49 protein-coding genes and 1 pseudogene (1 of these 50 only partly in view) are annotated in these 56,583 nt (G+C 73.3%); 6 read left to right on the top strand and 44 right to left on the bottom strand.

Translation table 11 applies throughout. The features are described 5' to 3' along the window. From ACFQ8Y_RS17975 to ACFQ8Y_RS17955, 5 genes are all read right to left on the bottom strand, one after another. Nucleotides 1–1,498: the 5' portion of a glycoside hydrolase family 3 N-terminal domain-containing protein gene (locus tag ACFQ8Y_RS17975; RefSeq protein ID WP_430550332.1), read on the bottom strand. The gene continues 92 nt to the left of window position 1, outside the view; only the first 1,498 of its 1,590 coding nucleotides appear in the window; it begins with the start codon at nt 1,496–1,498; the stop codon falls past the left edge of the window. After that, nucleotides 1,495–2,322: a carbohydrate ABC transporter permease gene (locus ACFQ8Y_RS17970; RefSeq protein WP_430550333.1), complete on the bottom strand. Its 828-nt coding sequence runs from the start codon at nt 2,320–2,322 to the stop codon at nt 1,495–1,497. The genes ACFQ8Y_RS17975 and ACFQ8Y_RS17970 overlap by 4 nt, the downstream gene beginning before the upstream one ends. Then, entirely contained in the window at nt 2,319–3,290 is a 972-nt protein-coding gene (locus ACFQ8Y_RS17965) for a carbohydrate ABC transporter permease (protein ID WP_430550334.1), read from the bottom strand. The genes ACFQ8Y_RS17970 and ACFQ8Y_RS17965 overlap by 4 nt, the downstream gene beginning before the upstream one ends. 3 nt (nt 3,291–3,293) lie before the next feature. Then, complete coding sequence (locus ACFQ8Y_RS17960; protein WP_430550335.1) at nt 3,294–4,601, bottom strand: sugar ABC transporter substrate-binding protein; 1,308 nt, start codon at nt 4,599–4,601, stop codon at nt 3,294–3,296. Nucleotides 4,602–4,973: 372 nt separating this feature from the next. Further along, nucleotides 4,974–6,050: a lipoate--protein ligase family protein gene (locus ACFQ8Y_RS17955; protein ID WP_430550336.1), complete on the bottom strand. Its 1,077-nt coding sequence runs from the start codon at nt 6,048–6,050 to the stop codon at nt 4,974–4,976. A 138-nt stretch (nt 6,051–6,188) separates the two neighbouring features. On the opposite strand from ACFQ8Y_RS17955, the gene ACFQ8Y_RS17950 reads away from it, so the two are divergent. After that, a complete protein-coding gene (locus ACFQ8Y_RS17950) occupies nt 6,189–7,229 on the top strand; it encodes an N-acetylglucosamine kinase (RefSeq protein WP_430586317.1) in 1,041 nt (346 codons plus the stop codon). Beyond that, nucleotides 7,226–8,113: a MurR/RpiR family transcriptional regulator gene (locus ACFQ8Y_RS17945; RefSeq protein ID WP_430550338.1), complete on the top strand. Its 888-nt coding sequence runs from the start codon at nt 7,226–7,228 to the stop codon at nt 8,111–8,113. Before ACFQ8Y_RS17950 ends, ACFQ8Y_RS17945 begins: the two co-directional genes overlap by 4 nt. Nucleotides 8,114–8,125: 12 nt before the next feature. On the opposite strand, the gene cimA is transcribed toward ACFQ8Y_RS17945, so the two are convergent. Further along, complete coding sequence (gene cimA / locus ACFQ8Y_RS17940) at nt 8,126–9,775, bottom strand: citramalate synthase (protein ID WP_430550339.1); 1,650 nt, start codon at nt 9,773–9,775, stop codon at nt 8,126–8,128. Nucleotides 9,776–10,061: 286 nt separating this feature from the next. Here cimA and ACFQ8Y_RS17935 point away from each other — a divergent pair, with 286 nt between their 5' ends. Then, nucleotides 10,062–10,646, top strand: coding sequence for a DUF6069 family protein (locus ACFQ8Y_RS17935; RefSeq protein ID WP_430564120.1), 585 nt, complete (start codon nt 10,062–10,064; stop codon nt 10,644–10,646). Here the strand turns inward: ACFQ8Y_RS17935 and ACFQ8Y_RS17930 are convergent. The 5 genes from ACFQ8Y_RS17930 to ACFQ8Y_RS17910 form a co-directional block, all read right to left on the bottom strand. Next, nucleotides 10,594–11,772 (bottom strand): winged helix DNA-binding domain-containing protein, encoded by a 1,179-nt coding sequence (locus ACFQ8Y_RS17930; RefSeq protein ID WP_430586316.1) that lies wholly within the window; start codon nt 11,770–11,772, stop codon nt 10,594–10,596. The genes ACFQ8Y_RS17935 and ACFQ8Y_RS17930 overlap by 53 nt on opposite strands. Before the next feature lie 21 nt (nt 11,773–11,793). Continuing rightward, nucleotides 11,794–12,981, bottom strand: coding sequence for a branched-chain amino acid aminotransferase (locus ACFQ8Y_RS17925; protein WP_430550384.1), 1,188 nt, complete (start codon nt 12,979–12,981; stop codon nt 11,794–11,796). A 216-nt stretch (nt 12,982–13,197) separates the two neighbouring features. Next, nucleotides 13,198–14,241: a 3-isopropylmalate dehydrogenase gene (locus ACFQ8Y_RS17920; protein WP_430586315.1), complete on the bottom strand. Its 1,044-nt coding sequence runs from the start codon at nt 14,239–14,241 to the stop codon at nt 13,198–13,200. A 92-nt stretch (nt 14,242–14,333) separates the two neighbouring features. Then, nucleotides 14,334–15,233, bottom strand: a complete 900-nt coding sequence (locus ACFQ8Y_RS17915; RefSeq protein ID WP_430586314.1) for a macrolide 2'-phosphotransferase — start codon at nt 15,231–15,233, stop codon at nt 14,334–14,336. Between the two features lie 74 nt (nt 15,234–15,307). Further along, complete coding sequence (locus tag ACFQ8Y_RS17910; RefSeq protein ID WP_430564117.1) at nt 15,308–15,835, bottom strand: ASCH domain-containing protein; 528 nt, start codon at nt 15,833–15,835, stop codon at nt 15,308–15,310. 27 nt (nt 15,836–15,862) lie between these two features. Between ACFQ8Y_RS17910 and ACFQ8Y_RS17905 the strand changes: the two genes are divergently transcribed. Beyond that, entirely contained in the window at nt 15,863–16,297 is a 435-nt protein-coding gene (locus ACFQ8Y_RS17905) for an NUDIX hydrolase (protein ID WP_430550385.1), read from the top strand. 170 nt (nt 16,298–16,467) lie between these two features. Here ACFQ8Y_RS17905 and ilvC read toward each other — a convergent pair whose 3' ends face one another. From ilvC to ilvD (ACFQ8Y_RS17835), 14 genes are all read right to left on the bottom strand, one after another. Beyond that, nucleotides 16,468–17,496: a ketol-acid reductoisomerase gene (gene ilvC, locus ACFQ8Y_RS17900; protein WP_429763836.1), complete on the bottom strand. Its 1,029-nt coding sequence runs from the start codon at nt 17,494–17,496 to the stop codon at nt 16,468–16,470. A gap of 86 nt (nt 17,497–17,582) precedes the next feature. Continuing rightward, on the bottom strand, nt 17,583–18,104 hold the full coding sequence (ilvN, locus tag ACFQ8Y_RS17895) for an acetolactate synthase small subunit (RefSeq protein WP_430550344.1): 522 nt from the start codon (nt 18,102–18,104) through the stop codon (nt 17,583–17,585). A 29-nt stretch (nt 18,105–18,133) separates the two neighbouring features. Next, the gene (locus ACFQ8Y_RS17890; protein ID WP_430550345.1) at nt 18,134–19,972 is read right to left on the bottom strand and encodes an acetolactate synthase large subunit; all 1,839 of its coding nucleotides are present in this window, start codon (nt 19,970–19,972) and stop codon (nt 18,134–18,136) included. A 300-nt stretch (nt 19,973–20,272) separates the two neighbouring features. Next, the gene (locus ACFQ8Y_RS17885; RefSeq protein ID WP_430564116.1) at nt 20,273–21,361 is read right to left on the bottom strand and encodes an ABC transporter permease subunit; all 1,089 of its coding nucleotides are present in this window, start codon (nt 21,359–21,361) and stop codon (nt 20,273–20,275) included. Next, entirely contained in the window at nt 21,358–22,419 is a 1,062-nt protein-coding gene (locus ACFQ8Y_RS17880; RefSeq protein WP_430550347.1) for an ABC transporter ATP-binding protein, read from the bottom strand. The genes ACFQ8Y_RS17885 and ACFQ8Y_RS17880 overlap by 4 nt, the downstream gene beginning before the upstream one ends. A 132-nt stretch (nt 22,420–22,551) precedes the next feature. Continuing rightward, nucleotides 22,552–23,880 (bottom strand): VOC family protein, encoded by a 1,329-nt coding sequence (locus ACFQ8Y_RS17875; RefSeq protein ID WP_430586313.1) that lies wholly within the window; start codon nt 23,878–23,880, stop codon nt 22,552–22,554. A gap of 45 nt (nt 23,881–23,925) precedes the next feature. Continuing rightward, nucleotides 23,926–24,240 carry a 4a-hydroxytetrahydrobiopterin dehydratase gene (locus ACFQ8Y_RS17870; RefSeq protein WP_430550349.1) on the bottom strand — a complete coding sequence of 105 codons (315 nt, stop codon included), beginning with the start codon at nt 24,238–24,240 and terminating at the stop codon, nt 23,926–23,928. A gap of 39 nt (nt 24,241–24,279) precedes the next feature. Then, nucleotides 24,280–24,846 (bottom strand): pyridoxamine 5'-phosphate oxidase family protein, encoded by a 567-nt coding sequence (locus tag ACFQ8Y_RS17865; RefSeq protein WP_430586312.1) that lies wholly within the window; start codon nt 24,844–24,846, stop codon nt 24,280–24,282. A gap of 58 nt (nt 24,847–24,904) precedes the next feature. Continuing rightward, nucleotides 24,905–26,641: a dihydroxy-acid dehydratase gene (ilvD, locus tag ACFQ8Y_RS17860; protein WP_430564113.1), complete on the bottom strand. Its 1,737-nt coding sequence runs from the start codon at nt 26,639–26,641 to the stop codon at nt 24,905–24,907. 51 nt (nt 26,642–26,692) lie between these two features. Next, nucleotides 26,693–27,136, bottom strand: coding sequence for a hypothetical protein (locus tag ACFQ8Y_RS17855; RefSeq protein ID WP_430564112.1), 444 nt, complete (start codon nt 27,134–27,136; stop codon nt 26,693–26,695). A gap of 81 nt (nt 27,137–27,217) precedes the next feature. Beyond that, complete coding sequence (locus tag ACFQ8Y_RS17850) at nt 27,218–28,480, bottom strand: kynureninase (protein ID WP_430586311.1); 1,263 nt, start codon at nt 28,478–28,480, stop codon at nt 27,218–27,220. Continuing rightward, complete coding sequence (locus tag ACFQ8Y_RS17845) at nt 28,477–29,529, bottom strand: amidohydrolase (RefSeq protein ID WP_430586310.1); 1,053 nt, start codon at nt 29,527–29,529, stop codon at nt 28,477–28,479. Before ACFQ8Y_RS17845 ends, ACFQ8Y_RS17850 begins: the two co-directional genes overlap by 4 nt. Then, nucleotides 29,526–30,434 (bottom strand): tryptophan 2,3-dioxygenase, encoded by a 909-nt coding sequence (locus ACFQ8Y_RS17840; protein ID WP_430586309.1) that lies wholly within the window; start codon nt 30,432–30,434, stop codon nt 29,526–29,528. Before ACFQ8Y_RS17840 ends, ACFQ8Y_RS17845 begins: the two co-directional genes overlap by 4 nt. Nucleotides 30,435–30,519: 85 nt before the next feature. Then, entirely contained in the window at nt 30,520–32,382 is a 1,863-nt protein-coding gene (gene ilvD, locus ACFQ8Y_RS17835) for a dihydroxy-acid dehydratase (protein ID WP_430586308.1), read from the bottom strand. Between the two features lie 259 nt (nt 32,383–32,641). Here ilvD (ACFQ8Y_RS17835) and ACFQ8Y_RS17830 point away from each other — a divergent pair, with 259 nt between their 5' ends. Then, nucleotides 32,642–33,217 (top strand): DoxX family protein, encoded by a 576-nt coding sequence (locus ACFQ8Y_RS17830; protein ID WP_430550357.1) that lies wholly within the window; start codon nt 32,642–32,644, stop codon nt 33,215–33,217. Between the two features lie 104 nt (nt 33,218–33,321). Here the strand turns inward: ACFQ8Y_RS17830 and ACFQ8Y_RS17825 are convergent, their stop codons facing one another. From ACFQ8Y_RS17825 to ACFQ8Y_RS17755, 15 genes and pseudogenes are all read right to left on the bottom strand, one after another. After that, entirely contained in the window at nt 33,322–34,842 is a 1,521-nt protein-coding gene (locus ACFQ8Y_RS17825; protein ID WP_430550358.1) for a peptide MFS transporter, read from the bottom strand. A gap of 88 nt (nt 34,843–34,930) precedes the next feature. Further along, complete coding sequence (locus ACFQ8Y_RS17820; protein ID WP_430550359.1) at nt 34,931–35,764, bottom strand: bifunctional allantoicase/(S)-ureidoglycine aminohydrolase; 834 nt, start codon at nt 35,762–35,764, stop codon at nt 34,931–34,933. Between the two features lie 146 nt (nt 35,765–35,910). After that, nucleotides 35,911–36,495, bottom strand: a complete 585-nt coding sequence (locus tag ACFQ8Y_RS17815; RefSeq protein WP_430550360.1) for a GNAT family N-acetyltransferase — start codon at nt 36,493–36,495, stop codon at nt 35,911–35,913. Next, nucleotides 36,495–38,009: an Asp-tRNA(Asn)/Glu-tRNA(Gln) amidotransferase subunit GatB gene (gatB, locus tag ACFQ8Y_RS17810; protein WP_430586307.1), complete on the bottom strand. Its 1,515-nt coding sequence runs from the start codon at nt 38,007–38,009 to the stop codon at nt 36,495–36,497. The genes ACFQ8Y_RS17815 and gatB overlap by 1 nt, the downstream gene beginning before the upstream one ends. Before the next feature lie 22 nt (nt 38,010–38,031). After that, the gene (gene gatA / locus ACFQ8Y_RS17805) at nt 38,032–39,552 is read right to left on the bottom strand and encodes an Asp-tRNA(Asn)/Glu-tRNA(Gln) amidotransferase subunit GatA (RefSeq protein WP_430564967.1); all 1,521 of its coding nucleotides are present in this window, start codon (nt 39,550–39,552) and stop codon (nt 38,032–38,034) included. Nucleotide 39,553: 1 nt separating this feature from the next. After that, entirely contained in the window at nt 39,554–39,850 is a 297-nt protein-coding gene (gatC, locus tag ACFQ8Y_RS17800) for an Asp-tRNA(Asn)/Glu-tRNA(Gln) amidotransferase subunit GatC (RefSeq protein ID WP_429731461.1), read from the bottom strand. Nucleotides 39,851–40,021: 171 nt separating this feature from the next. After that, nucleotides 40,022–41,644 (bottom strand): malate synthase A, encoded by a 1,623-nt coding sequence (aceB, locus tag ACFQ8Y_RS17795; RefSeq protein ID WP_430586306.1) that lies wholly within the window; start codon nt 41,642–41,644, stop codon nt 40,022–40,024. Between the two features lie 62 nt (nt 41,645–41,706). Further along, a complete protein-coding gene (bcp, locus tag ACFQ8Y_RS17790; protein ID WP_430550364.1) occupies nt 41,707–42,183 on the bottom strand; it encodes a thioredoxin-dependent thiol peroxidase in 477 nt (158 codons plus the stop codon). 62 nt (nt 42,184–42,245) lie between these two features. Further along, on the bottom strand, nt 42,246–43,577 hold the full coding sequence (allB, locus tag ACFQ8Y_RS17785) for an allantoinase AllB (protein WP_430564968.1): 1,332 nt from the start codon (nt 43,575–43,577) through the stop codon (nt 42,246–42,248). Beyond that, complete coding sequence (locus ACFQ8Y_RS17780; RefSeq protein WP_430586305.1) at nt 43,574–44,740, bottom strand: glycerate kinase; 1,167 nt, start codon at nt 44,738–44,740, stop codon at nt 43,574–43,576. The genes allB and ACFQ8Y_RS17780 overlap by 4 nt, the downstream gene beginning before the upstream one ends. An 87-nt stretch (nt 44,741–44,827) precedes the next feature. Next, nucleotides 44,828–46,615, bottom strand: a complete 1,788-nt coding sequence (gene gcl / locus ACFQ8Y_RS17775) for a glyoxylate carboligase (protein ID WP_430586304.1) — start codon at nt 46,613–46,615, stop codon at nt 44,828–44,830. A 38-nt stretch (nt 46,616–46,653) separates the two neighbouring features. Beyond that, a pseudogene (locus ACFQ8Y_RS17770) lies at nt 46,654–47,544 on the bottom strand (2-hydroxy-3-oxopropionate reductase); the annotation flags it as partial. A 50-nt stretch (nt 47,545–47,594) separates the two neighbouring features. Then, nucleotides 47,595–48,398 carry a hydroxypyruvate isomerase family protein gene (locus ACFQ8Y_RS17765; protein WP_430586338.1) on the bottom strand — a complete coding sequence of 268 codons (804 nt, stop codon included), beginning with the start codon at nt 48,396–48,398 and terminating at the stop codon, nt 47,595–47,597. A 203-nt stretch (nt 48,399–48,601) separates the two neighbouring features. Continuing rightward, entirely contained in the window at nt 48,602–49,858 is a 1,257-nt protein-coding gene (locus ACFQ8Y_RS17760; RefSeq protein ID WP_430550368.1) for a DUF6986 family protein, read from the bottom strand. Next, on the bottom strand, nt 49,855–51,333 hold the full coding sequence (locus ACFQ8Y_RS17755) for an NAD-dependent malic enzyme (protein WP_430564972.1): 1,479 nt from the start codon (nt 51,331–51,333) through the stop codon (nt 49,855–49,857). The genes ACFQ8Y_RS17760 and ACFQ8Y_RS17755 overlap by 4 nt, the downstream gene beginning before the upstream one ends. 107 nt (nt 51,334–51,440) lie before the next feature. Between ACFQ8Y_RS17755 and ACFQ8Y_RS17750 the strand changes: the two genes are divergently transcribed. After that, nucleotides 51,441–52,193 (top strand): IclR family transcriptional regulator, encoded by a 753-nt coding sequence (locus ACFQ8Y_RS17750; protein ID WP_430550370.1) that lies wholly within the window; start codon nt 51,441–51,443, stop codon nt 52,191–52,193. An 80-nt stretch (nt 52,194–52,273) separates the two neighbouring features. Here ACFQ8Y_RS17750 and ACFQ8Y_RS17745 read toward each other — a convergent pair whose 3' ends face one another. The 4 genes from ACFQ8Y_RS17745 to uraD form a co-directional block, all read right to left on the bottom strand. Beyond that, nucleotides 52,274–53,971, bottom strand: a complete 1,698-nt coding sequence (locus ACFQ8Y_RS17745) for a nucleobase:cation symporter-2 family protein (RefSeq protein WP_430586303.1) — start codon at nt 53,969–53,971, stop codon at nt 52,274–52,276. A gap of 55 nt (nt 53,972–54,026) precedes the next feature. Continuing rightward, nucleotides 54,027–54,971 carry a factor-independent urate hydroxylase gene (gene pucL, locus ACFQ8Y_RS17740; RefSeq protein WP_430550372.1) on the bottom strand — a complete coding sequence of 315 codons (945 nt, stop codon included), beginning with the start codon at nt 54,969–54,971 and terminating at the stop codon, nt 54,027–54,029. A 132-nt stretch (nt 54,972–55,103) separates the two neighbouring features. Next, a complete protein-coding gene (gene uraH, locus ACFQ8Y_RS17735; protein ID WP_430550373.1) occupies nt 55,104–55,442 on the bottom strand; it encodes a hydroxyisourate hydrolase in 339 nt (112 codons plus the stop codon). Further along, nucleotides 55,439–55,942 carry a 2-oxo-4-hydroxy-4-carboxy-5-ureidoimidazoline decarboxylase gene (gene uraD, locus ACFQ8Y_RS17730; protein WP_430550374.1) on the bottom strand — a complete coding sequence of 168 codons (504 nt, stop codon included), beginning with the start codon at nt 55,940–55,942 and terminating at the stop codon, nt 55,439–55,441. The genes uraH and uraD overlap by 4 nt, the downstream gene beginning before the upstream one ends. Nucleotides 55,943–56,583: the final 641 nt, after the last annotated feature.

Raw genomic sequence — 56,583 nt, 5'->3', positions numbered from 1 at the left:
GGACGGTCGCGGGCAGCCCGCCCGGGAGCGCGGCGAGCCACCGCTCCCCCGCGGCCGGCACGCCCGTGTGCACGACGACGAGATCCGGGCGCGCCCGCTGCAGCCGCGCCAGGCGCGCATGCTCGGCCCCGCCGGGGACCGGTTCGCGGGTCACGACGACGAGCGGCCGGGCGCCGCCCGGCAGCCCGCGCAGCAGCGCGGCGAACCCGTCGTCGTCCAGGGCGGGGTGCACGACGGCGTGGGGCCAGCGGGCGGCGACGGCGCGCTGCACGTGCTGCGCGGTGCGCCCGGCCGCGTGGTCGAGGCGGAGCCGCAGGTCGACGACGTCGGGTGCGCTCCCGAGCGCGGGGTGCGGGCCGACGGCGCGCACCGCGCGCCGGGCTGCCTCGGCGCCCACCTCCGCGAGCGCCTCCTGCGCCCGTGCCGCCTCCGCGGCGCCGACGACGGCACCCGCGGAGGCCTGCCGGGCGCGCAGCCGGCGCACCAGGGCGTCCGTGCGTCGTCCGGAGGCCGCGAGCCGGTCCAGGGTCACCCGGCCGGCGCCGACCGCGGCCACGAGGGCGTCGACCGCGGAGCGGAACAGCGCCTCGTCGTCCCGCCCCGTCGTCGTGCCCAGGCACAGCAGGTCCGCGCCGCCCTCGACCGCGCGGACAGCGGTCTCTCCGACCTCCGCGCCGTCGGAGACGGCGCGCATGTCGAGGGCGTCGGTGACGATCGGTCCGGGGTGGCCGAGCTCCCGGGCCAGCGCCGCGACGGCCGGCTCGAGGGAGGCCGGCGCGGGCCCGAGCGCGGGCACCACGACGTGCGCCGTCATGAGCGCGTCGGCAGCGTGCCCGTCGTCGGTGCCACCGTCGGCGAGGGCCGCCGCGAACGGCACGAGGTCGCGCCCGCGCAGGGTGTCGAGGTCGGCCTCGACGACGGGCAGCGCGAGGTGGGAGTCGACGGTCGTGGACCCGTGGCCCGGGAAGTGCTTGGCACAGGTGCCGACGCCGCCGCGCTGCAGGCCGCGGGCGAACGCGACACCGTGTCGCGCGACCGCCTCCGGGTCGGTGCCGAACGCCCGCACCCCGATGACCGGGTTGCCGGGGGTGTCGACGTCGAGCACCGGCGCGAGGTCGAGGTCGACGCCAACGGCCGCGAGCAGGCGGCCCAGCGCCTCGCCCGCGTCCCCGGTGAGCCGCACGTCGTCCACCACGCCGAGCGCCGCGGCGCCGGGCAGCGACGAGCCGGTCGCGGCCTCGAGCCGCGACACGTCGCCGCCCTCCTCGTCCGTCGCGACGACCAGGTCGGGCGCGGCGTCGTGCAGGCGCGCCGTGAGCGCGGCCGTCGTGGCCAGGTCCGGCGTGTTGTGCGCGAACAGCACCACCCCGGCGAGCCCGTCGCGCGCCGCGTCGAGGAGCCAGGCGGGCGGCGTCGTGCCGGTGAAGCCGGGCAGCAGCACGCCGTGCACGGCCCGCCGGACCGCGCCGGCGCCGGCCGCAGCGCCGTGCCCGGTCACCCCTTCACCGCCCCGGAGGTCAACCCCGACGCGAGCCGGCGCTGGACGAGGATGAAGAAGACCATCACGGGCACGGTGATGATGGTCGAGGCCGCCATGATGGCGCCCCAGTCGTTGGAGTGCTGCCCGAAGAACGAGCGCAGCCCGATGGCCACCGTGTAGTTCTGCGTCTCGCCGCCGAGCAGCGTCATCGCGAAGACGAACTCGTTCCACGCCGTGATGAAGCTGAAGATGCTCGTGGCCACCAGGCCGGGCGCGACCAGCGGCAGCAGGATGGACCGGAACATCCGGCCCCAGGTGGCGCCGTCGAGGTAGGCGGCCTCCTCCAGCTCCACCGGCACGGCGGCGACGAAGCCGCGCAGCATCCAGATGCCGAAGGGCAGCGCGAGGGCGACATACACCACGACCAGGCCGGTCAGCGTGCCGAGCAGGTCGAGGTTGCGCACCTGCACGAACAACGGGATGACGAGCGCCTCGAGCGGCACCATCTGCACGATCAGCACGAGCATGAGCACCTGGGTGCGGAGCTTGAAGCGGAAGCGCGCCACGGCCACCGACGCCAGCAGGGCGAGCAGCGACGAGATCAGCACCGTCCCGAGCGCCACGAGCAGGGAGTTGCGCAGGAAGACGTCGAAGCCGCCGTCGGTGAGCACGAACTCGAAGTGCTCGAGCGTCGGGTCGGCGGGCACGAAGGACGACCCGCGCCCCGCCTTCCCGTCGAACGCGCTGACGAGCATCCAGTAGGCCGGGAAGAGGGTGAACGCCAGGAGCAGCGCGACGGCCACCCCCTTGCCCACCCGCGTCGCGGTCGTCGGCCGGCTCACAGCTCCTCCTCCTTCAGGATCGTGCGGACGTACACGACGGTGATGGCGAGCAGCAGCAGGGTCAGCAGCACCGCGATCGCGGAGCCGAAGCCGTACCGGTTCTGGCCGAACGACTCGGTGTACGACCACACGCCGAGGTTGAGCACCTCGCGGTTGCTGCCGGCGCCGCCGGGCATGAGGTAGACCTGCGCGAAGACCTTGAAGTCCCAGATGGTCGACAGGATGATCACGACCGCGAAGATCTGCTTGAGCTGCGGCACGATCACCGAGAAGAACCGCCGCCAGGCGCCGGCGCCGTCGATCTCCGCGGCCTCCAGCAGCTCCTTCGGCACGCCGAGCAGGCCCGCGAGCACGGTGATGGCGACGAAGGGGAAGCCGTGGTGCACCACGTTGAGCAGCACGATCGCGTAGAACGACCAGCGGTCGGTGAACCAGTTGACGGGCGCGTCCTGCAGCCCGAGGGACTGCAGCACGTGGTTGAACACGCCGCGGTCGGCGTCGAAGATCCAGACCCACACGTACGTGCCGGTGACGGCGGGCATCGCCCAGGCCGCCATGATCGCGCTGGACACGATGGTCCGCCAGACGCGGCCGAGCGAGGCGAGCAGCACGGCCACGGCGGTTCCGAAGACCACCGTGAACGCCACCGACAGCACGGCGAAGACCACCGTGTTCGGCAGCACCACGGCCCACAGCTGCTCGGAGGTGAACACCTCGACGTAGTTGCCGAGGCCGATCCAGTTGGGCTCGCCGGAGACGATCTCGCGCAGCCCGTAGTCCTGCAGGGAGAACAGCCCGACCCGCACCAGCGGCCACAGGAGCAGCACCGCCAGCACGAGCAGCGCGGGCGTCAGCAGCATCCACGGCCGCACCCGCGCGAGGAGCGACTTGCCGAGCGGGCGGCGCCCGCCGGGCCCGGGCTGCTGCCCGGGCCCGGCGGGGACCGCGACGGGGAGGGTGCTCGTCATGCGTCAGCTGCCACCGTTGAGCAGCGACGTCATCTCCTCGGCCGCCTTCTTGCTGGCGGTCGGGACGTCCTCGCTCCCGGAGAGGATCGACTGCATCATCGTGCTCGTCGTGAGCTTGGCCTGCACGGCCCCGAAGTTCGGCGACACCGGCACGGACGCGCCGCCCTCGACGAACTGCTGCGCGAACGGGGCCACGAGCGGGTCGGTGCTCTTCAGCGTCTCGTCCAGGAGCGACTTCTGCCCCGGGAAGTAGCCGGCCTGCTCGCCCCACTTCGTGGCGAACTCACCGGTCGTCATGAGCTCCACGAACGCGAACGCCAGGTCCTTGTCCTCGGCCGTCTCGAACACGGACAGGTGCGAGCCGCCGAGCACCGACGGCGACATCCCGCCGTCCTTGCCGGGGATCGGGACGGCGGCGAACTTGCCGTCCATGTCCTTGTTCGCCTCGACGATGGCGCCGGGCGTCCAGGAGCCCATGATCGCCATGCCGACGTCGCCCTGGGCGAAGGCGTCGAGCACGTCGGTCTCGCGCCAGGTGGTGGCGCCTGCCGACGAGTAGCCGTCCGCGGCGAGCCCGGTCCAGAAGCTCAGGCCCTCCTGCGACTCGGGGCTGTCGAGCCCCGACGTCCAGGTGTCGCCGTCGAGCGTCGCGACGTCGCCGCCGGCGCCCCACACCCACGGGTACACCGTGAACTCGGCGTCGCCCGGCACCGCGATCGCGGTCTTCTTCGGGAACTTCTCCTTGATGGCCTTGGCCGCCGACTCGATCTCCGCCCAGGTCGTGGGCGGCTCGACGCCGGCCTCCTCGAAGATCTCCGTGTTGTACACGAGCGAGCGGACGCCGGCGTACCAGGGCATGCCGTACAGCTGTCCGTCGTACGTGCCCGCCTCGACGAGGCCGTCCACCAGGTCGTCGCCCAGGCCGGCCTCCGCCACGTAGTCGTCCAGCGGCGCGAGCGCGCCGGCGTCGGCGAACTCCGGCGTCCAGGTGGTGCCGGTCTCCGCCACGTCGGGCGTGGTGGCGCCCGCGATCGAGGTGACGAAGCGGTCGTGGGCGTCCGCCCACTCGACGAACTCGACGTTCAGCTCCGCGCCCGTCTCCTCCTTGAACGCGGTGCCGACCTCGTCGAAGAAGGCGTCGGCGCTGGGGTTCGTGCCCTGCATGATCCAGACGTCGAGGGTCTTGCCCTCGCCGTCGACCGTCCCGTCCCCGCCCCCGTCGCCGGAGCCGCCGCCGCTGCCGCACGCGGCGACGCCGAGCGCCACCAGCGCCGCGGTGGCCACGGCCCCCACGTTCCTGCGGGTCCACATGTCTCGACGCATCGTCGTCCTCCCCCGGCGGCCGCTGGGCCGCCCTCCGTGGTGCGCGGCGCCGCCGTTGTCGCGGTCGCGCGCCGTTCTCGCGGTCATGTCCTGCCGACGTCCTCGTCGTCCGGCGTGACGTCGTCGTCTCGCTGCCTTGCTGATCGCTGTGCTGATCCTGAGGTGATCGCTGTGGTGATCGCTGTCGTGCGGGCGACACCCCGGCCCTGAAAGGAAGTTCCCGAGCATCGCGCTGTGAGGGAGATTACTGACCGAACGCGGATAACGAAAGCCCCCGCACCAATTCGTGACGGGACGGTGACCTCGTCGGCGCGTCGCGGTCGGTGCGGGGGCGGTGCGCGGGGGTGCCCGCGGGGTCGCTCAGGGCACTCGGTTGATCCAGGCCGGGTCGGCGAACTTCGTCCGGACCAGCTCCTCGGCCCGCGCCAGCTCGTCGGGTCGCAGCTCGGAGCCCACCGTCCGGTGGTGGGCCCTGAAGTGCGCCTCGAACGCGTCGACGATCTCGTCGCGCGACATGCCGGTCTGCGAGCGCAGGGGGTCCACCCGCTTGTTGGCGCTGGTGGTGCCCTTGTCGGAGAGCTTCTCGCGGCCGATGCGCAGCACCTCGAGCATCTTCGCGTTGTCGATGTCGTACGCCATCGTCATGTGGTGCAGCACCGCGCCGCCCGCCAGCCGCTTCTGCGCCGAGCCCGCGAGCTTGCCCCCGGGCGACGCGACGTCGTTCATGCCGGAGAAGTAGGCCTCGACGCCGACGTCGTGCAGCGCGCCCAGCACCCACGAGTCGAGGAACGCGTACGACTGCTCGAACGACAGGCCGTCGACGAGCGACGCCGGCACGACCAGCGAGAACGTCACGCAGTTGCCGGCCTCCATGAACATGGCGCCGCCGCCGGAGATACGACGCACCACCGTGACGTCGTGCTCGCGCACGCCCGCCGGGTCCACCTCGTTGCGCAGCGACTGGAACGAGCCGATGAAGACGGCGCGCTCGTTCCAGTCCCAGAACCGCAGCGTGGGACCGCGACGCCCCTCGGCCAGCTCCTCGGTGAGCACCTGGTCCAGGGCGGCGAGGGTCGCCGGGGGCAGCGGGCCGGGGCGCAGCACCTCGAACGTGTGGTCGTCCCAGGTGGTGGCCAGGCCGAGCGCGCGGCGGACCGCGACCGCGACCGCCCACGCGTCGAAGCCGATCATCGTCACGGTGCCCGCCACACGGCCGTCCTGCTCGGCGATGCGCAGCCCGTCGTCGACGGCCCGCGCGAGCTCGCTCGTGGACGTCTCGCGCGGCAGCCCGGTGAGGGTGGCGTCGATGACCTCGAGGGCGTCGTCGGGCTCGAGGAAGAAGTCGCCGCTGAGCCTGACGTCGGCGAGCAACCCGTCGCGCACGTCGAGGTCGACCGTCACGAGCTTGCCACCGGGAACCTTGTACTCACCATGCACGTCTCCACGGTAGCCGCGCAGCGGCCGTCGCGGAGGCGGCGTCGGTCACACCCTGGCGCGCAGGGTCCGCCGACGGCTCGGGCGAGATTCTTTTTGTGAGGCGCCCAACCAGAGAAAATCGCTGCCACACTGGGTCCCGTGACCGGCCCCGACGTCCCCCTCGCGCCCGAGCACGTCGTCGCCGTGGACGTCGGCGGCAGCGGCGCCCGCCTCGTCGCCACGCCCGTGCACGGCCCCGGCGGCACCGGGGGCACCGCGATCACGCTCAGCGGGCGCCCGGTCCGCATCACCACCGCCGGGAGCGACGCCGCCGACGTCGTGGCCGAGCTGGTGGACACCCTCGCCGGTCGCCGGCCCGGGCTGCGCGTCGCCGCGGCCGCCGTGTCGGTCACCGGGCTCCCCTCGCTCGTCCCCGACCCCGGCGCGCTGCACGACGTGCTGCACGCCGCGGGCGCCTCCGTCACGGCGGTCGCCGCGGACGCGCTCGCCGCCCACCTCGGCGCCCTCGGCGGTCGCCCCGGTGCCGTCGCCGCCGTCGGCACCGGCGCCATCGTCCTCGCCACCGACCTGCGGCGCCGGTGGCACCGCGCGGACGGCTGGGGGCACCTGCTCGGCGACCTCGGCTCCGGCTCGTGGATCGGAGCCCACGGCCTGCGGGCCGCCGTCGCCACCCACGACGGGCGCCCCGGGCCGGCCTCCCCCACGCTGCTCGCCGCCGCGCTCGAGCGCTTCGGCCCCGTCGAGGGCTGGCCCGCCGCCCTGTACGGGCGCCCCGACCGCGCGCACGTCCTCGCCTCCTTCACCCCGGCCGTCGCCGACGCCGCCGCGGCGGGCGACCTCGTCGCGAACGGCATCCTGCACGACGCCGGGACCCACCTCGCGGAGAGCGTCGCCGCCGCGCTGCGCCCCGGGATCCCACCGCTCGCGGCCGTCACCGGCGGCGTCCTGCAGATCGGCGCGCCCGTCACCACGCCCCTCAAGGCCCGGCTGTCCGCCCTGCGCCCCGACGTGCGGCTCGTCCCCGCCGACGGGAGCCCGATCGACGGCGCGCTGCGCCTCGCCCGTTCCCTCGTCGACCCTCGCGACGGCGAGCTCGTGGAACCCCACGACACCTGGCTCACGGTCCGAGCCAGCACCCACCCGTCTCCGGCGCCTGCCGGGAAGGAGATCCGCGCATGAACGGTGACGTCCTCGTCCGGCTCCGCCAGGCGCTGCCCACGCTGCGCCCCGCGGAGGCGCGGATCGCCGCGGTCGTGCTCGACGACCCGCCCGGCGTCGTCGGCGCCACCATCACCGAGCTCGCCGCCCGCGCCGGGACGTCGCAGGCGACGGTCGTCCGGTTCTGCCGGGCCGTCGGCTACGCCGGGTACCCCGAGTTCCGCATCGACCTCGCGCAGGCCACGAGCCGGCGCGCCGTCGAGCTGGAGCGCTCCGGCATCGCCGAGGGCGAGATCAACCGGACCGACACCGCCACCGACGTCGTGTCGAAGATCGCGTTCCACGAGGCGCGGACGATCGAGGAGACGGCGCGCATGCTCGACCTCGACGCGCTGGAGCACGCCGTCGACGCCGTGGCGTCCGCCCCGCGCGTCGACGTCTACGGCGTGGGGTCCAGCGGCCTCACGGCGCAGGACCTCGGCCAGAAGCTCACCCGCATCGGGATCGCCTGCTTCGCCCCCGTGGACCTGCACGGCCAGCTCCAGTCGGCGGCCCTGCTGGGCGAGGGCTGCGTCGCCGTCGCCGTCTCGCACACGGGCACCACCGTGGAGACCGTGCAGGCGCTGACGCTGGCCCGCGACGCGGGCGCCACCACCGTGGCCGTCACGAACTTCCCGGCGTCCCCCCTGGCGGAGCTCGCCGACGTCGTGCTGGCGACGACGGCGCGCGAGACCCAGTTCCGCTCGGGGGCGATGTCGAGCCGCATCGCCCAGCTCGCCGTCGTCGACTTCCTCTTCGTCCGCGTGGCGCAGCGTCGCTACGACCGCACCACCGCCGCCCTCAAGGCGACGTACGAGGCGGTCCGGCCGCACCGCCTGACCAACGGCAGCCGCGGCGCGCGCTGACGGTGCGGCGCCTCAGCGCGGCTCGACGCCCGCGTGCAGGAGGCCGTAGACGTACGCGTCGATGAGCGACTCCCACGCCGCCTCGATGACGTTCGGGCCCACGCCCACCGTGGACCACGAGTGCTGCCCGTCCGTGGTCTCGACCAGCACCCGCGTGGTGGCGTCGGTGCCCTGCTGGGCATCGAGGATGCGCACCTTGAAGTCGATGAGCTCGAACTTCTCGATCTGCGGGTACACGCGGGTGAGTGCGCTGCGCAGCGCCTGGTCGAGGGCGTTCACGGGCCCGTTGCCCTCGCCCGTCGCGACGACGCGCTCCCCGCCGGCGTGCAGCTTCACCGTCGCCTCCGCGACGGCGTCGGCCTCGCGGCTCGACGCGTCGTGGCCGGGACCGCCGGCGACCGTCTCGACGATGGTCCGCCAGCTCTCGACCCGGAAGTACGTCTGCCGGGTCCCGGTGAGCTCCTCGCGCAGCAGCAGCTCGAAGGAGGCGTCGGCGGCGTCGAAGGTGTAGCCCTGCGCCTCGGCGTCCTTGACCCGCGTCGTGACGCGGGTGAGCAGCTCGCCCTGACCGCTGAGGTCGTAGCCCAGCTCGCGGCCCTTGAGCTCGATGGACGCGCGCCCGGCCATGTCCGACACGAGCATGCGCATGTCGTTGCCGACCGCGGTGGGGTCGATGTGCTGGTAGAGGTCCGGGTCGACCTTGATCGCGCTCGCGTGCAGGCCCGCCTTGTGGGCGAACGCGCTGGCCCCGACGTACGGCTGGCGCGCGTACGGGGAGATGTTGGTGATCTCGGCGACGGCGTGCGCGATGCGCGTCGCGTCCTCGAGGCCGCCTCCGACGAGGGTGCGCAGGCCGTGCTTGAGCTCGAGGTTCGCGACGACGGTGACGAGGTCGACGTTGCCGGTGCGCTCGCCGTAGCCGTTCACGGTGCCCTGCACGTGCCATGCGCCGGCGGCCACGGCGGCGAGCGTGTTCGCGACCGCGCAGCCCGAGTCGTTGTGGGCGTGCATGCCGAGCAGCCGGTCCCCCGCGACGGCGTCGCGCCCGTGCGGCAGCCCCAGGGACTCGCGCACCTCGCTCACGACGTCGGTCACCCAGTGCGGCAGCATGCCGCCGTTGGTGTCGCACAGCGTGACCACCTCGGCGCCCGCTTCGAACGCCGCCTGCGCCGCGGCCAGGGAGTACGCCGGGTCGAACCGGTAGCCGTCGAAGAAGTGCTCGGCGTCCACCACGACGCGGCGCCCCTCGCCCACCAGGAACGCCACGGTGTCGGCGATCATCGCCAGGCCCTCGTCGGGCGTGGTGCGCAGCGCGCGCTCCACGTGCCGCACGTCCGACTTGGCGACCAGCGTGACGACCGGCGCCTCGGAGTCGAGCAGGGCGCGCACCTGCGGGTCGTCCCACGCGCGGGTGCCCGCCTTGCGGGTGGCCCCGAACGCCGCGAGCACCGCGTTCCTCAGGTCGAGCTCCTTGGCCGCGCGCCGGAAGAACTCCGTGTCCTTGGGCACCGCCCCCGGCCAGCCGCCCTCGATGAAGCCGACGCCCAGCTCGTCCAGCAGCGGCGCGATGGCCAGCTTGTCCGCCACGGAGAGGTTCATGCCCTCCTGCTGCGCACCGTCGCGCAGGGTGGTGTCGTACACGTGGAACGGGGTGGCGGTCATGCGGGACTCCCACATCGAGAAGCATCGAGAAGCTCTGGGCGTTCTGGTCAACAAAAAAGACCCCCCGGGGTACGGAAGGTCTGCGCGTCCGGCGGGTGTGCCGGACGCGCTACCGAATGATGAGCGAGCGACGCAGGTGCGCGAGGCGTGTCATGGGCCACATGGTGCCACACCCGCCCCCCGGCCGGACAGGGCGTCCACGGCTGGCACCGGACGGCCCGCCCGTGCGACCTGACCCGGGGTGTGGTCGGCTGGCACTCGTCACCGAGGTCAGGAGGCAGTACCGATGACCGACACGCGCCCACCAGGCGGCCCGACCGGCCCGACGCCCGGGGTGACTCCGGGCGATGTGAGTCCAGGCGGCATCACCCCGCCCCCGTCCGTGGTGCCGACGGCGGAGCCCGCGGACGCCTGGGACGCCCCGGCCCCGGCGTCGCGCGGGCTGCTGGAGCTGGACCGGGGCCGCTTCTGGTCCGGCGCCGCCGTGACCGTGGTGGTCTGCGCCGTCCTGGGGCTCGCGGCGTCCGTCGTCTTCGACAGCGCGTTCGACGTCGGGCTGCTCGGCCCCTCCCGCCTCGTCCCGGACGCCCCCGGGCTCGCGTGGGCGCTGACCGGCGCCCTGTTCGCCCTGCTCGCGGCCGTGGTGCTCCAGCTGCTCGTGCGGGTCGTGCCGCGACCGCGGATGTTCTTCGGCTGGCTGGTCGCGCTGGTCACCGTGATCCTCGCCGCCCTCGCGTTCACCGGTTCGGGCGACGGCGCCTCGGCGGTCGTGACCGCCCTCGTGTGGATCGTCGTCGGCATCGCCGTCTCGGCGATGCTCAACGGCGTGCTCGGCCGGACTCTCGTGCGGCCGGCTCGGCCGACCAGGTGACCTCGCGCTCGGGCGCGTCGGGCGCGGCGAGGTCGAGCAGCGAGGCGGCCTCCTCCTCCAGCTCGGACCGGTGGTGCGCCCAGGCGTCGCCGGTGAAGGGCTCGAGGTGCACGGTGGCGCGGCGTGCGTCCACGTCCAGGGTCCACGTCCCGGCGACGCGGCCGTCCACCCAGAGGGTGGGGAGCACGTCGGCGTTGCGCCGGTAGACGAGCCCCGCGTGCTCGGGGTCGACGATCCGGGACCGCTCGTCGAGCGCCACCAGCAGCTGGTCCCAGCGCGGCAGCAGCCGCACCGGGGCCGGCGCGTCCGCCGGGACGAGGTCCGCGTCGGCCAGGTCGACGAGCTCGCGACCGTCGGGCGCGGCGTACGGCCGCAGCTCCAGGAGCGCGAGCGCACGCTTCAGCGCCCCGACGCCGCGGACGCCGACGCCCCGTGCGACGTCGCGCGGGGACGCCGGGCCGAAGGCTCGCAGGTACTTCTCGACGGCGCGGGCCCGCGCCTCGTCCGGAGGGAGCGTGGGCAACGGGTGCGGCACGCGGTCGGCGAGCCACCGCGACCCGTCCTGGTAGCGCGCCGCGACGTGGGAGCCCCACAGGCCGCTCGGCGGCACGTGCACGAGGCCGCCGCCCGCGCTCGCGAGCCGCCACCACGCACGGCTCACGCCCCCGGGGATCGCCGCGACGGCGTCGACGCCCGGGTACTGCTCGCCGGCGAACTCCTCCACCTCGTCGAGCGTGCGCGGCTCGGCGCAGAACCCGCGCACGGCGGCGTTGAGGCCCACGAGGTCGACGCCCGCCCGCCGGGCGCTCGCGCGCCACGCCGCCAGCCGCTGCTCCGCGGAGACGGCGTCGAGCAGCGGCCAGTCGACGCTCGGCACCACGTGCAGGGTGGAGCGCATGACGGTCGCCTTGACGACCTCGCCGCCGGTGAGGGCCTCCTCGAGAGCGCCGACGGTCTGCCCGGCCCGCCGCGCCCACAGCGCGACGTACGGCATGTCGGCGTGCTGCGCCTGCAGGCCGCACACCCGCCCGACGACGGCGGGGACGTCGTCGTCGGAGCGGGTGAGCAGCTGCTGGCGCGCGAGCGTGGTCCGGTTGAGCTCGTCGGCCGTGATCGGGGTGACCATCTGGCGACGGGCCTCCCTCCGTCAGGCGAGCCGGCGCATCCAGCCGTGCCGGTCCGCGGCCCGGCCGTACTGGATGTCGGTGAGCTCGTCGCGGATCGCCATGGTGAGCTCGCCCGGCTCCCCGCCGGAGACCTGCACGTCGAACTCGTCGCCCGCGAGACGGCCGACGGGCGTGATGACGGCCGCCGTGCCGCAGGCGAAGATCTCGCGCACGGTACCGTCCCGGAGCCCGGCGACGACCTCGGCGAGCGGGAGACGACGCTCGACCGCCTGGTGCCCGCGGTCCGCGGCGAGCTGCAGGATGGAGGAGCGCGTCACGCCCTCGAGGAACGAGCCGGTGAGCTCCGGCGTGTGCACCGAGCCGTCCGCCATGACCACGAAGACGTTCATGCCGCCGAGCTCCTCGAGCGCGGTGTTGGTCGTCGCGTCGAGATAGCAGACCTGGTCGAAGCCCTTCTCGGCCGCGAGCTGCTGCGGCAGCAGGCTCGCCGCGTAGTTGCCGCCGTACTTCGCGTCGCCCGTCCCCCCGGGCCCGGAGCGGTGATAGTGCTCGTCGATCCAGATCGACACCGGCTTCACGCCGCCCGCGAAGTACGGGCCGACGGGCGAGGCGATGACGAGGTACTCGGCCTCGTTCGTGGGACGCACCCCGAGGAACGCCTCCGACGCGAACGTGAAGGGCCGCAGGTAGAGGCTGAAGTCCTCGCCGGAGGGCACCCAGTCGATGTCGGTGCGCACGAGCGCCGCGATGGAGCCGATGAAGTCGTCCACCGGCAGAGCGGGCAGCGCCAGGCGGTGCGCCGAGCGCGCGAACCGCGCCGCGTTGGCGTCCGGGCGGAAGGTCCAGACGGAGCCGTCCGCGTGCCGGTACGCCTTCATCCCTTCGAAGATCTCCTGCGCGTAGTGCAGGACGGCGGTCGCCGGGTCGAGCTGCAACGGGCCGTACTTCTCGACGCGCCGGTCGAGCCAGCCGTCGCCCCGGCGCCAGCTGATGCGCGCCATGTGGTCGGTGAACACGGTGCCGAACTTCGGGGACCGCAGCGCGGCCTCACGGTCGGCGTCCGGGGTGGGGCTGTCCGTGGCGCGCACGTCGAACAGGGCGACGAGGTCCTCGAGCTCGGCCGGGAGGATGCCCGGCGTGCCGGTGGTCGAGGCGGTGCTCGACGCAGCGCCGGCGGCGGACGGAGAGGTGCTGGATGTGGTCATGATCGGGGGCCTTTCACCGGGTGACCCCTGTAGTTTTCCACGACCGTGCACCTCGTGGGCACCGGCGTCGCTCCGACCACAGCGGTCACCCGGACGGAATGGGACGTCGGGTGATCGACAGGGGGGATGACGGCCGGGGCGGGCGGTGGCTCGGACGACACGTCCGACGGCGCGGCGCGGGTGGCGCCGCGCCGTCCGGCGACGACGGTGAGGCTGTCGTCAGCCGTTGACGCGTGCGGCGAGGTCGCGCCCGACCTCGGCCGTCGTGCGTACTCGGTCGCCGCGCTCGACGAGGTCGGCCGCGACGGCCGCCTCCACCCGCTTGCTCTCCTCGGCGAGTCCGAGGTGGTCGAGCAGCAGGGACACCGACAGCACGGTGGCGGTCGGGTCGGCCTTGCCCTGGCCCGCGATGTCCGGCGCGGAGCCGTGCACCGGCTCGAACATGGACGGCGCGGTGCGGTCGGGGTTGATGTTCGCCGACGCGGCCAGGCCGATGCCGCCGGTGATGGCGGCGGCCTGGTCCGTGAGGATGTCGCCGAACAGGTTGTCGGTGACGATCACGTCGAACCGCGACGGGTTCGTCGTGAGGAAGATCGTGGCGGCGTCCACGTGCAGGTAGTCCGTGGTGACGTCGGGGAACTCCGCGTTGACCGCCTCGACGGTGCGGCGCCACAGGTGCCCGGCGTGGACCAGCACGTTGTGCTTGTGCACCAGCGTGAGGTGCTTGCGCGGGCGGGCCTGGGCCCGGGCGAAGGCGTCGCGCACGACACGCTCCACGCCGAAGGCCGTGTTGACGGACACCTCGGTCGCGATCTCGTGCGGGGTGCCGACGCGCAGCGCGCCGCCGTTGCCCACGTACGGTCCCTCGGTGCCCTCGCGCACGACGACGAAGTCGACGTCGCCGGGGTTCGCCAGGGGGCTCGTCACGCCGGGGTACAGCTTGCCCGGGCGCAGGTTCACGTAGTGGTCCAGCGAGAAGCGGAGCTTGAGCAGGAGGCCGCGCTCGAGGACGCCCGACGGCACGCTCGGGTCGCCGATGGCGCCGAGCAGGATCGCGTCGTGCTGCTTGATGGCCTCGAGGTCGGCATTGGTGAGCGTCTCGCCCGTCGCGTGCCAGCGGCGCGCGCCCAGGTCGAACTCGGTGGTGGAGATCTTCACGTCCGAGCCGGCCACGGCCGCCTCGAGGACCGCCAGGCCCTGCTCCACGACTTCCGTGCCGATGCCGTCGCCGGCCACCACTGCCAGGTCGATGCTCCGCGTCATGGGCCGAGCCTAAGCCCCCTCGATCATGATGCGGACGGAGATCTCATATGTCAGACATCGTCCGTAGCCACCACCTGGGGCGACGGCATCGGTCAGGCCTCCGGGTTCAGCATCGCGACCGCCGCCGCCCGGTCGCTCTCGGCCCCGGTGGTCAGGGCGTAGAGCGCGTACGCGATCGGCGAGGCGTCCCACAAGTGCTTCGCCTGAGCGGCCAGACCCGGGTGCAGCGACCCGCCCGCGGCCGCGTAGGCGTCCAGGGCGGCGTGCAGCAGCTCCTCGCCCGCGGCGCCGAACTGCGCCGCCAGGTCCCGGGCCGGGTCGTCCACGCGCGCGGTCGTCCAGTCCAGCACGCCCGTGATCGCGCCGTCGTCGGCGAGCAGGACGTGGGCGGGATAGATCTCCCCGTGCGTCATCACCGTCCGCTCCGGCCAGCAGGAGTCGTCGGCCAGCCACTCGCGCCAGGCCTCGGCGAGCTCAGGGGCGACCGGGAACGCCTCGAGGACCCTCGCGACGTCGTCGGCCCACGCCTGCCGGACCTGCGCCGGCGTGCGGACCTCGACCCCCGCCTCCCCGGCCTGCTCGGGGGCGATGGAGTGCAGGCGCGCCAGGAGGCGGCCCAGCCGGGCCGCGTAGTCGGCGTCCGCGGGGTCCATGTGCCACACCGGCTCGCCGGCGTCCGTCAGGGTCAGGCCCGGAGCCCCCGGAAGCGCCCGGTAGGCGACGAGGTCGGCCGAACGGACCTGCCAGTCGGGGACCGCGACGCCCTCGGCGGCCAGCACCGGGCCGACCAGGTCCAGGATGCGCACCTCCGCGTCCATCCCGTCCGAGACGTCCGCCCGGCGCGGCGCACGCGCCACCCAGCGGCGCCCGTCCGCGTCGTCGGCCATGACGACCCGGTAGTCCAGGCCCGCCTCGGTCACGGTGGCCCCCGCCGGTGACAGGTGCAGCCCGTGTGCGGCGGCCAGGGCGAAGACGTCGTCGATCGTGCTCATCGGGCCACGCTCTCATCTTCGCGCCACCCGGACCCAGCGCTGTCTGGCGGCGCACGGCATCCGCCGGGCGCGGGTCAGGCGCGGTAGAGCACCTTGAACCGCTCGCAGACGACCGGCATCGACGGGTCGAACTCGCGCCCGATCTGCGGCAGCGTGCGGCGCCAGTAGCGCTCGTGGCCCTCGCGCCAGTCGGCCAGCGACCGGTCACCCTCGCCCTCGGCCGCCGCGTGCTCGGCCGTGACCTCGTCGAACGGGACCGTCTCCACCTGCGTGGTCCTGATGAGCAGCCGCGGCGCGCCCTCGCCGTCGAGCACGATCGACAGGTCGCCCTTGCGCGGCAGCGGCTCGTCGGCGGCCTCGTACTCCCAGACCGCGGCGGCGGTGCCGGTCTTCACGCCGTCGAGGACGAGGCCCAGCAGCTCGTCCGCCAGCTCGGACGAGTCCCCGAACGCCCAGGCCGGCGGCGGCACCACGTTCTCGGACCGCTCCCCCACGGCACCGCCGTGGCTGGTGCGGCCGGCGCTCGGGCGCGCGACGTCCCAGAACTGCGTGATGCTGTCGGCCTGCTCGGGATCCAGCCCGGGGTTCGCGTCGTCGCTCATGGGGTCCATCCTGCCAGGATGACCAGCATGGACACCCGCGTCGCCGCATACGCCCTGGTCGTCGAGGGCGACCGCATCCTCCTCCCCCACTGGTCGAGCGACGTGGGGTCGGGCTGGACCATGCCCGGGGGCGGCATCGACCCCGGCGAGCACCCGGAGGACGCAGCCGTCCGCGAGCTGCGGGAGGAGACCGGGTACGACGTCGCGCTCGACGGCCTGCTCGGCGTCGACAGCATCGTGATCCCGCCCGAGGGCCGCGTCGTCGTGGACGGCACCGACCACGCGGTGGCGCTGCAGGGCATCCGCATCGTCTACCGCGCGCACGTCGTCGGCGGCGAGCTCACCAGGGAGTCCGACGGCACCACCGACGACGTCGCGTGGCACCGGTTGTCCGACGTGGACGCGCTCGACCGCGTCGAGCTCGTCGACGTCGTCCGGGGGTGGGCGGGCCTGCTCGGCTGACGGACGGACCACCTCGCCGTTCCTCGTACTACCTCGGCACGACCCGGACTACCTCGGCACGACCCGGACTACCTCGACGCGACCCGGGCTCGCGGGCGTCCGGACGCACGTGCGGCCGCCGCCCCCGGGTGGGGGACGACGGCCGCGCGCGTCGCTGCTGACGGTGTGGGTCAGCGAGCGGCGCTGCCCTCCGTGTAGTCGGAGTCAGCGGGCTTGATCCACGAGAACATCTTCCGGAGCTCGCGGCCGGTGGTCTCGATCGGGTGCGCCTCGCCCTTCTCGCGCAGCGCGGTGAACTCGGGGGCGCCCGCGTCCTGGTCCGCGATGAAGCGCTCGGCGAAGGCGCCGTTCTGGATGTCCGCGAGGACGGCCTTCATGTTCTCCTTGACGCGCGGGTCGATGACGCGCGGGCCGGAGACGTAGTCGCCGTACTCGGCCGTGTCGGAGACGGACCAGCGCTGCTTGGCGATGCCGCCCTCGACCATGAGGTCGACGATCAGCTTCAGCTCGTGCAGCACCTCGAAGTACGCGACCTCGGGCTGGTAGCCCGCCTCGGTCAGCGTCTCGAAGCCGTACTGGACCAGCTGCGAGGCACCGCCGCACAGCACGGCCTGCTCGCCGAACAGGTCGGTCTCGGTCTCCTCGGTGAAGGTGGTCTTGATGCCGCCGGCACGCAGGCCGCCGATGCCCTTCGCGTACGACAGGGCCAGCTCCCAGGCGGAGCCCGACGCGTCCTGCTCGACGGCGACGATCACCGGCACGCCGCGGCCGTCGACGTACTCGCGGCGCACGAGGTGACCCGGGCCCTTGGGGGCGACCATGAGCACGTCGTGGCCGGCCTCGGGCTTGATGTAGCCGAAGCGGATGTTGAAGCCGTGCCCGAAGACGAGCGCCGCGCCCTCGTTGAGGTTCGGGGCGATCTCGTCGCGGTACACGTGCCGCTGCACCTGGTCCGGCGCGAGGATGACGACGACGTCCGCCTCCTTGACGGCGTCGGCGACGGTCAGCACGCGCAGGCCCTCGTCCTCGGCCTTCTTCGCGGAGCCGGAGCCCTCGCGCAGGCCGACGCGGACGTCGACGCCCGAGTCGCGCAGGTTCAGCGCGTGCGCGTGGCCCTGGCTGCCGTAGCCGATGACCGCGACCTTGCGCTGCTGGATGATGGACAGGTCGGCGTCGTCGTCGTAGAACAGCTCAGCCACGGTGATGCTCCTCGGTTCTCGGTACTGCGTTCGTCACTACAGGTCGGTATGTGGTCACCCGCGGGGATGACGGTACGCGAACGGCGTCAGGCCGTGCGCACGCGCTCCAGCGCTCGGTCGGTGATGGACCGCGAGCCGCGGCCCACGGCGAGCGTGCCGGACTTCACGATCTCGCGGACGCCGTACGGCTCAAGCGCCGCGAGCAGCGCGGACAGCTTGGCGGCCGTGCCGGTCGCCTCGATGACGACCGTGTCGGGGACGACGTCCACGACGTGGGCGCGGAAGAGGTCGACGACCTCGAGCACCCCCGCGCGGGTGGCCTGGTCGGCCCGCACCTTGACGAGCAGGAGCTCGCGCTGCACGGACGACTCGGGGTCGAGCTCGACGATCTTGATGACGTTGATCAGCTTGTTCAGCTGCTTCGTCACGTGCTCGAGCGGGTGCTCCTCGACGTCGACCACCACGGTGATGCGCGAGATCTCCTCGTGCTCCGTGGGCCCGACGGCCAGGGAGTGGATGTTGAACGCCCGGCGGGCGAACAGCGCGGTGACGCGGGTGAGGACGCCGGGCTTGTTCTCGACCAGCACGGACAGGGTGTGACGCGACATGGGTGGCTCCGTCTCTGCTCGTCGGCCGGTCAGTCTTCGCGGTCCCACGCGGGCGAGATGCCGCGCGCGTACTGGATGTCGTCGTTCGGCACCCCGGCGGCGACCATCGGCCACACCATGGCGTCGCGCGAGACCTGGAAGTCGATGACCACGGGGCGGTCGTCGATCTCCTGCGCCCGCTTGATCGCGGCGTCGACCTCGTCCTCGCGCTCCACGCGGATGCCCTCGCAGCCGTACGCGTCCGCGAGCTTCACGAAGTCCGGAATACGCCGGGTCCCGTGCCCGGTGTGCAGGTCGGTGTTGGAGTAGCGCTCGTCGTAGAAGAGCGTCTGCCACTGCCGCACCATGCCGAGCGAGCTGTTGTTGATCAGCGCCACCTTGATGGGGATGTCGTTGATCGCGCAGGTCGCGAGCTCCTGGTTGGTCATCTGGAAGCAGCCGTCGCCGTCGATGGCCCACACCTCGCGGTCGGGCTCGCCGACCTTGGCGCCCATCGCGGCGGGGACCGCGAAGCCCATGGTGCCCAGGCCCGCGGAGTTCAGCCAGGTGCGCGGGCGCTCGTAGCGGATGAACTGCGCCGCCCACATCTGGTGCTGCCCCACGCCCGCGGCGTAGATCGCGTCCGGGCCGGCCAGCTCGCCCAGGCGGGAGATCACGTGCTGCGGGGACAGGTGGCCGTCGTCGGTGGGCGAGTAGCCCAGCGGGTACGTCTCGCGCCACGTGTCGAGCTGGTGCCACCAGGCCGCCAGGTCGGGCTTGCCCACCTTGGCGTGCTCGGCCTCGAGGGCGGGCACCAGGTCCGCGATGACCTCGCGCAGGTCGCCGACGATCGGCACGTCCACCGGGCGGTTCTTGCCGATCTCCGCGGGGTCGATGTCGGCGTGCACGACGGCGGCGTGCGGGGCGAAGCTCGACAGGCGGCCGGTCACGCGGTCGTCGAAGCGGGCGCCGAGGGCCACCACGAGGTCGGCCTTCTGCAGCGCGGCAACGGCCGGGACGGTGCCGTGCATGCCCGGCATGCCCAGGTGCTGCGGGTGGCTGTCCGGCACCGCGCCGCGGGCGGTGAGCGTCGTGACGACGGCCGCGCCCGAGGTGTCGACCAGCCGGCGCAGCGCCTCCGACGCGCCGGACCGGACGACGCCGCCGCCCACGTACAGCACCGGGCGGCGGGCGGTGGCGAGGAGCTTGGCGGCCTCGCGGATCTGCTTGGCGTGCGGCTTGGTCACCGGGTGGTAGCCGGGCAGCGACAGCTCCTGCGGCCAGGAGAACTCGGTGGTGGCCTGCATGGCGGACTTCGCGATGTCGACCAGCACCGGGCCGGGCCGGCCCGTCGACGCGATGTGGAACGCCTCCGCGATCGTGCGCGGGATCTCCGCCGGGTCGGTGACCAGGTAGGAGTGCTTGGTGATCGGCATCGTGATGCCGACGATGTCCGCCTCCTGGAACCCGTCGGTACCGATGAGGGACTGCGCCACCTGGCCGGTGATCGCGACCAGCGGGACGGAGTCCATGTGCGCGTCGGCGATGGGCGTCACGAGGTTGGTCGCGCCGGGGCCCGAGGTCGCCATCGTCACGCCGACCTTGCCGGTCGCGTGGGCGTAGCCCTGGGCCGCGTGCCCGCCGCCCTGCTCGTGCCGCACCAGGACGTGGCGGATCTGCTTCGAGTCCATGAGCGGGTCGTAGAGCGGGAGGATCGCGCCACCCGGGATGCCGAAGACGTTCTCGACGCCGACCGACTCGAGCGAGCGGACGATCGACTCGGCGCCGGTGACCTCCTCACCGGACACGGTTCGGCCGGCGGCACCGTCGGCACTGCGCGACGCGGTGCGGGCGGCCACCTGGGCGGGGGTCGGGTTCGGCTGGACCATCGGTCTCTCCTGCCGGTCGGTCTTGCGGGCGAAGGGTCTGGCGAGGGGTGTCGCTGCAATGAAAAACCCCCCGGTCCCGGGATGACGGGACTGACGAGGGGTGAGCGCGCTGACGAAGCCTGGTGCGTGGGCCTAGTCGGCGCGCCCGGGAAGAAGTACTACGAGGATCGTCTGCACGGATCGAACGTTACGCCCGCGGTTCGCCGATGTCACGTCGTGAGCCCGGTGTCCCATCATGCGGACAGCATGGGGGTCACCGGGCTCACGACCTGCGCCGCGACGGCGACGGTCAGCTCACGGTCAGCTCACGTCGCGACGCCGGAACACGAGCAGCGCGAGCAGAGTGACGACGACGGCGAGCGCCGCGACGGTCAGCCCGCCCTGCGCGGTGGTCACGACGTGGTCCACCGGGACGCACGAGAACACGCCGTCGGCGTCCGGGGTGCACCGCTCCGTCGTGTACACGTACCCGCCCTGCAACCAGGCCGAGAGCGCCGTCGTCGGCAGCCAGCGCTGCACCTCGCCGAACGAGTAGGCGAAGGCCACGCAGGCCCAGGCGACCACGCCGACCAGACCGACGGCGGCGGCCGCGTGCTTGAACAGCGTGCCGAGCGCCACGCCGAGCGCGGCGAGCACGGCCCCGGCCGCGACGAGGCGCCCGGTGAACGCGGCGACCTCCAGCCAGACGGCGCCGGTGAGGTCGCCGAGCGTGCCGAACGAGGCGTACACCGCGTACGAGGCGCCGACCAGGAGCGCGAACCCGACCAGCACCAGCGGGACCGTGCCGAGCGCGGCGGCCACCGCCTTCGACCAGTACACGCGCTGCCGACGCGGCTCGAACGTGAGCCACATCCCCAGCGACCCGCTGTTGATCTCGGCGGTCACGAAGCTCACCCCGACCACCAGCGCGACGAGGAGCAGCAGCACCGCGAGGTCGTCGAGCGACGCGAGACCCGACCACCCGTTCCACACCGAGGCCTGGATCTCCGTCACGGCGGCCCGGGTCGCGCCGTCCTGCGCGTTGACCTCGGGCTCCCCGTAGAGCATCTCGACCTGGGCCTCGTCGGGGACGAAGGTCTGCGTGGGCGGCAGGTACCAGTCCAGGCGGGGGGCCAGCTGGTCGCAGCCCCACTCCTGCGGGGTGAGGCCTTCGGCCTCGGCCGCGGCCTCGCAGTCGGCGACCTGCTGCTCCCCGTCCTTCTCCCACTCCTCCTGGTCGGACGCGAACATCTCCTGCGCGTTCGCGACCTCCTGGGCGCTCGGCGGGGGCGCCGACAGGAACGTCGCCGCGCCGCTCAGGGCGACCAGCGCGAGAACTCCGACGCACGCCCAGCGCGTGATCTGGCGCGCCCACAACCGGCGCAGCTCGACGCGCAGCAGGCGGCTCATGCGTCCGCCTCCGGGGCCGCCGGGGTGGCCGGCGTCGTCGCGGAGTGCGCCGGCTCGGGCGGCGGGCCACCACGACGCGTGCGGTCGCCCTGGTGCGTGTGACCGCCGGGCGTCTCGTGCGCCGTGAGGCCCAGGAACACCGACTCGAGGTCGGCCTGGAGCGGGGTGAGCTCGCGCACCCACACGCCACGCTCGCCGAGGGCGCGGTTCACGGCCGCGGGGTCGGCGGCGCCGTCGACGAGCAGCGCGTCGTGCTCGCGCCGCACGAGCAGCCCGCTGGTCTCGAGCACGCTGGTCGCGATGGTCAGGTCCGTCGGCGCGACGCGCAGCCGGACCGACCCGGTCGCGGAGCCGGCACCGATGAGGTCGGCCACCCGGCCCGAGGCGACGAGCCGCCCGCGGGCCACGATCGAGACCGTGTCGGCGATCTGCTCGACCTCGGCCAGGATGTGGCTGGACACCAGCACGGTCTTGCCCTGGTCGGCGAGGCCTCGCATGGTCTGCCGGATCTCCCGGATGCCCGCGGGGTCGAGGCCGTTGGTGGGCTCGTCGAAGATGAGCAGGTCGGGGTCCTTGAGCAGGGTCGCCGCGATCGCGAGCCGCTGCTTCATGCCGAGCGAGTAGCCCTTGTACTTGTCGCGTGCCCGCCCGGTGAGCCCGACCTCGTCGATGACGGCGTCCACCCGGCCGGCGGGGGCGTCGATCGCGTCGGCGAGCAGGCGCAGGTTGCGGCGGGCGCTGAACGCGGGGAAGAACTTGGGGCTCTCGACGATGGCGCCGACCCGTCCCACCACCTCGGGCAGCCGCTTCGGCACCTCGTGCCCGAAGATCGTCGCGGTCCCGCGGTCGGGCCGGACCAGGCCCAGGAGCATGCGGATCGTCGTCGTCTTCCCTGACCCGTTGGGGCCGAGGAACCCGTGCACGCCGCCCACGGGCACCTGCAGGTCGAGGCCCTCGACCCCGACCGACCTCCCTCGCACGCTCCGGTACGTCTTGCGGAGCCCTCGCGTCTCGATCGCGAGCTCTCCACCACCCCGGGCACCGTCGAGCACGGCCACCGCCACCTCCTCGTGGCCGCGGCGCGGCCTGTCGGTCGCGCCCGTCGGACGACGGCGCTGCCAGGGAGGATAGAGCAGCCTTGACGTGGGCGAAAGGTCTCCGCTACCCGAGGTTGACCCTGCTGCGACGGTTCACCCGGCCGGCTCGCCCGCCCACGCCTCGGCACGCCCCGGGATCACGGCGATGTCCACCTCGTTGCCCTCGGGGTCCGCGACCGTGCGCCAGAACGGCGCCTCCGCGTCCCGCACGACCGTGCCGCCGGCCGCGACGGCGGCGGCCACGCGTGCGTCGGCGACGTCCGCGGGGACCATGACGTCCACGTGGACCCGGTTGCGCTGCTCGCGCGGTTCGGCCATCGGCTGCAGGAACACCGAGGGACCGCGCAGCAGGGGGTCGTACAGGTCCGTCGTCCCGCGCTCGGCGTAGCCGAGCGCCGCCGCCCAGAACCGGCGCACCGCGTCGACGTCGAGGGCGTCGAACGTGAGCTGGACGTCGCGCAGGACGGCGGGCTCGGCGCGCAGCCCGAGGTCGCGGGCGGCGGCCTGCGCCCGCTGCGCCACCCCGAGCCGGGCGGGGCCGATCCAGCCGTCCTCGGGCGGTCCGACGCGCAGGGTGACGCCGGAGTACCGCAGGTCGGCGAACAGCGGCACGCCGGCCTCCTCGGCCGCGCGGGCCGCCCGGGCGACCAGCTCGACGCCCGCGTCGAAGCCGCCCGTCGCGTAGTACGCGCTGGCCCCCAGGAGCACCCGCCAGTCCTCCACGCCGCCCGCCGCCCGGAACTCCGCGGGCGTGAGCAGGCCGTCGGCCAGGTCCTCCTCGAACCCCTCCCAGGCGATGACGTCCGCCTCGTTCCCCTCCGCGTCCGCCAGCGTCCACCAGTGCGGCACGAACTCCTCGGTCGTGACCCGGCCCCCGGCCGCGAGCGCCGCGTCGACGCGCGCCTGCCGCACGTCGTGGGGCACGAAGACGTCGAGGTGCAGCCGGTTGCGCAGGGGCCGCGGCTCGTCCATGGCCTGGAACCAGACGCCGGGCCACCGCCCGTGCGGGTCGAGGAGGTCCGCCCCGGAGCGGGTGTGCCCGAGGACCACTCCCCAGAAGGGCATGACCTGCTCGCGGTCGGCGGCGTCGACGGTCAGCTCCACGTCCTGCACGGCCGAAGGGTCGGCGTCGAGCCCGAGATCCGCCGCCGCGGCGGAGACCTCCCGGGCCAGCGCGACGTCGCGCTCGCTCAGGCCGCCGACGTCGTGGGACAGCACGCGCACGACGACGCCGCCCGCCCGCAGGTCGACGTCCGGGTGGTGGTTCGCCGCGTCCGCGAGCACGCGGACCCGCTCGAGGAGGACGGCGCCCTGGCCGGGAGCACGCGTGCGGAAGAGGGCGCTCGCGCCGCGGGCGAGGGCACGCCAGTCCTCGGTGCCCCCGGCGGCCTCGAACCCGGCCGCGGTGATCTCGTCGGGCATGGCCTCCCCCGTCCGTCGGCGTCCTGGCTGCGGTGACCGACGGCGTCAGTGCCGCGACGTCTCGACCGGCAGCTCCAGCTCGGCCGCGGCGTCGCTGATCCGCCGGGCCAGGTCCACGTCGCGCGTCGTCAGGCCGCCGGCGTCGTGCGACGAGGTGCGGACCAGGACGGTGCCGTAGCGCAGGTCCACGTCGGGGTGGTGGTTCACGGCGTCCGCGATCTCGGCGATCGCGTCCACGAACCGCGCCCCGGCGGCGAAGGACCCGCTGCGGAACACGGCCCACGCGGAGCCCTCGTCCGCGTGCCAGTCGCCGACGCCGTCGGAGTGGGCGAACTGTCGCGGGGTGATCGAGTCGGTCATGCGCCCAGCATGGCCCGACCGCGCACCGTTCGCGCGGTGTCAGCCGGCGGGCAGGGGGTCGTCGTCGAACGCCGGGAGGCCGTCGATGCTCGTGCGGTTCTTCTGCCGGCGGTAGTCGGCCTGCCCGTCGGCGCCCTTGCGGTCCATGAACGGCGGCAGCAGGTCGCGCTCGCCCGCGTAGTCGAGCAGGGGCACGCCGTACCCGCAGGAGTCGGAGACCCGATCGACGTCGACCACGATCACGGCCCGCGCCCCGCGCCGCTCGGTGAACCGCGGCTCCCACGACGCGTACTCGTCGTCGTACAGCGTCACGACGCGCCCCCGGCCGTGCAGGCGGACGGTGTTCGGGGGCCCGTCGAAGGCGCAGAACATGAGGGTGATCCGGCCGTTCTCGCGCAGGTGCGCGATCGTCTCCGCGCCCGACGCCGTGAGGTCGAGGTAGGCCACGGTGTGCTCGTCGACCACGACGAACGACCCGTCGACCCCCTTGGGCGAGACGTTCACGCGCCCGTCCCCGGCGAGCGGGGCGGTGGCGACGAAGAACACGTGCTGCGACTCGACGAAGCCCCGCAACCGGCCGTCGATACGTTCGTGCACCTTTCCCATGGGCGCCATCCTGCCGCGCGGGCCGCGGCCGGTCGACGGCCGACCGGGTGGTGGGCGCTCAGCCCAGCACGGCGCCCTTGGACGCGGACTGCACCAGCTTCGTGTACTTGGCGAGCACCCCGCGGGTGTAGCCGTGCGGCACGGGGGTCCAGTCCGCCGTCCGGCGGGCGGCGAGCTCGGCGTCGTCGACCAGCAGGTCGAGCGTCTTGCTCGCGACGTCGAGCCGGATCCGGTCGCCGTCGCGCACGAACGCGATCGGCCCTGCGTCGACGGCCTCGGGCGCGATGTGCCCGACGCACAGCCCGGTGGTGCCGCCGGAGAACCGCCCGTCGGTGATGAGCAGCACGTCCTTGCCGAGGCCGGCGCCCTTGATCGCGCCGGTGATGGCGAGCATCTCGCGCATCCCCGGGCCGCCCTTGGGGCCCTCGTAGCGGATGACGACGACGTCGCCGGCGGTGATGGTGCCGTCCTCCAGCGCGTCCAGGGCGCTCCGCTCGCGCTCGAAGACGCGGGCGGTGCCCTCGAAGACGTCGGAGTCGAACCCCGCCGACTTCACGACCGCGCCCTCGGGGGCCAGCGACCCGTGCAGGATCGTGATGCCGCCCGTGGGGTGGATCGGCCGGTCGAGGGCACGCAGGATCTTGCCGTCCGGGTCGGGCGGGTCGATGTCCGCGAGGTTCTCCGCGACCGTGCGGCCCGTGACCGTGAGGCAGTCGCCGTGCAGCAGCCCGGCGTCGAGCAGCGCCTTCATCACCACGGGCACGCCCCCGATGCGGTCGACGTCGTTCATGACGTACCGGCCGAACGGCTTGAGGTCGCCGAGGTGCGGCACGCGGTCGGCGACGCGGGAGAAGTCGTCGAGGGTGAGCTCCACCTCGGCCTCGTGCGCGATGGCGAGCAGGTGCAGCACCGCGTTCGTCGAGCCGCCGAACGCCATCACCACGGCGATGGCGTTCTCGAAGGCCTCCTTGGTGAGGATCTGCCGCGCGGTGATGCCGCGCCGCAGCAGCTCCACGACCGCCTCGCCGGACGCCTGCGCGAACGCGTCGCGGCGGCGGTCGGCGGACGGAGGCGCGGCCGACCCGGGCAGCGACATGCCGAGCGCCTCGGCGGCCGACGCCATCGTGTTCGCCGTGTACATGCCGCCGCACGCACCCTCGCCGGGACAGATCGCGCGCTCGATCCGGCCGACGTCCTCCTCGCTCATCAGCCCGCGCGCGCAGGCCCCCACGGCCTCGAACGCGTCGATGATCGTCACGTCCTTCTCGGTGCCGTCGGACAGCTTCACCCAGCCGGGCATGATCGAGCCGGCGTAGAGGAACACGCTCGCGAGGTCGAGGCGCGCGGCCGCCATGAGCATCCCCGGGAGCGATTTGTCGCAGCCCGCGAGGAGGACCGAGCCGTCCAGCCGCTCCGCCTGCATCACCGTCTCCACGGAGTCGGCGATGACGTCGCGCGACACGAGCGAGAAGTGCATGCCCTCGTGCCCCATGGAGATGCCGTCGGAGACGGAGATGGTGCCGAACTCGAGCGGGTAGCCGCCGCCGGCGTGCACGCCGTGCTTCACCGCCTGCGACAGCCGGTCGAGCGACAGGTTGCACGGCGTGATCTCGTTCCACGAGCTCGCGACGCCGATCTGCGGCTTCGCGAAGTCGGCGTCCCCGAGGCCGACGGCGCGCAGCATGCCGCGCGCGGCGGTGGCCTCCAGGCCGTCGGTGACCTGGCGGGAGCGGGGCTTGAGATCCGGTGCGCGATCGGTCGTGAGGTCCGGGGTGGCTGGGGCGTCGGCGCTCATGGACTCACTGTAGGAGCGGCGCCGCCCGTGGTCGCGGCGGGCGACGATCCCTCAGCCGGCGGCGCCGTCCGGGCGCTCGCCCACGCGGGCCCACTCCTGCAGGCGGGCGATCACGAGGCCCGGCGCGAGGTCGTACCGCGGCAGCCGCGTCTCGCCCCCGGCGTGCTCGACGATGACCTGGTCGGACCAGGTGGGCCGGTCCCGGAGGTTGCCGCGCACCGCGCGGACGTCGGCGCGGGGGATCGCCAGAGGGCGACGACGCCGCTCCACCCGGAGCTCGTCGTCGGTCAGGACGAGCTGCCCGCTCCTGGACGCCACGAGCTGCGCCAGCGCGGCCACCATCCCGAGCGCGGCCACGACGGCCAGGACGACGGTCGACCGGTCCGCGCCGCCGGCCAGCCGCGCGGTGTTCACCGCGAGCACGCAGGTCCAGGTGACCAGCAGCCCCCAGAACAGCCGGGTCTGACGAGGCGTCCGGGCGACGACCTCGTGCATGCGTGCGCTCCCTCGGTCCGGGCGACGACCTCGTGCATGCGTGCGCTCCCTCGGTCCGGGCGGCGCGGCGCCGCCTCGCCCTCATGCTGGTCGGGAGGGCTCCTGCTCGCGCGCCCTGGTGACCTCGACCAGCGCGTCGCGTACCGCCTCGACGCCGACGCGCAGCTCGTCGAACGACGTCGACAGCGGCGAGAGTCCGAGGCGCAGCCCGTTCGGCCGGCGGAAGTCGGGGATGATGCCCCGCTCCCACAGCAGCGGCAGGGTGTCGGCGAACGCGTCGTGGTCGACGGTCACGTGGCTCCCCCGCCGGTCGTCGTCGCGCGGCGACGCGACCCGGACGCCGAGCGGAACGAGCAGGTCGTCCACCAGCTCCAGGGCGAACCGGGTGAGCGCCACCGACTTCGCGCGGACGGCGTCCAGCCCGGCGTCGGCGAGGAGGTCGAGCATGTCCTGCATCGCGAGCATCCCGACGATCGCGGGGGTGCCCGACAGGAATCGTCGCACCCCGGCGTGCGGCGCGTAGGCGGGGCCCATCTCGAACGGCTGGTCGCTGCCCATCCAGCCCTGGATCGGCTGGGTGAGCTCCTCCTGGAGGTCGGCGCGGACGTAGCCGAACGCGGGTGACCCGGGCCCGCCGTTGAGGTACTTGTACGTGCACCCGGCGGCGAGGTCGGCACCCCACGCGTCCAGCGCGACGGGCACCGCGCCGGCGGAGTGGCACAGGTCCCACAGCACGAGCGCCCCGGCGCCGTGCGCACGCCGCGTGATCTCCGCGGCGTCGCTCACGTACCCGGAGCGGTAGGCGACGTGGCTGAGCACCACGAGCGCCGTCCGGTCGGACAGGACGGCGGACACCTGCTCGGGCGTGACTCCGCCGTCGTGGTCCGGGGCGATCCAGCGCAGCGTGGCGCCGTGCTCGCGCGCGACACCCTCCAGGACGAAGCGGTCGGTCGGGAAGTTGCCGGCGTCGAGCACGATCTCGTCGCGCCCGGCGACGCGCGGGGACGCCAGCGCGGCCCGCACCAGCTTGTAGAGGATCACCGTCGTCGAGTCGCCGACGAACGTCTGGCCCGGCCCCGCGCCGAGCGCGACCGTGCCGACGCGGTCACCGACGCGCAGGGGCAGGTCGTACCACTCCTCGTCCCAGCCGCGGATGAGGCGCGCGCCCCACACGTCGGGCGCGAAGCGGGCGAGCCGCTCGGCCGACGCCTTCGTGGGGCGGCCGAGCGAGTTGCCGTCGAGGTAGGCGGTCACCTCCGTGGAGTCGACGAACGCGGCCTTGAACCGCGCCAGCGGGTCGGCGGCGTCCAGCGTGGCGGCGCGGGCGGTGGCGTTCTCGGTCATGCGGCTCCTCCGTCGGCGGGCGGGTGGGTGTCGGCAGGCGGGGCGAAGTCCGGGTCCCGCAGGTCGGCGACGTCGAGGACGGTCGCGCGGGCGAGCCAGGCGGCGTGGACAGCGCCCGGGTCGGCCGGGGCGGGCGCCGGGCCGGGCACGAACGACACGAGGCCGGCGGGCGGCTCGTCGCCGACCAGCGCGACGAGCAGCGACCGCCGGCCGAGTCCGGCCGCCGCGAGCGCGGCGAGCTCGCGGGCGTTCAGCCCCACGGGCAGCGGACCGTTGCCGAGGTCGGTGCCGTACCGGACCCGTCCGCCGGCCGCGACGAAGCGGCGCACGTTGTCCAGCGCCGCCTCGTGCTCGCGCGTCGGGTCGCCCCAGCCGTGGATGTCGAGCGTGCTGAGCCAGGTCATCGACCGTCGCCCTGTCGGCCCACCCGTCGCCCTGCCGGCGGCCATCGCGACGAGCAGCTCGTCGGGCAGGCGCTCGCTGAAGGGCGCGTGCGCGAGCCGGTCGACGCCCGCCTCGAACGCCCGCACCGCCTGGCCCGGCCCCTCGGCGTGCGCGACGACGTCGGTCCCGCGCTCGTGCGCCCGTCCGACGACGGCGGCCAGGGTGACGTCGTCGGGCACCGGGCCGGCGTCGCCGTGCAGGGCGACCTTGACGAACGACGCGCCCGCCGCGACCTGCCGGTCCACGGCCGCGACGGCGGCGGCCGGGTCGGCGACCTCCTCGACCGCTCCCGGGGGCGCCCACGACCGGTCGCTCGGATACCCGCCCGGCGCGGTGAGGAACGCGCCCGCGTACGCGACGCGCGGCAGCGCCGGGTCGGCGGCCAGGGCCGCGACGTCGTCGGGGATCCAGCCCAGGTCGTGCACCGCGGCGACGCCGCGGGAACGCAGCGGCGCCGGGTCCACCAGCCCCAGGTGCACATGCGCGTCCGTGAACGGCGGCAGCAGCGTGCCGCCCTCCCCCAGCCGGCGCCGCACCTCGGGCGGGACGTCGGCAGGGAGGCCGACCGGGGCGACACCCGGGGGCACGACCAGCGCTCCGGTCACGACCGGGCGCCCGGTCCGGCCGTCGCGCCGAGCTCGGTGCGCACGGCGAAGAGCTCGGGGAAGAAGGTGAGGTCGAGAGCCCGCTGGAGGAAGCCGACGCCGCTGGAGCCCCCGGTGCCCCGCTTGGTGCCGATGATGCGCAGCACGGTCTTCATGTGGCGGAAGCGCCAGAGCTGGAAGTTGTCCTCGAGGTCGACGAGCTCCTCGCACGTCTCGTACGCCGACCAGTCCGACTCGGGGTCGGCGTAGATCCGGCGGAACACCTCGACCAGGTCGTCGTCGAGCGTGTGCGCTGTCGTGACGTCGCGCTCGAGCACGCGTCGCGGCACGTCGTGGCCGTGGCGGGAGAGGTAGCGCAGGAACTCGTCGTACACGCTGGGCTCGCCGAGCAGCCGCGCGAGCTCTGCCTGCGCCTCGGGCTCGGCGTCGAACACCGCGAGCATGCGGGCGTTCTTGTTGCCCAGCAGGAACTCGACCGCCCGGTACTGCCACGACTGGAAGCCGGACGCGTTCCCGAGGAAGCCGCGGAACTGGGCGTACTCGCTGGGCGTGAGCGTCGCGAGCACCGACCACTGCTCGGTGAGCGTGCGCTGCACGTGCTTGACGCGGGCGATGCGCTTGAGCGCCGCGCCGAGCTCGTCCGCGGCGAGCAGGTCGCGCGCGGAGACCAGCTCGTGCAGCACGAGCTTGAGCCACAGCTCCGTGGTCTGGTGCTGCACGATGAACAGCATCTCGTCGTGGTGCGCGGGGCTGCTGATCGGCTCCTGCGCGGCCAGGAGCGTGTCCAGGTGCAGGTACGAGCCGTAGGTCATGCGCTCGCGCAGGTCCGTGACGATCCCCGGTTCCAGCTCGCGCTCGTTGGACGGGGCAGGGGGCGCGGCGGGGGGCTCGGGCTGGTCGACCATGCCCCGGAGCCTAAGGCAGCGCGCGCGGCGCCCGCCCACACCCCGGCACGGGGTCGGGGCGGGCGCCGTCGAGGGTCCGCCGGTGTCAGCGGCGCGCGATGAGGGACACGTCGCGCACCGCGCCGCGGTCGGCCGACGTCGCCATCGCGGCGTACGCCTGCAGCGCCGGGGAGACGTAGCGGTCGCGGTTCAGCGGCTGCCACGGGTTCTCGCGGGCCTCCATCTTGGCGCGCCGCTCGGCGAGCACCTCGTCCGGCACGTTGACGCGGATCAGTCGGGTGTCGACGTCGATCTCGATCTCGTCCCCGTCCTCGATCAGCCCGATCGTGCCGCCGGCCGCCGCCTCGGGCGACACGTGCCCCACGGAGATGCCGCTCGACCCGCCGGAGAACCGACCGTCGGTGATGAGGGCGCAGACCTTGCCCAGGCCGCGGCCCTTGATGAACGACGTCGGGTAGAGCATCTCCTGCATGCCGGGGCCGCCGGCGGGGCCCTCGTAGCGCACGACGACGACGTGTCCCGGCTGGACCTGCTTGGTGAGGATCTTCTCGACCGCGTCGTCCTGCGACTCGCAGACGAGGGCCTTCCCCACGAAGTGGAAGACGTCGGGGTCGACGCCCGCGGTCTTGAAGACCGCGCCGTCCTCGGCGAGGTTGCCGCGCAGCACGGCCAGGCCGCCCTCCACGGTGTACGCGTGCTCAAGGTCGCGGATGCAGCCGTTCGCGGCGTCGGTGTCGAGGCTCTCCCAGACGTTGGACGTCGAGAAGGCCTGGGTGGTGCGGACCCCGCCGGGGGCGGCGTGGAAGAGCTCCTGCGCCCGCTCGGTGGCGTTGCCGCCCCGCACGTCCCAGTCGTCGAGCCACGCGCGCAGCGTGGGTGTGTGCACGGAGGTGACGTCGTGGTCGAGCAGGCCCGCACGGTCCAGCTCCCCCAGCAGCGCGGGGATGCCGCCGGCGCGGTGCACGTCCTCCATGTGGAAGTCCGGGTGGTTCGGCGCCACCTTGCTCAGGCACGGCACGCGGCGGCTGATCGCCTCGATGTCCGTGAGGTCGAAGTCGACCTCGCCCTCCTGGGCCGCGGCCAGGATGTGCAGCACCGTGTTGGTGGAGCCGCCCATCGCGACGTCGAGCGCCATGGCGTTCGAGAACGCCGCCTTCGTGGCGATCGAGCGCGGGGCGGCGGAGTCGTCCTCGTCCTCGTAGTAGCGCTTCGCGAGGTCGACGATGGTGCGACCCGCCTCGAGGAAGAGCTCCTTGCGGGCGGCGTGCGTGGCCAGCGTGGAGCCGTTGCCCGGCAGCGACAGCCCGAGCGCCTCCGTGAGGCAGTTCATCGAGTTCGCCGTGAACATGCCGGAGCACGAGCCGCACGTCGGGCAGGCGTTCTCCTCGACCTGGGCCAGCGCGGCGTCGGACACGTTGTCGTCGGCCGAGTAGTTGATCGCGTTGATGAGGTTCAGGGGCGTCTTCGCGACGCCGTCGGCGACGACGGCCTTGCCGGCCTCCATCGGCCCGCCCGACACGAAGATCACCGGGATGTTGAGCCGCAGCGCCGCGTTGAGCATGCCCGGCGTGATCTTGTCGCAGTTGGAGATGCACACGAGGGCGTCGGCGCAGTGCGCGTTGACCATGTACTCGACCGAGTCCGCGATGAGGTCGCGGCTGGGCAGCGAGTAGAGCATCCCGGCGTGGCCCATCGCGATGCCGTCGTCCACGGCGATGGTGTTGAACTCCTTGGACACGCCGCCCGCCTCGCGGATCGCCGAGGCGACCAGGTCGCCCATGTCCTTGAGGTGGACGTGACCGGGGACGAACTGCGTGTACGAGTTCGCGATCGCGATGATCGGCTTGCCGAAGTCCTCCGAGCCCATGCCGGTGGCGCGCCAGAGCGCGCGGGCACCGGACATGTTGCGGCCGTGGGTGGACGTCCGAGAGCGCAGGGGACGGCTCATGTCAGCTCCTTCGACGAGTTCTGCCGCGCCGTCGCGGACGACGCGCACGAGCACGCTACGCCCGCTGTCCCGCATCGCGGGCATCCGTCCGCCCAGTGGTCGGTTCACCTGCTGAAACGATCCGAAGGTCACGAAATGGTTGCGACGCGCCGGAGACCTTGGCAAGTTGTCCCAGGTTCATCAGTAATCCGTCCAAATCGGACGCACCACGTCCATCTCGCAGGCACCACGCAGCGCACCACGATCAGGGAGCTCACTCATGACCGCGACCGCCGCAGGCAGCACGACCGGCACGACCGTCACCGACCACGCCCGCAACGGGGAGGACGCCGACCGCGTCGTCACCCGGCCCGGCGCGCGACGCGCCCTCGCGCTGTGTCGCATCCTCCTGGCCGTGGTGTTCCTGTGGCCCGTGGCCGACAAGACCTTCGGCCTCGGGTACGCCACGCCGGACGAGCGGGCCTGGGTGGCGGGCAGCTCGCCGACCGAGGGCTACCTGAGCTCGATCGAGAGCCCGCTGGCCGCCGGTTTCGCCGCGCTGAGCGGCCCCGCCGTCGACTGGCTGTTCATGCTCGGGATGCTCGGCACGGGGATCGCGCTCCTGCTCGGCATCGGGCTGCGCGTGGCCGCCGTGGCGGGCGGGCTGCTCATGCTCACGCTGTGGCTCTCGACGTGGCCCTTCGCCGCCGGCTCGCAGAACCCGCTGGTCGACCAGCACCTCGTCTTCACGGCGCTGCTGGCCGCTCTCGCGCTCACCCGCGCCGGCGACACCTGGGGCCTCGGCCGCGCGTGGGCCGCCTCGCCGGTGCCCGGCAGCGCGAGCTGGCTGCGCTGACGCGGAGCCGCCCGGAGCCGCCCGGAGCCGCCCGGAGCCGCCCGGAGCCGCCCGAGGCACCCGAGGCACCCGAGGCACCCGGCGCCCCCACGGCGCCGGCGCGGTCAGGACGCGCCGGCGCTGTGGGTGTGCTCCAGCTCGTCCGCGTGGCGGATGTGCCGCGTCACCCACGGGGCCAGCAGCAGGAGGACCCCCGCGAACGCCAGCGCCACCACGCCGATGCCGCCGAAGTAGGCGGTGTCGGAGACCCCCTCGGTCGCCTCGATGGTCTGCGCGGTGATCGCCTGGCCGGCGGCCGACGACAGGAACCACAGGGCCATCGCCTGGCCGCGGAACGCTCGCGGCGCCAGCAGCGTCGTCGCCGCGATCCCAACCGGCGACAGGCACAGCTCGCCGAGCGTCTGGATCACGTAGACCCCGATGAGCACCCACGGCGGGGCGAGCTCGTCGGCGAAGACGGCCGACATCCCCGCGAGGAACAGGAACGACAGGGCCGCCAGCGTCAGGCCGATGACGAACTTGTACGCCGTGGGCGGCCGGTCCCCCGTCTTCGTCCAGATCCACGCGAACACCGGCGCCAGGATGATGATCGACGCCGGGTTGACCGACTGGAAGAAGGCGGGCGACAGGCTGATGCCGAACAGCTCGAGCTGGGTGCGGTCGGCGGCGAACGCCGCGAGCGTCGTCGCCGCCTGCTCGAAGATCATCCAGAACAGCATCGCGGCGACGAAGAGCGGCACGTACGCGACGACGCGCGGACGCTCGGCCGCCGTCACGCGCTTCGAGCGGTACATCACGACGAGCAGCACGACCGGCGTCACGAGGGCGAGGTACGACACGGCGTCGATGAACGTCTCGACGGCCCAGCCCCCGGCGACGACCGCGGCCAGGGCGGCGGCCACGACGATGGCGCCGACCACGTAGAGCCCGAGCCGCACCACGGCGGGGCGGTCCTCGGGCGTGATCGGGTTCGGCACGTCCGTCCCCGCGGCACCGAGGTACCGGTAGCCGCCGACGAAGAAGACGAGCGCGAACGCCATCCCGATCGCCGCCACCGCGAAGCCCGCGTGGTAGCCCCACGCCTGCTCGACGACGCCCACGATCAGCGGGGAGAAGAACGACCCGATGTTGATCCCCATGTAGAAGATCGAGAACGCCGGGTCGCGACGCTCGTCGTCGCGCGAGTACAGCTCGCCCACCATCGACGACACGTTGGGCTTGAGCAGGCCGGTGCCGAACGCGACCAGGCCGATCCCCAGCATGGAGAAGCCGTACGTGGGCAGGGTGAGCGACACGTGGCCGGCGGCGATGACGATCCCGCCGTACAGCACCGCGCGCCGGGCCCCGATCATCCGGTCGGCGAGCCAGCCGCCGACCACCGACAGCAGGTACACCGACGTGCCGTAGATCGAGACGAACGCGGCGCCGGTGGTGGCGTCCATCCCGAGGCCGCCGTTGGCCACCGTGTCGGTCAGGTAGTACAGGAGGATGGCGCGCATCCCGTAGTAGCTGAACCGCTCCCACAGCTCCGTGCCGGCCAGGGTCATGAGGCCGCGCGGGTGCCCGAAGAACGCGCGGTCGCCCTCGTGCTCCGGGTGCGACGGCGCCGCTGCCTGATCGGTCATGAAAAAACTCTCGCACCGGCGGGAGACGACGGCGACCGGGCGCCCCGGTAGGGGCACCCGGTCGCCCGGTCGTGAGGTGGTGCCGCGGTCAGCGGCGGTCGAGCTTCACCTGGCGGTTGACGTCCTTGTAGAGCAGGTAGCGGAACGGCTTCGGGCCCCCGGCGTAGCAGGCCTGCGGGCAGAAGGCGCGCAGCCACATGAAGTCGCCCTCCTGCACCTCGACCCAGTCGCCGTTGAGGCGGTACACGGCCTTGCCCTCGAGCACGTACAGGCCGTGCTCCATGATGTGCGTCTCCGCGAACGGGATGGAGCCGCCGGGCTGGAACGTCACGATGTTGACGTGCATGTCGTGCGCGAGGTCGTCGGGGTCGACGAAGCGCGTGGTGGCCCAGGCGCCGTCCGTGTCCGGCATGGGGCGCGGCTCGATGTCCTGCTCGCGGGTGACGAAGGTCTTCGCCTCGTAGCCGTCGACGCGCTCGTAGACCTTGCGGACCCACTGGAACGCGGCCTTGGCGCCCGAGCGGTTGTGCAGCGACCACTCGTCGCCGGCGGCGAGGTACGCGTAGCCGCCGGGCTCGAGGGTGTGCTCCTCGCCGCCGACCGTGAGGGTCAGCGTGCCCTCCGTGACGAAGACGACGGACTGCACGGTGTCCTCGACCTCGCCGCGGTCGGTCCCGCCGCCCGGGGAGACCTCGACGACGTACTGCGCGAAGGTCGTCGCGAAGCCCTCGACGGGGCGCGCGAGCACCCACAGGCGGGTCCGGTCCCAGCCGGGCAGGTTCGACGTGACGATGTCGCGCAGCACGCCGCGCGGGATGACGGTGTACGCCTCCGTGACGATCGCCCGGTCGGTGAGCAGCTCCTCCTGCCCGGGCAGCCCGCCCTGCGGCGTGTAGTAGCGGGTGGTCTGGGGCTGCGTCATCGTCTCTCCTCATCGAGCCGTCGATTCCATGTTTCGGAATACTGTTTCTACGATCCGAATTTAGAGCGGAGCGGGCACCATGTCAACGCCGCCCGACAAGGGCCTCGACGCTGCAGAGGTGCCGGACGGATCGGCCGACGACGAGCTCAGTCCGTGCCGGCCCCCGCGCGGAACTCGTCCTCGAGGATGCTCATGACGACGGCGTCCGCCCAGCCCTGCCCGTCGCGGAAGGCGTCGCGCAGGCGCCCCTCCTCCCGGAAGCCGAGCGAGTCGTACAGGGCGCGGGCCCGCGGGTTGACGCTGATCACCGCGAGGCTCACGCGGTGCAGGCCCGGGCCGGAGGCGCCGTCGAAGGCGAAGCGCAGCACCTCTCCGATGGCCTCGCGCCCGTACCCGCGGCCCCGGTAGTCCGGCATCATCCGCAGGCGCAGGTTCGCCGACCGCAGCTCGAGGTCCACCCGGTCGAGGGAGATCTCGCCGAGCAGGTCGTCGCTGACGAGCTCCCCGTCCCGCACGGCGGCGGACGTGATCGCCCAGTCGTACCGGCCGGGGAGGTCTGCCGCGCTCGCGGCCCAGGAGTCCACCTCGGCGCGGGACGACGCGGCGTTCGTGCCCATGCCCGTCAGCCGGCCGCCGTCCGGGTCGCGCAGCGACGCCCAGAGCCGGTCGGCGTCCCGCGCCTCGATCGGGCGCAGGCGCACGAGCTCCCCGTGCAGGACGGGCGACCGCATCAGCCGATCCTCTCCAGCACCAGCTCCCGGACGCGCTTGGCGTCCGCCTGCCCCTTCGTCGCCTTCATCACCGCGCCGATGATGGCCCCGACCGGGCCCTGGTTGCCGCCGCGCACCTTCTCGACGATGTCGGGCTGCGCCGCGAGCGCCACGTCGATGGCCTCGAGGAGCGGGCCGTCGTCGGACACGACCTCCAGCCCGCGGGCCACGACGACCGCCTCCGGGTCCCCCTCGCCGGCGAGCACGCCGTCGAGCACCTGGCGGGCGATCTTGTCGTTGATGCGGCCGGAGTCGACGAGCCGCTGGAGCTCACCGATCTGCGCGGGCGTGATCGCGAGGTCCGCGAGCTCGACCTCGTCCTGCTTGGCCCGGCGGGCCAGCTCGCCCATCCACCACTTGCGCGCGGCGGCCGGCGTGGCCCCGGCGGCGACGGTCGCCTCGATGAGGTCGAGCGCCCCGGCGTTGACGACGTCGCGCATCTCCGCGTCCGCGAAGCCCCACTCGTCGTGGAGGCGGCGGCGCCTGGCCTGCGGCAGCTCGGGCAGCGTCGCGCGGATCTCCTCGACCCACTCGCGCGACGGCGCGACGGGCACGAGGTCGGGCTCCGGGAAGTACCGGTAGTCCTCGGCGTCGGACTTCACGCGGCCGGGCGACGTCGAGCCGTCCTCCTCGTGGAAGTGCCGCGTCTCCTGGATCACCGTCTCGCCCGCGTCGAGGATCGCGGCCTGCCGCGACACCTCGTACCGCACCGCCCGCTCCACGGAACGGAAGGAGTTGACGTTCTTCGTCTCCGTGCGCGTGCCGAGCGGCGACTCGGGGGTCGCGCGCAGCGACAGGTTGACGTCGGCGCGGACGTTGCCGCGCTCCATGCGGGCCTCGGACACGTCGAGCACGCGGAAGATGTCGCGCAGCGCCTGCACGTAGGCGCGCGCCACCTCGGGCGCCCGCTCCCCCGCGCCGGTGATCGGCTTCGTGACGATCTCCACCAGCGGCACGCCGGCGCGGTTGTAGTCGACCAGCGAGTACTCCGCGCCGTGGATGCGGCCGGCGGAGCCGCCGACGTGCGTGTTCTTGCCGGCGTCCTCCTCCATGTGCGCGCGCTCGATCTCGACGCGGTGCACCGTGCCGTCCTCGAGCTCGACGTCGAGCCAGCCCTCGAAGGCGATCGGCTCGTCGTACTGCGACGTCTGGAAGTTCTTCGGCACGTCCGGGTAGAAGTAGTTCTTCCGGGCGAACCGGCAGCTCTCCGCGATCTGGCAGTTGAGCGCCAGGCCGATGCGGATCGCGTACTCGACGGCGGTGCCGTTGACGACGGGCAGCGCGCCCGGCAGGCCGAGCGACACCGGCGTGGTCTGCGTGTTCGGCTCCGCGCCGAACGACTGCTCGGCCGGGCAGAACATCTTGGTGCGGGTGCCGAGCTCGACGTGCACCTCGATGCCGATCACCGGGTCGTAGCGGCGCACGGCGTCGTCGTAGGAGACGAGAGCAGGGGTCCCGTGGGTGGTCGTGGTCACAGCGATGTTCTCCTGTTCTCCGTCAGCCCAGCTCGGGCGCGCGCGACAGCAGCGGGGCGCCCCAGGTGGACTCGAGGGCCGACTCGAGCGCGGCGCCTACGCGGTAGAGGCGGTCGTCAGCCTTGGCCGGCGCGAGGATCTGGAAACCTGTGGGCAGACCGACGCCGCCCTCCGACGACTCGGCCAGGCCGTTCGGCACCGAGATGCCCGGCACGCCGGCGAGGTTGGCCGGGATGGTCGCGACGTCGTTGAGGTACATCGCCAGCGGGTCGTCCAGCTTCTCCCCCAGCTTGAACGCCGTCGTCGGCGCGGTGGGCGAGACCAACACGTCGGCCCGCGCGAACGCGGCGTCGAAGTCGCGCTGGATGAGCGTGCGGACCTTCTGCGCGCTGCCGTAGTAGGCGTCGTAGTAGCCCGCCGACAGGGCGTAGGTGCCGAGCACGACGCGGCGCTTGACCTCGTCGCCGAAGCCGGCGCCACGGGTGGCGGCCATGACGCGCTCCGCGGTGACGGGGCCGTCGGCCGGCTCGACGCGCAGGCCGAAGCGCATGCCGTCGAACTTCGCGAGGTTGCTCGACGCCTCCGCCGGCATGATCAGGTAGTACGCCGCGAGCGCGTAGTCGAAGCTCGGGCAGGAGACCTCGACGACCTCGGCCCCGGCCTTGGTCAGCAGCTCGAGCGACTCGTGGAACCGCGCGAGCACGCCGGGCTGGTAGCCCTCGCCCTGGAGCTGCGTGACGACGCCGACGCGCAGGCCCGACAGGTCGCCCAGCGCGCCCTGGCGCGCGGCCTCCACGAGGGGCGGGAGCGGCTCGGGGATCGACGTCGAGTCGCGCGGGTCGTGGCCGCCGATGAGCTCGTGCAGCAGCGCCGAGTCGAGCACGGTGCGCGTGACGGGGCCGGCCTGGTCCAGCGACGAGGCCATCGCGATGAGCCCGTAGCGCGAGACGCCGCCGTAGGTGGGCTTCACGCCGACGGTGCCGGTGACGGCGCCCGGCTGACGGATCGAGCCGCCGGTGTCGGTGCCGATCGCGAGCGGCGCCTCGAAGGCGGCCACGGCGGCCGCCGAGCCGCCGCCCGAGCCGCCGGGGATGCGGTCGAGGTCCCACGGGTTGTGGGTGTTGCCGAACGCGGAGTGCTCGGTGGAGGAGCCCATCGCGAACTCGTCCATGTTCGTCTTGCCGAGGATCGGCAGGCCCGCGGCACGGAGCTTCTCGACGAGCGTCGCGTCGTACGGCGGGATCCAGCCCTCGAGGATCTTGGAACCCGCCGTGGAGGGCAGGCCCTTCGTCACGACGACGTCCTTGACGGCGATCGGCACGCCGGCCAGCGGGTGCAGCTCCTCGCCGGCGGCACGGCGGGAGTCGACGTCGGCGGCGGTGGCCAGCGCGTCGTCCTCGCTCACGTGCAGGAACGCGTGCACGTCGCCGTCGACGGCCGCGATGCGGTCCAGGTGCGCGCGCGTGGCCTCGACGCTCGAGGCCTCCTTGCGCGCGAGGGTCGCGGCGAGCTCCGCCGCGCTGAGGCGGGTCAGGTCCGTCATCTCACTCCTCCCCGAGGATCTGCGGGACGGCGAAGCGCCCGTCCTGCGCGTCCGGCGCGGCGGCCAGCACGTCGGCCACGGGCAGCGCCGGCTGGGGCACGTCCTCGCGGAACACGTTCGTCAGGGGCAGCGGGTGGCTGGTGGCCGGCACGTCGGGGGTGGCGACCTCGCGCACGCGGGCGATCGAGTCGACGATGACGTCGAGCTCGCCGGCGAGCCGGTCGACCTCGTCGTCGCGCAGGTCGATCCGGGCCAGGGCGGCGACGCGCGCGACCTCGTCTCGGGAGATGGTGGACATGGCCGCCAGTCTAGTGGGATGCATGTGTCGGGGACGTTGTCCCCAGGTGTCGGCGCAGCCGACGAAACCGGGCGGACGAAACGGCCGGGACCACGTCACAGAACGTGGTCCCGGCCGTCACGCACCGGCGGTGCTCGGCGCCCCCGTCGCAGCCGAGCGGTGCCGGGTTCCTCAGTCCATCCGCTCGTAGGCGGCCGTCGTGAGGAAGTCGATGTACTCGTCGGCCACGGCGACCTCCTGGAAGGTGGTCCGCGCCTCGTCGAAGGCGGCGGCGCCGCCCGGGAGCTTCGCCACCTCCTCCTCGACGATGCGGTCGACGAGCTCGCGCGTCACCTTCTCGCCGGTGTCGGCGAGGACGACGCCGTTGTGCAGCCACTGCCACACCTGCGACCGGGAGATCTCCGCGGTCGCGGCGTCCTCCATGAGGCCGAAGATGGCGACGGCGCCGAGGCCGCCCAGCCAGGCCTGGAGGTACTGGATGCCGACGGACACGTTGTTGCGCAGGCCGGCCTCGGTGACCGTGCCGGGCGTCTTGTCGACGGACAGCAGGTCGGCGGCCGTGACGCGCACGTCCTCGCGCTTGCGGTCGATCTGGTTCGGCCGGTCGCCGAGCACCGCGGTGAAGGCCTCCTTGCACGTGGCGACCATGCCGGGGTGCGCCACCCACGAGCCGTCGAAGCCGTCGCCGGCCTCCCGCGCCTTGTCGGCGCTCACCTTGGCGTAGGCCTGCTCGTTGGCCTCGGCGTCCTTGCTCGGGATGAACGCGGCCATGCCGCCGATGGCGTGCGCGCCGCGCTGGTGGCAGGTCGAGACCAGCAGCTCGGTGTAGGCCCGCATGAACGGCACCGTCATGGTGATCTGGTTGCGGTCGGGCAGCAGGAACTCCGCGCCCCGGGTGCGGAAGTTCTTCACCACGGAGAACAGGTAGTCCCAGCGGCCGGCGTTGAGGCCCGCGGAGTGCTCGCGCAGCTCGTAGAGGATCTCCTCCATCTCGAACGCGGCCGGGATGGTCTCGATGAGCACGGTGGCGCGGATGGTGCCGCGCGGGATGCCGAGCGCGTCCTGCGCGAGGACGAACGCGTCGTTCCAGAGCCGCGCCTCGAGGTGCGACTCCATCTTCGGCAGGTAGAAGTACGGCCCGAGGCCCTTCTCGATCTGCCGCAGGCCCGCGGTGGCGACGTAGAGCGCGAAGTCGACCAGGGAACCCGAGGTCTGCTCGCCGTCGACCAGGATGTGCTTCTCGCTCATGTGCCACCCACGGGGGCGCATGATGATCGTCGCCAGCTCGTCGTCCGGCTTGAGCTCGTACCGCTTGCCGGTCTCCTCGATCGTGAAGTCGATCGTGCGGTTGATCGCGTCGAGCAGGTTGAGCTGGCCGCCGACCACGCTGCTCCACTGCGGCGTGTTGGCGTCCTCCTGGTCCGCGAGCCAGCACTTCGCGCAGGAGTTGAGCGCGTTGACGGTCATCTTGCGGTCGGTCGGGCCGGTGATCTCGACGCGGCGGTCGACCAGCCCGGGGGCCGGCTCCGCGACCTTCCAGGAGTCGTCGGCACGGATGTGCGCGGTCTCCGGGAGGAAGTCGAGCGTGCCGCCGTCGGCCAGCGCCTGGCGGCGACGCTGCCGCGCCTCCAGCAGCTCGAGGCGGCGGGCGCCCAGCTCGCGCTGCAGGGTCACGATCAGGTCGAGCGCGGCCGGGGTGAGCACCTCGGTGTCGCGCTCACCGATCTCGGCGGTGATGGTCAGGCCGTCGGGGAGCTCCACGACAGTCCCTCCTTGTTCTGCGAAGCGTTGCATGGTGAAAGTCTGATTGCGCATAGCGGAATCGCCTGAGTGAACCCTAACGGGTCCAGCCTTGCTCAGGCACCCACGAGCTGCGCGCGCAGCGCGGCCACGTGCCCGGTGGCCTCGACGTCGTACTCGGCGGACCGCAGGGTCCCGTCCGGCTCGACGACGAAGGTGCAGCGGTGCACCCCGTCGAACGTCCGGTCGCCGATCGTCTTGGGGCCCCACGTGCCGTAGGCGTCGGCCACGGCGTGGTCCGCGTCGCTCAGCAGGGGGAACGTCAGGTGCTCGGCCTCCACGAACGCGCGGATGTCCTCGACCGGGTCGGCCGAGACCCCGACGACGGCGTACCCCGCCCCCGCGAGCGACGCGAGGTTGTCGCGGAAGTCGCACGCCTCGGTGGTGCACCCGGGGGTGCCCGCCTTCGGGTAGAAGTACACGACCACGCCCTTGTCCGCCCCGGCACGCACGTCCGCGAGGGACACGGCGGCGCCGGCGGAGTCGGTCAGGGTGAAGTCGGGGGCGGTGTCGCCCGGCTGGAGTCGCGTCATCGTGCGTCCTCGTTCGTTCTTCTCGGTGACGGGGGGACCGTGGTGGTGCCGGCCCTGGGGGCTCAGGCCTCGCCGCGGCGCAGCAGGGTGCCGGCGGGCTCGTCGCCCACGGGACGCCCGCGCAGCAGCGTGCGCCGCACGACACCCGTGAGGTCACGGCCGGCGTACGGCGTGACCGGGTTCTTGTGGTGCAGGCGGGTCGGGTCGACGACGAACGTCGCCTCGGGCGCGAAGACCGCCAGGTCCGCGTCCTTGCCCACGGCGATGCCGCCCTTGCGCTCCAGTCCGACCAGCGCGGCCGGTCCCGCGGACATCCACCCCACGACCTGGGCGAGAGGGACCTCGCGGCGCCGCGCCTCGGTCCAGACGACGGCGAGGCCGAGCTGCAGCGACGCGACGCCGCCCCAGGCCTCCGCGAAGTCGCCCGACGCCGGCTGCTTGAGCTCGGCGGTGGCCGGCGAGTGGTCGGTGACGACGACGTCGATCAGTCCGTCGCGCAGCCCTTGCCACAGCCGGTCCTGGTTGTCGTGCTCGCGGATCGGCGGGCAGCACTTGTAGGCCGTCGCGCCGTCGGGCACGTGGTCGGCGTCCAGCGACAGGTAGTGCGGGCACGTCTCGACCGTGAGGCGCACGCCCTCCGCGCGGGCGGCCGCGATCATCGGCAGCGAGTCGGCGTCGGACAGGTGCAGCACGTGCGCGCGGGCGCCCGTGGCGCGGGCCGCGTCGATGAGCGCGGCGATCGCCGTGGACTCGGCCTTGGCGGGGCGCGACGCGAGGAAGTTCTTGTAGGTGGGGCCGGGCTCCTGCGGGGCGTCCTCGAGGGTGCCCGGGTCCTCGGCGTGCACGATCATCAGGGCGCCGAACGTCGTCAGCTCCGCGAGGTCGCCGCGCAGCTCCGCGTCCTCCAGGTGCCCGAACTCCGGCACCCCCGAGTCGGCGAGGAAGCACTTGAACCCGAAGACCCCTGCCTCGTGCAGGGGGCGCAGGTCGGCCGTGTTGCCCGGCACCGCCCCGCCCCAGAACCCGACGTCGACGAACGCCTGGTCCACCGCGCGCGCCTTCTTGACCTCCAGGTTCGCGACCGAGGTCGTGGGCGGCAGGGAGTTGAGCGGCATGTCGACGATCGTCGTGACGCCGCCGGCCGCGGCGGCGCGCGTGGCGGTGGCGAAGCCCTCCCACTCGGTGCGGCCGGGCTCGTTGACGTGCACGTGCGAGTCGACGAGGCCGGGCAGCAGCACCTCGTCCTCGGCGAGCTCCAGCACCTCGGCGCCGACCAGGCCGGTGCCGAGCGGCACGACGGCGGCGATCCGGCCGTCGGTCACGCCCACCTCGACGGCGCGCTCCCCCTCGGGGGTGACGGCGCGGGCGGCGCGGACGACGAGGTCGTGGGTCATGCGTTCTCCAAGGTGTTCAGGGCCGGCAGGTGGTCGGCGAGCCGCGCCGCGAGGGTCTCGAGCAGCGGGCCCGCCTGGGCGATGCAGCGGGCGACGTCCGGCTCGACGTCGGTGAGGGCGTGCACGGCGATGATGCCGGCGGCGGCTGCCCTCTCGAGGCTCAGCGTCGTGCGGCCGCACACGGCGACGGTAGGGATGCCGGCCGCGGCCGCGGCTGCGGCCACGCCGACCGGCGTCTTGCCGTGCAGCGACTGCGAGTCGAGGCTGCCCTCCCCCGTGACGACCAGGTCGACGCCGGCGAGGCGGTCCACGAAACCCGTGAGGGCCAGCACCTCCTCGACGCCGGGGCGACGCTCGGCGCCGAGCAGCAGGCAGGCGAAGCCCACGCCGCCCGCGGCCCCCGCGCCGGGCTCGGCGGCGTAGCCGCGAGCGCCCGTCACGCCGACCGTGGCGAGCACGTCGACCCACGTCGCCAGCCCGAGCTCGAGCTCCGCCACGGTCGCCGCATCGGCGCCCTTCTGCGGCCCGTACACGGCGGACGCGCCGTGCGCGCCCAGCAGCGGGTTGTCGACGTCGCTCGCGAGGACGAGCTCCGTGTCCGCGAGCGCGGGGTGCAGCCCCGCGAGGTCCACGTCGGTCAGCTCGTGCAGGTGGCCGCCACCGTCGGCGACGTCCCCCGCGCCCGAGGCCAGCCGGGCGCCGAGCGCGGCGAGCATGCCCGCGCCGCCGTCGGTGCTCGCCGAGCCGCCCACCCCGACGACGATCTCCCGCGCCCCGGCGTCCAGGGCGTGCGCGATGACCTCGCCGAGCCCGCGGGAGGTCGCGGCGAGGGCGGTGCCCGGCGTCGGGGTCACCTGGGCGAGGCCGGTGACGGCCGCCATCTCGACGACGGCGGTGGCACCGCGACGCGCGTACCGGGTGGCGGCCGGGTGCCCGAGGGGCCCCGTCGCCACCAGGTCCACCGCGGTGAACCCGGCGGCGAGGGCGGCCTCCAGCGTGCCCTCGCCGCCGTCGGCCACGGGGAGCTCGTCGACGACGACGCCGGGCGCCGCCCGCCGCAGGCCGGCCGCCAGGTGCGCGGCCACCTCGCCCGCGGTCAGGGAACCCTTGAACTTGTCCGGGGCGAGCAGCACGCGCGCCGTCGTCCGTCCTGTCGTCGCCACCGTCGCTCCACCCCCTCGTCCGCCGGGCCTGCCCGTCTCCGCCATCGTCTCTCCCGTCGCCGTCGTCGGGTACTGCTCTCCAGCAGATCAGTCCAGCAGCGCGATGGCCGTGGGCGAGTCCTCGGCCGAGATGGCCAGGTCCTCGAACTCGTTCACGCCGTTGAGCTCGGCGCCCATCGCGATGTTGGTGACGCGCTCGAGGATGACCTCGACCACCACGGGGACGCGGAACTCCGCCGTCATGGCCTGCGCCTTGGCGAACGCGGCGCCCAGGTCCTCCGGGTCCTTGACGCGGATCGCCTTGCAGCCGAGCGCCTCGGCCACCTTGACGTGGTCGACACCGTAGCCCTCGGGCTCCCCGGCGCCGTTCGACATGTTGATGTTGTCGAACGCGAGGGACACCTGGAAGTCCATCTCGAACGCGCGCTGCGACTGACGGATCAGGCCCAGGTAGGCGTTGTTCACCACCACGTGCACGTAGGGCAGGTGGTGCTGCGCACCCACGGCGAGCTCCTCCAGCATGAACTGGAAGTCGTAGTCGCCGGACAGCGCGACGACGTTGCCCTCGGGCAGCGCGCGGGACACGCCCAGCGCGGCCGGGCCCGTCCAGCCCAGCGGGCCCGCCTGGCCGGCGTTGATCCAGTGCCGCGGGTTGTAGGTGTGCAGCAGCTGCGCGCCGGCGATCTGCGACAGGCCGATCGTGGTGACGTAGACCGTGTCGCGGCCGAAGGCCTTGTTCATCTCCTCGTACACGCGCTGCGGCTTGATCGGGATCTCGGTGAAGTGCGTCTTGCGCTGCAGCTTCCCCTTGCGCTCCTGCGCCGACGCGGCCCACGCCGACCAGTCCGGCACCTGCCCGGCGGCCTTGCGCTCGGCGGCGACCTCGAGGGCGGTGCGCAGGAACGCGCCCGCGTCGGAGACCACGCCGTAGTCGGGCGCGAACACGCGGCCGATCTGGGTGGGCTCGATGTCGACGTGCACGAAGGTCCGGCCCTCGGTGTAGGTCTTCAGGCCACCGGTGTGGCGGTTGGCCCACCGGTTGCCGACGCCGATCACGAAGTCCGACTCCAGGAACGTCGCGTTGCCGTAGCGGTGCGACGTCTGGATGCCGACCATGCCCGCGGTCAGCGGGTGGTCGTCGGGGATCGCGCCCCAGCCCATGAGGGTCGGGACCACGGGGACGCCCAGCGTCTCGGCCAGCTCGACGAGCTCGGCCTCCGCGCCGGCGTTGATGATGCCCCCGCCGGCGACGATCAGCGGGCGCTCCGCGGCCAGCAGCATGTCGATCGCCCTGGCGACCTGCGCGCGGGTCGCCTCCGGGCGCTCCGGCGCCAGCGGCTGGTAGGTCTCCGGGTCGAACTCGATCTCCGTCATCTGCACGTCGATCGGCAGGTCGATGAGGACCGGGCCAGGGCGGCCCGACCGCATCAGCTGGAACGCGCGCTGGAAGACGCCCGGCACCTGCGACGCCTCGAGGACCGTCTTCGCCAGCTTGGTGACCGGCGCGGCGATCGACGCGATGTCGACGGCCTGGAAGTCCTCCTTGTCGAGCTTGGCCACCGGGGCCTGGCCCGTGATGCACAGCATCGGGATCGAGTCGGCCCACGCGGCGTACAGGCCGGTGATCATGTCGGTGCCCGCCGGGCCCGACGTGCCGATGCAGATGCCGATGTTGCCGCGCTCGGCACGCGAGTAGCCGTCGGCCATGTGCGACGCCCCCTCGACGTGCCGGGCGAGCACGTGGTGGATCCCGCCGTGCTGGCGCATGGCGTCGTAGAACGGGTTGATGGCGGCGCCGGGGAGGCCGAAGGCCTCGGTGGCACCCTCCTTCGCCAGGATGGCGACCGCGGCGTCGACCGCGCGCATGCGGGGCATGGTGCTCTCCTTCGAGTCTTCTGGGTCGTTTCGGGCGGTCAGTCGCGACCGGACAGCCGCGCGATGGCGTTGAACAGGCCGGAGTGGTCCAGCGACCCGTCGCCCTCGGCGCGGGCCGCGGCCATGAGCTGCGCGACGACGGCGCCCACGGGGGCGACGACGCCCTGCTCGCGGGCGGCGGCCTGGAAGATGCCCAGGTCCTTGTGGTGCAGGTCGATCCGGAAGCCGGGGGCGAACTCGCGGCCCAGCATCTTCTCGGCCTTCTGGTTCAGCACCGCGGAGCCGGCGAGGCCGCCGCCGAGGACCTTGACGGCCGCCTCGGTGTCGACGCCGAACGACTCGAGGAAGATCACGGCCTCGGCCAGCAGGGCGATGTTGCCGGCGACGATGAGCTGGTTAGCCGCCTTGACGGTCTGGCCGGAGCCCGACGGGCCCACGTGCACGACGGTCTTGCCGACCGCGTCGAACACCTCGGACGCCGCGGCGAAGTCCTCGGCGGAGCCGCCGACCATGATCGACAGCGCGGCGTTCTTCGCGCCCGCCTCGCCGCCGGAGACCGGCGCGTCGAGGTAGCGGAAGCCGGCGGCCTTCGCCTGCTCGGCCAGCGCGATCGTCACGTCGGGGCGGATCGAGGAGAAGTCGACGATCAGCGTGCCCGGCTGCGCGTTCGCGAAGACGCCGTCGTCACCGGTGAGCACGCCCTCGACGTCCGGGGAGTCCGGGACCATGACGGCCACGACGTCCGCGGCCTTGACCGCCTCGGCGACGGAGGAGGCGGCGGTGCCGCCCGCCTCGACGAGGGGCTGGGCCTTGGCGGCCGTGCGGTTGTAGCCGACGACGGAGTGCCCGGCGTCCTGCAGGTGGACGGCCATCGGGCTGCCCATGATGCCGAGGCCGATGAAGGCGATGGTGCTCATTGGTCGTGTCCTTCCGGGGAGGTCAGGGTGGTCGCGGTGCCGGCTTGCTCAGTACCGGCTGCTCAGCGGGCCGAGCGCTGCTCGCGCGGGAGCCAGGCGAACGGGTCGGAGTCGGCCGTCTTGTACTCGAGGCCGACCGGGCCGGCGTAGCCGGCGGCACGCAGGTCGCCGATCCAGCGCTGGATCGGCAGGTCCCCGCTGCCCGGGGCGCCGCGGCCGGGGGCGTCGGCGATCTGCACGTGCGCGATGCGGTCGCCGTAGGTCTTGAGGTCGAGGTCCACGTCGGAGCCGTTGACCGACAGGTGGTAGACGTCGAACAGCAGGCCGAGGTTGGCCGCGCCGTGCTCGTCGCGCACGCGGTCGAGGACGGCGACCGCGTCGGCCGACGTCTTCAGCGGGTAGGCGGGGGCGCCGGACACCGGCTCCAGCAGCACCGTGCCGCCGATCCGCTCGACCGCCTTCGCCGCCAGCGCGAGGTTCTCGGCGCCGAGCGCGTCCTGCGCCGCCGGGTCCTCGCCCTCGACGCGGTTGCCGTACAGCGCGTTGAACGCGCGGCAGCCGGTGCGCTCGCCGATGCGGGCGACGACGTCGAGGTTGGCGCGCAGGTCGGCGGAACGCTCGGGCCAGGAGACGAGGCCGCGGTCGCCGCCGGGCATGTTGCCGGCGTCGAAGTTGAGCCCGGTGAGCTGCACGCCGGCGTCGGCCAGGGCCCCGACGAACGCGTCGATCTCGCCGGCCGCGGGCGTCGGGGTGGCGAAGGGCCACCAGAACTCGACGCCGTCGAAGCCGGCCGCCTTCGCGGCCGCCGGACGCTCCAGGAGCGGCAGGTCCGTGAGGAGGATCGAGCAGTTCACGGTGTAGGGGATCTGGTCCGTCATCGCTGACTCGCTTTCGCCAGATGGAAGTTTGGTTCCTTGTAGTGAAAACGCTACGCCGGGTCGGCCGCATCGGTCAACCCCTGCCCGGGGCGGTCCCGCGGTGCGGTCGTGATGCCGCGCACACGACGACGGCCCGGCAGGACGTCGTCCTGCCGGGCCGTCGTGGCCGTGCGCTGTGCCGATACCGGACGTCAGCCCCCGAGCGGGCGCGTCACGATCGCCGTGAGCTCGGCCGGCTGCAGACCGGTGCGCTCGACGATCTCGTCGGCGCCCAGGGCACCGCAGTCGACGCCGCGCTTGAGGTACCACGCGAGCGCCTTGGCGGTGGCGGGCTCGTCGAGCACCGCCCCCGCCACCTCGTTCACGTAGTTCGACAGCCGCTCTGCCGCGGGCTCGAAGCCCTCCCGGTAGAACGCGTACGTCGCCGCGAACCGGCTCGGCAGCTGCGCCGGGTGCAGGTCCCAGCCCTGGTAGAACCCACGCTCCAGCGAGCGGCGCACGAGGCGTCCGTGGCCCGCCCAGGCGGCGCGGACCTGCGCGTCGTCGCCCACCGGCAGCACGTTCGTCGAGCCGTCCGACAGCCGCACGCCGGTGCCGGCCGCCGCGAGCTGCATGACCTCCTTGGCGAGGTCCGCCGCCGGGTGCTCCATCGACTGGTACGCCGCGGCGATCCCGAGCGACGCCGAGTAGTCGTACGTGCCGTAGTGCAGGCCGCTCACGCGCCCCGCACCCGCGTGGATCATCCGCGCGACGGTCGCCGTGCCCGCGGAGTCGAGGATCGACTGCGGCGTCTCGACCTGCACCTCGAAGCGCAGGCGCCCGGCGGGCAGCCCGTTCGCCTCCTCCAGCCGCTCGCACACCGCCACCATCGCCTCGACCTGCACGACGCCGGTCACCTTCGGCAGGGTCAGCACGAGCCCGTCGGGCAGGCCCCCCGACGCCGCGAGCGTGCTGACGAACACGTCCAGCGTGCGCAGGCCGCGGGCCCGCGTGGGCCGCTCGAAGCACTTGAACCGGATGCCGACGAACGGTGTCGCTCCCCCGGCGTCCAGCTCGGTCCGCAGCGCGGCGGCCGCGGCGGCGGCGACCTCGTCCTCGTCGGCGTCCGGGTGCGTGCCGTACCCGTCCTCGAGGTCGATGCGCAGGTCCTCGATCGGCTCGGTGGCGAGCTTGCGCTCCACCTGCGCCGCGACCGCCTCGCGCAGGTCGTCCCGCACGCCGACGGCGTCCAGCAGCGCGTCCGTGCCCTGCGCCTCGACGACCGCGAGGGCCTGGGCACCCCAGTCCCGCGCGAGCCCGGCCGCGTACCGGTGCGCCGGCACGTACACGGTGTGCACGGGCTGGCGCGTCCCGTCGTCGCCCGGGTAGGCCCGCTCGAGGTGGACGTCGTGCGCGGCGAGCCGGCGCTCGACGTCGTCCAGCGAGGCCTGGTCGAGGGAGGCCTTCATCGGGCCACCGCCGCGCTCTCCGAGTGCAGCGCGCGGCCCAGGTGCTGGGCCAGGTGCTCGGCGTCGCCGGCGCGGTGCTCCTCGACCGGGACCTCCTTGAGCCCTTCGGCCCGGACGGCGTCCGCGACGGCCTCGGCCACGCGGCTGTCGAACACGCCCGGGATGACGAAGGCGGGGTTGAGCTCGTCGTCGCCCACCACCGAGGAGATCGCGACCGCGGCCACGCGCAGCATCTCGTCCGTGATCTGCGTGGCGCCGGCGTCGAGCAGGCCGCGGAACAGTCCGGGGAACGCCAGCACGTTGTTGATCTGGTTCGGGTAGTCGCTGCGGCCGGTCGCCACGACCGCGGCCGTCTCGCCGGCGGCGATCGGGTCGACCTCGGGCGTCGGGTTCGCGAGGGCGAACACGATCGCGTCGTCGTTCATCGCCGCGACGTCCGCGCCCGTGAGGATGTTGCCCGCCGAGACGCCGACGAAGACGTCGGCCCCGGCCAGGCCCTCCTTGAGGGTGCCGGTAAAGCCCGAGGGGTTGGTGTTCTCGACGATCCAGGTGCGGTTCTCGTCGTCGCCCGCCGACTCGGGCGTGAGCGCCCCGTGCCGGTCGAAGCCGATGATGTCGCGGGCGCCCTGGGCGAGCAGCAGGCGGATGATGGCCGACCCCGCGGCGCCGACGCCGGAGACCGCGATGCGGACGTCCTCGATCTTCTTGTTCACGACCTTGAGGGCGTTGATGAGCGCCGCGAGCACCACGATGGCGGTGCCGTGCTGGTCGTCGTGGAAGACGGGGATGTCCAGCTCCTCGCGCAGGCGCTTCTCGATCTCGAAGCAGCGGGGCGCGGAGATGTCCTCGAGGTTCACGCCGCCGAAGCCGGGGGCGATCGCCTTGACGGTGCGGATGATCTCCTCGGTGTCCGTCGTGTCGAGGGCGAGGGGCCAGGCGTCGACGTCGGCGAACTGCTTGAACAGCGCCGCCTTGCCCTCCATGACGGGCATGGCGGCCTCGGGGCCGATGTCGCCGAGGCCGAGGACGGCCGTGCCGTCGGTGACGACCGCGACGGTGTTGCGCTTGATGGTCAGGCGGCGCGCGTCCTCCGGGCGGTCGGCGATCGCGAGGCAGACGCGGGCGACGCCCGGCGTGTACGCGCGCGAGAGGTCGCGGCGCGTCTTGAGCGGCACCTTGGGGGTGACGGAGATCTTGCCGCCGAGGTGCATGAGGAACGTCGAGTCCGACATCTTCAGCACCCGCACGCCGTCGAGGGCGTCGAGCGCCGCGACGATCCGCTCGCCGTGCTCGGCGTCGACCGTGTCGCAGGTGACGTCGACGACGATCGTGTCCGTGTGCGACTGGGCGATGTCGACGCCCATCACCGAGCCGCCGGCCGTGGCGATCTCGTGGACGATCTCGCTCGTCGCGCGCTGCGAGGCGGGCGCCTCGACGCGGAGGGTGATCGTGTAGCTGGGGCTGGGCATCGCCATGGCCTGGGTTCCTTTCGTGGTGCTGATGACTGAAGTTTCGAGATGTGGAAGGATGGTTTCTAGAACCGGGATCGGTTCACAAGACGCTGCAAAGGGGGACCACACGCATGGCGAACGGCACCGGAGTGCAGTCGGTGGACCGGGCGATCGACCTGCTCGAGATCATGACCGACCTCGGCGGCGACGCCGCGCTCAGCGAGCTGGCGGCCGCCGCCGGCCTCCCGCTCCCCACGATCCACCGGCTCATGCGGACGCTCGTCGGCCGCGGCTACGCCCGCCAGCTCCCCAACCGCCGGTACACCCTGGGCCCGCGGCTCATCCGGCTGGGCGAGAGCGCCGGCCGCCAGCTCGGCGCCAGCGCCCGTCCGCACCTGGAGCGGCTCGCCCGCGAGCTCGGCGAGAGCGCCAACCTCGCGATGATCGACCGCGACATGGTGGTGTACGTCGCCCAGGCGTCGTCGTCCCACTCGATGCGGATGTTCACCGAGGTCGGACGGCGCGTCTACACGCACTGCACCGGCGTCGGCAAGATGGTGCTCGCCGAGCTGCCGGACCAGACGATCCGCGACATCGTCGGTCGCGTCGGGATGCCGCCCGCCACCGACCTGTCGATCACGGACGTCGACGACCTCCTCAAGGAGATCGCCACGATCCGCGAGCAGGGCTACGCCGTCGACGACGGCGAGCAGGAGATCGGCGTGCGGTGCTTCGCCGTCCCCGTGAAGGACGCGCCCACCCCGACCGCGCTCTCCGTGTCCGGGCCCGCGGCCCGCGTGACCTACGAGTTCGGCGAGGCCGCGCTCCCCGTGCTGCACGAGGTGGCCGACACCATCTCGAAGGAGCTGCTCTCCGCGGCCTGACGGCACGCGGCGACCCGGCGCGGGGCGCGAGGCGGGGGTCCCGCCTCGCGCCCTGCGTCGTGCCGGGGCGGGCATCGTCGTCACCCGTCCCTCGGTCCGGCGGTGCCCGCGTGCACCAGCTCCGGGCGGGCGTCGCCCGCCGGAGCCTCGACGCCGGGACGACGGCCCGCGACCGCGTCGCGCGCCCCCTCGCGGATCTGGAGCACGTCCGGCACGCCGTCGGCGTCCAGGTCGATCGCGGACACGCAGCCCGACCGGCGGCCGTGGCCGTGACGCACCCGCGCCCGCACGTCCGCGTTGAGGCGGGCGCGTCGGCGCTCCTCCTGGCGCTCGGCGCCCAGCCGCGCGAAGTACTCCGCCCGGCGCTGCTCCTGCTCCTCCGTCACGACCAGGCGCGCCGACGAGCCCGCGGTGAACACCGACGGGTCCTTGCTGCGCCGGCCCCAGCGGATCTCGTTGAACACGAGGTTGAGCAGGACGGCGACGACGGCGGCCGCCGCGATCCCCGAGTGGAAGATCATGCCCACCCAGGTCGGGAACCGGTCGTAGAAGTCCGGCACCGCGATCGGGATGATGCCGAAGCCCAGGGCCACCGCGACGAGCGTGAGGTTGAGGTTGCCCTCGTACTCGACCCGCGACAGCGTGCGGATCCCGGACACCGCCACCGACCCGAACAGGACGATGCCGGCACCGCCCAGCACGGGCGACGGGATCGCCGCGACCACCTGACCCAGCAGCGGGAACAGGCCCAGCACGAACAGGACCGCACCGCCCGCCGCGACGGCGAACCGCGAACGGATGCCGGTGATCGCGACCAGGCCGACGTTCTGCGCGAACGCCGAGGCCGGGAACGAGTTGAGGAACGGCGCGACCAGCGTGGCGGCCATGTCGGCCCGCAGGCCGTCACCGACCCGCTTCGCGTCGACCTTGGTGTCGAGCACCTCGCCGATCGCGATGAGGTCGGCCGTCGTCTCGGTCATGATCACGAGGATGACGATCGTCATCGAGATGATCGCGCCGATCTCGAACACCGGGGCGCCGAAGGCGAACGGCGTCGGCAGCGCGAACGCCGCCCCCTCGCCGACGCCCGAGAAGTCCGCGAGCCCGAGCGGCACGGCCGCCACGGTGCCGAGGACGATGCCGAACAGGATGGACAGGCGGGAGATCGTGCCCTGCAGGAACCTGCTGAGCGCGAGCACCACGACGAGCGTGCCGAGCGCGAGCGTGATGTTGGGCACCGAGCCCCAGTCCGCCGACCCCTCGTCGCCGCCCATCATCCAGCCGGCCGCCGTCGGCAGCAGCGAGACCCCGATGATCGTGATGATCGTGCCCGTCACGACGGGCGGGAAGAACCGCACGACCTGCGCGAAGAACGGGCTGATCGCCAGGCCGATCACGGCGGCCACGATGATGGCGCCGAAGACGGCGGGGAGGCCGCCGTCCCCGCTCGCCACCGCGACCATCGTGGACACGGTGGCGAACGAGATGCCCTGGACGAGCGGGAGCTGCGACCCGAAGAAGCGGATGCCGAGCGTCTGGAGCGCGGTGGCCAGGCCGCTGACGAGCAGCGCGGCCGACACCAGGACACCGATCTCCGCCCCGGACAGCCCCGCCGCCTGCCCGACGATGATCGGCGGCGCGATCACGCCGCCGTACATCGTCATGATGTGCTGCAGGCCGTAGAGGAAGGTCTTGCCGAGCGGGTAGCGCTCGTCCTCCGGTCGACCGCCCTGCGGCGTGCCGGTCACGGCCCCCGCGTCGATGGTCGTCGTGCTCATCTCGATGCTCCTTCGAACCGACTGCACGGTGCTTCGCTGATCCGCAGGACCGTGATCAGCAGAACCCGGTGACGGTCGCCCACGCGCGCGGCTCCTGGTCGGCGCCCTCCCGCTTCACCTCCGCCTCGATCTTCCCGTAGGGGCGGTCGGCGACGTAGAAGACCTCGTTCGGGTTCTCCAGGCCGAAGGGCTCGAAGTCCACGACGAAGTGGTGCAGGTTCGGCATCGAGAACTTGATCTCGCCGATCTCCGGGTGCGCCTCGAGCACCCGCTTGCCCATCTGGTAGAGGGTCTGCTGCAGCGCGAGCGAGTGCACGTCGGCGAAGGTCTCGAGCAGGATGCGACGCACGTCGTCGTAGACGGCGTTGAAGTCGAGGTCCAGCGAGGTGTAGCGCCAGCGGGCGGTCACCGACGTCGCGAGGATGCGGTCGGTGGTCTCCTGCAGGGTGGTGTAGCGGTCCTTCGGGAAGCCGTGGAACTCGGAGCCCGTCGACTTGAGCACCTTGAGGTCCTCCAGTCCGGACACCACGAAGACCTCGTCCCCGTCGCGCTGGACGACGGTGGTCCGGGTCTCCGTGCCGCCCTTGACGAACGCGTGGTCGTGCTCGCCGTCGGTCACGTGCGAGGTGAGGGAGGAGGGGATGTGCTCCCAGGTGTACTCCTTGGCCTCCCAGCGGCCGCCCTCGATCCAGTCGAAGCTCGAGACGAAGTGCTCGCCCAGGCGGAGGGCGAACTCCTCCGGCGAGGGGATGCCGTCCTTGGCGAGGGCGAACACCGTGTTCTTCTGCGTGTCCGTCGGGACCACGCGGCCCTGGTCGCCGTCGATGTGCGCGGCGGAGAAGTCGCCGCGGAGCTGCGAGGTCACCGAGAGCTCGGTGATCCGGTGGCGCGCCTGGTCGCGGTCGACCTTCATGACGCGGACCTCGGCCTTGCCGTACTGGTTGTCCCCCAGCACGATCGTGCCCGTGCTGACCTGGGGGTCGGTGGCGGTGGCGGTCATTGCTGACTCCTTCATCTGTTGTTGCGTTGCGCGGGCCCACCCCTGCAGGGCGGCCCTCGACGTCTCCGATGACGATGACGCACGCCGCGGCGCCTGTGCCGCGGCCTGTGATGGCGGGTCGCTGAGGACCCGTCAGCTCCCGCGGTACGTGGAGTACGCGAACGGGCTGAGCAGGCAGGGCACGTGATAGTGGTCGCGCCCGGCCTCGACGGTGAAGTCGATGGTGATCGACGGGTAGAAGGTCGCGACCCCCTGCGCGGCGAAGTAGTCGCCGGTCGCGAAGGTCACGCGGTAGGTGCCGGGCTCGAGCGACTCCGGGCCCAGGTCCTTGACCCGGCCGTCGGCGTCGGTCGAGGCGTCCGCGAGGCGCGCGGCCGCGTCCGCGCCGACGCTCCACAGTGAGACGGCCACGCCGGCGGCCGGCAGCCCGGACACGGCATCGAGCACGTGAGTGGTGATGTGCGAGGTCATGAGAGCTCTCCTTCCAGCCGCAGCACGGCGATCTCCCGCAGCTGCTGGCCGGCGATGCGTCGCTCGGTGGCGGGATCGTTCCCCAGTCGCTCCTCGAGCGAGGACAGGATCTCCTCGGCGGTGCGGCCCGCGGCCCGGATGAGGAAGACGTGACCGAACCGCTCCTCGTACGCGAGGTTCCCCGCGCGCAGGCGCTCCTCGACCGAACCGCTGAGGTCGCCGAGCCCGGCCTGCTCCCGGCGCGAGTGCGCCGCGTCCACGTCGTCCCCGGACGCGCGCTCGCCGATGCGCGGGTGCCGCGCCAGCGCGGAGTCGATCTCCTCCTCGCTCCACGGGTCGGCGACGGCACGAGCCGCCGCGAGTGCAGCCTCGGCGTCCGCGTACGGGCGGCCGGCGACCACCGCGTCCGCCCACCGGCTCACGGCCGCGCACGAGAGCACCTGAGCGCGGGCGGCGTCGATGTCCGCCGCGTTGAATGCCTCGAGACCTGCACTCACCATCGAGCGATCCTCCTTCGGGGGATTCCACCCACCGGAAGCGGGTTTCCGTTTAGTGAAGTCTCGCTCTCGCCCGTGCGCCCTGTCAAGTGAGTCTGCGCTCAGTGCGGGCCCGTCGCACGACACCACCCCAGCATGTCCTCTGCTCGGCGTCATCTCCCCAGGCCACAGGCCTCACAGGGTTGGCAGAAGGGTCCGTGACGAGCGCGCGAAGGCACCTGGCGTGGGCCGGAACTCGCCGTCCGCAGCATCCGGCGACCTCGAGCGGGCAGGCAGTGTGACGCGCCAGCGGCAGCGTTCACGTACAAGGAAGTCGACGAGGACGTCCACGGACCGCGGGGCTCCCGTGCGGGCGCCTGGCCACGGGTCACGTCCCGGCGGGCACACCCTCCGCCCTCGGTGCCGCGCTGCCACCTCGCCGGGGGGATCGATCCCGCCGGAGAGCTGGCACGCGCCGGCGCGCCGGCGCGCGGGCCGCGGCGCGTGGCCGGGCCGAAAAGGGGCTCGCCCAGCGGGAGCCTCAGCCGGCGGCCGCCCCTCGGCCTACCAGGGGTCTGTTCGGGGGTATGCGAAAGGCCCACCCCGGTGTGGGGTGGGCCTTTCGTGAATGGGTGTCCGGCGGCGTCCTACTCTCCCACCCCCTC

Origin of the sequence: Isoptericola sp. NPDC056605, from assembly GCF_042792795.1 — a bacterium.
In the GTDB taxonomy this organism is placed as follows: Bacteria; Actinomycetota; Actinomycetes; order Actinomycetales; family Cellulomonadaceae; genus Isoptericola.
The sequence above is the reverse complement of the archived record's forward strand: the minus strand, read 5'-3'. Positions and strand labels throughout refer to the sequence as shown.

Coding starts and splice junctions, on each gene's coding strand:
- ACFQ8Y_RS17965 (WP_430550334.1), bottom strand. CDS start 3,290: ATGACGAGCACCCTCCCCGTCGCGGTCCCCGCCGGGCCCGGGCAGCAG.
- ACFQ8Y_RS17960 (WP_430550335.1), bottom strand. CDS start 4,601: ATGTGGACCCGCAGGAACGTGGGGGCCGTGGCCACCGCGGCGCTGGTG.
- ACFQ8Y_RS17945 (WP_430550338.1), top strand. CDS start 7,226: ATGAACGGTGACGTCCTCGTCCGGCTCCGCCAGGCGCTGCCCACGCTG.
- cimA (WP_430550339.1), bottom strand. CDS start 9,775: ATGACCGCCACCCCGTTCCACGTGTACGACACCACCCTGCGCGACGGT.
- ACFQ8Y_RS17935 (WP_430564120.1), top strand. CDS start 10,062: ATGACCGACACGCGCCCACCAGGCGGCCCGACCGGCCCGACGCCCGGG.
- ACFQ8Y_RS17930 (WP_430586316.1), bottom strand. CDS start 11,772: ATGGTCACCCCGATCACGGCCGACGAGCTCAACCGGACCACGCTCGCG.
- ACFQ8Y_RS17920 (WP_430586315.1), bottom strand. CDS start 14,241: ATGACGCGGAGCATCGACCTGGCAGTGGTGGCCGGCGACGGCATCGGC.
- ACFQ8Y_RS17915 (WP_430586314.1), bottom strand. CDS start 15,233: ATGAGCACGATCGACGACGTCTTCGCCCTGGCCGCCGCACACGGGCTG.
- ACFQ8Y_RS17910 (WP_430564117.1), bottom strand. CDS start 15,835: ATGAGCGACGACGCGAACCCCGGGCTGGATCCCGAGCAGGCCGACAGC.
- ACFQ8Y_RS17905 (WP_430550385.1), top strand. CDS start 15,863: ATGGACACCCGCGTCGCCGCATACGCCCTGGTCGTCGAGGGCGACCGC.
- ilvN (WP_430550344.1), bottom strand. CDS start 18,104: ATGTCGCGTCACACCCTGTCCGTGCTGGTCGAGAACAAGCCCGGCGTC.
- ACFQ8Y_RS17890 (WP_430550345.1), bottom strand. CDS start 19,972: ATGGTCCAGCCGAACCCGACCCCCGCCCAGGTGGCCGCCCGCACCGCG.
- ACFQ8Y_RS17885 (WP_430564116.1), bottom strand. CDS start 21,361: ATGAGCCGCCTGCTGCGCGTCGAGCTGCGCCGGTTGTGGGCGCGCCAG.
- ACFQ8Y_RS17875 (WP_430586313.1), bottom strand. CDS start 23,880: ATGCCCGACGAGATCACCGCGGCCGGGTTCGAGGCCGCCGGGGGCACC.
- ACFQ8Y_RS17870 (WP_430550349.1), bottom strand. CDS start 24,240: ATGACCGACTCGATCACCCCGCGACAGTTCGCCCACTCCGACGGCGTC.
- ACFQ8Y_RS17865 (WP_430586312.1), bottom strand. CDS start 24,846: ATGGGAAAGGTGCACGAACGTATCGACGGCCGGTTGCGGGGCTTCGTC.
- ilvD (WP_430564113.1), bottom strand. CDS start 26,641: ATGAGCGCCGACGCCCCAGCCACCCCGGACCTCACGACCGATCGCGCA.
- ACFQ8Y_RS17855 (WP_430564112.1), bottom strand. CDS start 27,136: ATGCACGAGGTCGTCGCCCGGACGCCTCGTCAGACCCGGCTGTTCTGG.
- ACFQ8Y_RS17850 (WP_430586311.1), bottom strand. CDS start 28,480: ATGACCGAGAACGCCACCGCCCGCGCCGCCACGCTGGACGCCGCCGAC.
- ACFQ8Y_RS17840 (WP_430586309.1), bottom strand. CDS start 30,434: ATGGTCGACCAGCCCGAGCCCCCCGCCGCGCCCCCTGCCCCGTCCAAC.
- ilvD (WP_430586308.1), bottom strand. CDS start 32,382: ATGAGCCGTCCCCTGCGCTCTCGGACGTCCACCCACGGCCGCAACATG.
- ACFQ8Y_RS17830 (WP_430550357.1), top strand. CDS start 32,642: ATGACCGCGACCGCCGCAGGCAGCACGACCGGCACGACCGTCACCGAC.
- ACFQ8Y_RS17825 (WP_430550358.1), bottom strand. CDS start 34,842: ATGACCGATCAGGCAGCGGCGCCGTCGCACCCGGAGCACGAGGGCGAC.
- ACFQ8Y_RS17820 (WP_430550359.1), bottom strand. CDS start 35,764: ATGACGCAGCCCCAGACCACCCGCTACTACACGCCGCAGGGCGGGCTG.
- ACFQ8Y_RS17815 (WP_430550360.1), bottom strand. CDS start 36,495: ATGCGGTCGCCCGTCCTGCACGGGGAGCTCGTGCGCCTGCGCCCGATC.
- gatA (WP_430564967.1), bottom strand. CDS start 39,552: ATGACGGACCTGACCCGCCTCAGCGCGGCGGAGCTCGCCGCGACCCTC.
- gatC (WP_429731461.1), bottom strand. CDS start 39,850: ATGTCCACCATCTCCCGAGACGAGGTCGCGCGCGTCGCCGCCCTGGCC.
- aceB (WP_430586306.1), bottom strand. CDS start 41,644: ATGCAACGCTTCGCAGAACAAGGAGGGACTGTCGTGGAGCTCCCCGAC.
- bcp (WP_430550364.1), bottom strand. CDS start 42,183: ATGACGCGACTCCAGCCGGGCGACACCGCCCCCGACTTCACCCTGACC.
- allB (WP_430564968.1), bottom strand. CDS start 43,577: ATGACCCACGACCTCGTCGTCCGCGCCGCCCGCGCCGTCACCCCCGAG.
- gcl (WP_430586304.1), bottom strand. CDS start 46,615: ATGCCCCGCATGCGCGCGGTCGACGCCGCGGTCGCCATCCTGGCGAAG.
- ACFQ8Y_RS17760 (WP_430550368.1), bottom strand. CDS start 49,858: ATGAAGGCCTCCCTCGACCAGGCCTCGCTGGACGACGTCGAGCGCCGG.
- ACFQ8Y_RS17755 (WP_430564972.1), bottom strand. CDS start 51,333: ATGGCGATGCCCAGCCCCAGCTACACGATCACCCTCCGCGTCGAGGCG.
- ACFQ8Y_RS17750 (WP_430550370.1), top strand. CDS start 51,441: ATGGCGAACGGCACCGGAGTGCAGTCGGTGGACCGGGCGATCGACCTG.
- ACFQ8Y_RS17745 (WP_430586303.1), bottom strand. CDS start 53,971: ATGAGCACGACGACCATCGACGCGGGGGCCGTGACCGGCACGCCGCAG.
- pucL (WP_430550372.1), bottom strand. CDS start 54,971: ATGACCGCCACCGCCACCGACCCCCAGGTCAGCACGGGCACGATCGTG.
- uraH (WP_430550373.1), bottom strand. CDS start 55,442: ATGACCTCGCACATCACCACTCACGTGCTCGATGCCGTGTCCGGGCTG.
- uraD (WP_430550374.1), bottom strand. CDS start 55,942: ATGGTGAGTGCAGGTCTCGAGGCATTCAACGCGGCGGACATCGACGCC.